Raw genomic sequence first — 57,671 nt, forward strand, 5'->3', positions numbered from 1 at the left:
TAACGGGAACAATACCTTCAGTTCTACCGATGACGGCATTCATTCCGATTCTTCTGTTACCGTTAATGGCGGAACCAATACCGTCTCCGCGATCTCTTCCACTTCAGGAGTCGGCGAAGGTGTTGAGGCTCCGATCATTACCCTGGCAGGCGGTGTCAACAACATCACCGCTTCCAATGACGGCATCAATGCTACCTATGGCACCGTTGCAGGCGGAACGGAATCCAACGACAACAGCCACCTGTACATTACCGGAGGAATCCATATCGTGACGGGGAGCGATGCCATTGACAGCAACGGAAATATTACCGTTACCGGCGGAACCACCATTATCAATGGGCCTACCAGCCAGCCCGAAGAAGGAATCGACTACAACGGGACCTTCCTGATGAATGGCGGGCTCCTTATTTCTGCAGGCTCAAACTCAAATATGACAAAAGCCATGAGCACTGCCTCCACCCAGGTAAGTATGTACCTGAAATCCAGTACCCAACTGGCTGCCTCCTCCCTGCTGCATATTGAAAATGCTGCCGGAACCGAGATGGTTACTTTCAAGCCTAAAAACGGCGTCTATTATTTTCATTTTTCCAGTCCGAACCTGCTGAAAAATACGGCTTACAAAGTCTATTTCGGCGGAAGTTATACCGGCGGAAGCTATCTCGGCGGAACGACAGGATGGGGACTCTATACAGGAGGAACTTACTCCAATACCGGAGGAACCCTGAAAAGCACCTTTACCACCTCAGTTGCAAATACGGTAAATACAGCCTCTTTTTAATTGCATTTCTATATGATTAACAAAAAGCCTCTTAATAAAATTAAGAGGCTTTTTATTTGTTTTAAAAATGAAACACTGAATATCTGTATTTTACTACTCTTATTTTAACAAATAAATCTATATGAATACCTTTAAGCAGCATCACAAAATCTTTGTTGAATAAGAGTTTTTTGAATATTGTCTTTAAATACCTTATGGTATAATAAAATATAACTCCCTATAAAACATTGCTTTATAAATTCTATTTCCCGATACAAAACTTAGAAAAAATATTTCCCAGCACCTCATCATTCGTTACTTCACCGGAGATCTCACCCAAGTATTCCAGGGCATTTCTCAACTCGTAAGCAAGCAATTCGGTAGAGATCTGAAAAGAAATGGCTTCATTCACCTGATGCACGGCATCCAGGGATTTCCGTAAGGCTTCGAAATGGCGCTGGTTGGTGATGACAATGTTGTTTTCAGAGGTTTTCAGCTGTTCCACGTAAGAGGACAGTTCATTCTTCAGGTCCTGGAGGTTCTGGTTTTCAACGGCTGAAATTTTAATGAAATCAAAATCACTGGGAATGGCATTCCTGAAGATCTCCTCCACTCTTTCATGTTGCGGCGGCGTAACTTCATCGATCTTCGTGGCACAGACAATCAGTTTCAGGTCATCCCGCACCAAGGACTGTATCATCTCAATGTCTGCGGTAAAATCTGCAGTAGCGGCATCAGCAAGGTAAATAAGGATCTGTGCATTTTCCACTTTCTCCCGGGCTTTTCTCACACCGATGGCCTCAATTTCATCCGTCGTTTCACGCAGTCCCGCCGTATCGATAAGACGGAATGCATGGCCTTTGATATGCAGCACCTCTTCTATGGTATCGCGCGTTGTACCAGCGATATTGCTGACGATCGCCCGCTCTTCCTTCAGCAGTGCGTTCAGCAAGGTAGATTTTCCGGCATTCGGCTTTCCGATGATGGCAACCGCCGTCCCGTTTTTAATGGCATTGCCGTATTGGAAGCTCTCAATCAGGGAATTGAGCTTTAATTCGATTCTGCCCAGCAATTGGGTCAGAGCCGACCTGTCGGCAAATTCAACATCTTCTTCGGCAAAGTCCAGCTCCAGCTCGATCAGCGAAACGAAATTCAGCAGATCGGTCCGCAGCAAAGATATTTCATTCGTGATCCCGCCTTTAAGCTGGCTGATCGCCACTTTCCTTGAAGCTTCATTTTCAGAGGCGATGACATCGGCAATCGCTTCCGCCTGGGAAAGGTCTATCCTGCCGTTGATAAAAGCGCGGAGGGTAAACTCACCGGCTTTGGCCATCCGTGCGCCATTTTTGGTCAGGGTTTCCAGAATACGCTTCCCGATGTGCGGCGAACCGTGAAATGCAATCTCCACGGAATTTTCCGTGGTAAAGCTTTTCGGGGCCAGGAAAATCGAGAGCATTACCTCATCAATAGATTCGTCCCCGTCCATAAAATAACCGTAATGGAGGGTGTGTGATTTCTGTTTCCCCAGGTTTTTGGCAGGAAAACTTTTCTGAACTATCGGTAATGCTTCATTTCCGGAAACCCTGATAATCCCAAGGGCACCCACTCCATTGGCCGTAGCCAGCGCACAGATGGTATCGTTATTCATACGACAAAGATAGTGGTTTTAAAGGAAATTTTTCAGGAGCCGGGAACCTGCTTTCACTACTCGCTTTTTTGCGCCCCGGCTGTGCCTGCTTCAGGCAAAAAGAGCTCAGACAGGCCGTTCAATCAGGGCTAGGATACTATGAGGTTATTTAAGATATATTCAGCCCTTTCACAGCCCTTTTTATAATCAACCATAGTAATATACTCCTTAGCCAGGTGATAGATCGCTGTAAATCAGGTATCAGAATGGGTAGAACTCGGATTTTCATGCCTGTTTGTTCCTGTTAAGCATTAAAAACCTGACTTAAAAACGTAATGCACAGAATATTCAAACGCCATATTGGAATCATCAGGCAAAAAAAGATAAAAAAAATGTCCTGCAGGAATGCTGCAGGACAGTATTGATCGATGTAATAAATATAGCAGTTTAGTTAAATTAACATGCCTTTACAGCGGGCTTACCAGCTCCAGGAACCAGTCTTTTACTTCACCTTCCAGATAAGGCGCCAGTTTTTCTTCACAGGTTTTGTGATAGCTGTTGAGCCATTCAATTTCCTGTTCAGAAAGGATTTCTTTTACGATGGTATCTTTGAAGAACGGGCAGAATGTTAAGGTTTCAAACTCATAAAAAGTCCCGAAATCCGTTTGCTCCGCTTCTTTTACGGCAATCAGGTTTTCATGGCGGATGCCGTACTGCCCTTCCACATAAAACCCGGGCTCATTGGAACATACCATTCCCGGGAGAAGCTCCTGCGGGTTCATGTCTTTCCTGATGTTCTGCGGGCCTTCATGCACATTCATAAAGCTTCCCACACCGTGGCCGGTTCCGTGGTTATAGTCTTTTCCGTGCATCCACAACGGCAGCCTGGCAATGGCATCAAGCTGTACGCCGCGCGTTCCCCTCGGGAATTTTACCATGGACAGGCGGATCAGGCCCTGCAGTACCAAGGTAGAATTCATCCTGAACTCATCAGACACGGCACCTAACGCCAGCGTCCGTGTGATATCCGTGGTTCCTTCCAGATACTGTCCTCCGGAATCCACTAAGATGCTTGAGTCATTGGTTACCTCATTGCTGCCTTCACTTTTTGCAGAATAGTGCATGATGGCACCGTTATCTTTATATCCTACAATGCTCCCGAAACTCTCTCCCACAAAGTTTTCTCCCTCCGCACGGAAGCCTTTCAGTTTTTCGCCGATGGAATATTCGGTCATGGATTCTTTTCCGGCGTTATGAATAAGCCAGTACAGGAATTTTACCATAGCCACGCCATCCCGTACCATAACGGTTCTGAAACCTTCCAGCTCAGTTTCATTTTTCTGGGCCTTCATCAGGTTGCCGGGAACTGCAGCTTTGATAAACTGGTTGTCTTCTTTTAATGTTTCGAAAATCGCTTGGTTGCTGTTAGGGGAAACCAGTACTTTTTCATTGCTAAATCCTTTCAGGCAGTTAAAAAACTCTTCATAAGGCTTCATTTTTACCCATGCATCTTCCATTTCTTTCCGCGATTCCACTTCAAGCTTTTCCAGGTCGGTAAACAACAGGGTTTCATTCTTGGTGATCACAATATACCCTAAAAACACCGGGTTGCTTTCCACATCGCTGCCTCTCAGGTTCAAAGTCCAGGCTACATCGTCCAGGCTCGAAATGATGTGTACCGTTGCTTCCTGCGTTTCCATTTTCTGGCGGATGGCAGCAATTTTATCGGCAACGGATTTTCCTGCTCTTTCCACAGGATGCACGAAAACAGGATTTTTGGAAGGCGTACCCCGTTCTTTCCAGATTTCTTTTAAAAGAGGAGCATCAGCCAGGGTAATTCCTTTTCCATTAAGCTTCCCGGTAAGCAGCTCCCAGTTGGCATGTGCTGTTGCCAGGGCATTTACTGCGACTTTACCATCGGCAGGAATTTCGGAAATAATCCAGTCGATATAATGGGGCGTATCTTCAAGCCCGTCCTTAAAAAGATCGATCCCTGAGCCTTCAAGCTCCTGGGCTGCCTGGGTATAATATCGTCCGTCCGTCCATAATCCTGCTTTGTCTCTGGTAACCACCACAAAACCTGCGGAACCCAAGAAACCTGACAGCCAGGCTCTCTCCTGCCATTCTGCGGGAAGGTATTCACTCATATGCGGGTCTGCAGAATATACGATAAATGCATCAACCTTATTTTTCTGCATTTCTTCACGAAGCACAGCTATTTTTTCCTTTGAAGTCATTTTTTAATAATTTTTAAAGAGGGGAAGTTACGAATTTTTAAAGTTTCAAAAGGGATTATGCCGGTTTTTTAAATGCTGCCTCTATAAGTTTGACCATTACTTTAAACCGCATTTTTTGCTTACACCGAACTTTTAATATCATTATCAGATTCAATTATATTCTGTCCCAATTATTTCGCCCCTGCTCGATCCGTTTTTAGAGCCTTCTTATATGAACTTCTCCAAAGAGGCTGTTTGAGCCTGTTCAGGCATTCAATATTATTAAACATTAACATTTTGGAAAGGTTATTGCTAGATGATGATTATGGAAAGCCAGAATTACAGAAACCACAGAAAATTTTATCCGCCCCATCATTTTATATACCTTCCCTTACTGCTGATTTTATTGGGTACGGGAATTTACAAAAGTATGGATGATGAGCAGAACCGGCTTTTGTGGATCCTGTTTTCCATCGTTCTCTTTCTGATTCTTTTCCTTGCCATTATGGTACGCCAGCATTATGCAATCGGGCTTCAGGACCGGATGGTGCGCTTAGAGTTCAGACAGCGGTATTTTGAGATTTTCGGGCAAACGTCAGACGGAACAGAAGATAAACTTACCTTCAGCCAGATAGCCGCCCTGCGGTTTGCTTATGACGATGAATTTAAAATCCTGCTGGAAAAAGCATTAAAGGAAAATACTTCCGGAGACGATATCAAAAAATCCATCACCCGATGGAAAGCCGATTATCAGAGAATTTAAAAATAAGATAAATAAAATACTAAACATTTAAAAACAGAATATTATGAAAAAATGGAGCTTATACAGTTTAATGACACTGGGTTTATTAACACTTACCAGCTGCGAGGCAGTAGAAACGATTTTTAAAGCCGGTATGTGGTGGGGAATCATTGTGGTAGTAGGTATCATCGCTATTATTTTATGGCTGTTTTCAAGAGGCAGGAAATAATCTAACCCTATCATCGATCTTATGGAAAATTCAGATTTAGAAATCATTTCCCATCTAAAGCCTTCGAAAATTATCAAAATCATGAAAGATCCTGTTGCTTCTGCAAAGGCGGTACATCTTATATATACCTCCGATGCAGAAACAGCCGGTATTACCCGGAAAAAGAAGGGCAAAAAATTTTCATATTATAAAGAAGGTGAAAAGATAAAGGACAAAGAAGAAATTACACGGATTAATAAGCTGGTGATTCCTCCGGCCTGGGAAAACGTATGGATCTGTGCCTTGGACAACGGCCATCTTCAGGCTACCGGAATCGATTTAAAAAGGAGGAAACAATACCGTTACCATCCTTTATGGAGTGCACTGAGAAACCATACAAAGTTTTACAGGATGCTCCAGTTCGGGTATGCACTCCCTGAAATACGCCTCCAGGTGGAAAAAGACCTGGCACTAAAGACATTTGAAAAAAGAAAAGTACTGGCCCTGATTGTCAGCCTGATGCAGCGTACGAATATCCGGATCGGGAACAATGCGTATGAGAAGCTGTACGGTTCTTTCGGGCTTACCACTCTAAAAGATAAGCATGTACAGATTAAAGGGCAGAAAATAAATTTTTCCTTTAAAGGCAAAAAAGGGGTCATGCATGATATTGACCTGAAAAGCAAGAGGCTGGCCCGCCTGGTGCAGAAATGCAAAGACATCCCCGGAAAGGAGCTTTTTCAATATATTGATGATGAAGGGAACCGGCATACCGTAGATTCCGGAATGGTGAATGAATACATCAAAGAATTAAGCGGGGAAGATTTTACGGCCAAAGACTTCAGAACATGGTCCGGAACGGTGAGTGCCTTGATTGCATTCAAGGAAATCGGCTATGCAGAAACCCATGCGGAATATAAGAAAAAAGTAAAGGAAGCCCTGGAAATCGTGGCATCCCACCTCGGAAATACCAGTACCGTATGCAGAAAATACTACGTGCATCCGCTGGTCATTAACCTTTATGAAAACAATACCATTAAAAAATACCTTGACGAGCTGGAGGAAATAGAACAGAACGACGGGAAAGCAGATTTGACCCATGAAGAAAAACTGGTGCTTAAAATTCTGGAAACCGAAAAAATGTAGTTTTTGATGTAATTTCAAAAACTGCATTTTTTTCTGCTAAACCTCTAATTTTATCCACTGCAAGTTTAACTGTCCAGCCTGATCGAAAGACAAGAAGCAGGGGAATTTTTAAAATTAATTAAAAATTTTTGTTGAAATTGAACTTTAAAGCGGTAAGAAATTAACATCATCTTAAGCAGCTTAATAGGTTCAAACCAACCTAAGCAAACCTGCTTATTTAATATTACAGACTTTAGCCGATGACCTATTCGGCTTTTTCAGTTCCAAGATCTGTCTTTATTCAATATTATTTTATCTGGTCATCATTACGTTCTCTTCTCTTTAAGCACACTGCCATTTTATTCCTTTCAAAGCGTCATTTAAGAATTAAGTTCCAACCGCAGAACTATCAATCTTTATTTGTAAGATACTTCAACTTATGCCACTATTCATGATCTATTTTTTTACACATTATGCAAAAAATTCCTGTGAAAGGTTCAAAAGTACAAACACGGTTTTCTTTATGTTGATATTTTGATCGGTATTATTACAGGTATTCCTGCAATTATAAGGACGAAGTATTTACAGGAATTGTTCCTTTGAAAAGTAAAGTGTAAATTTGTATTATCAGTATTTAAATTAAAACATATATTTATGTCTAAAGCAATATCGCAGGTACCCTTTGCAGTTAATGAACCGGTAAATTCTTATGTACCAGGTTCTTCAGAAGTAAAAAGTCTGATCGCCCAGTATAAAAAAATGTGGGCTGAAAAGATAGAAATCCCGATGGTAATTGACGGAAAGGAAGTAAAAACGGGCGACAAAGTCCAGTTACAGTCTCCTCAGGACCATAAACACGATTTCGGTTTTTACCACAGAGGTACGATGCAGCATGTGGATGATGCCATAAACGCAGCACTGGCTGCAAAAAAAGCATGGAACGAACTGGGATGGGAACACCGTGCAGCTATTTTCCTGAAAGCCGCTGATTTACTGGCCGGCCCTTACCGTGACGTGATCAATGCGGCGACCATGATCGGACAGTCTAAGAACGTTCACCAGGCTGAAATTGACGCTGCCTGCGAGCTGATTGATTTTTTAAGGTTCAATGTGGAATTTATGACCGAAATGTATTCTGAGCAGCCGGTTTCTGACAGCGGGATCTGGAACCGTGTAGAGTACAGGCCGTTGGAAGGATTCTGCTTTGCAGTAACACCTTTCAATTTTACGGCGATTTCCGGTAACCTTCCCGCCTGTATGGCCATGCTTGGAAATGTAGTGGTATGGAAGCCGTCTGACAAGCAGGTCTATTCGGCAAAAGTAATCATGGATGTGCTTACGGAAGCCGGGCTTCCTGCAGGGGTAATCAATATGATTTTCACGGACGGAAAAGAAACGGCTGAAAAAGTACTGGCACACAGGGATTTTGCAGGACTTCACTTTACCGGTTCTACCAAAGTATTCCAGGGAATGTGGAAGATGATCGGTGATAATATTCATAACTACAGAACCTACCCGAGGATTGTCGGTGAAACCGGAGGGAAAGACTTTGTGGTTGCCCACCCGTCTGCCAATGTGGAAGCGGTGGCTACGGCTCTGGTAAGAGGCTCTTTTGAATATCAGGGACAAAAATGTTCTGCGGCTTCCAGGGCTTATATTCCGCAGTCGCTTTGGGCGGATGTGAAAAAAGTGATGGAAACCCAGATCACTTCAATCAAAATCGGTTCTCCGGAAGATCCTTCCAACTTTGTGAATGCGGTAATTGATAAAAATTCTTTTGAAAAATGCAAAGGTTATATTGACAGAGCGAATGAATCCGGTGAAGCCAGCGTGGCAATCGGCGGGAAAACTGACGATTCCAAAGGCTGGTTTGTACACCCGACAGTCATTGAAACTGCCAATCCTCAGTACGAAAGCATGGTAGAGGAAATCTTCGGCCCGATCTTATCGGTTTACGTATACGAAGACCAGGACTGGAAAGAAACGCTTGAACTGGTAGATTCCTCTTCTCCATATTCTTTGACAGGATCTGTTTTTGCACAGGACCGTTACGCGATTAACGAAGCTTTCAAGGCACTGGAAAACGCTTCAGGAAACTTCTACATCAATGACAAGCCAACCGGTGCCGTAGTAGGCCAGCAGCCTTTCGGTGGCGGCAGGGCTTCCGGAACCAATGATAAAGCAGGATCTAAAATGAACCTGTTGAGATGGACTTCGGTAAGAAGCATCAAAGAAACTTTTGTTTCGCCTAAAGATTACAGATACCCTTATCTGGGATAATCTGAGTATCTGCAGATAACAATAACAGATAAAGCACAATATGTAATTGTTCAGCAAGTACATACGATCCCTGGAATTTATACTCCAGGGATTTTTAATATCCATCAGCACAGGTTATTGATAAAATTATATTTTCATGTTCTGTAAAGCCTATACCGGCTTTACAGAATATTTTTTTGGAATAGTTATTGATTATTACTGATTTCACACTAAAAAATAAAATATTATGAAAAAATTAATGCTGGCAGCAGTTGCACTCGGATTAGTGACCATCAGCTGCGGAACCAAGGAATCTTCAATGTCGACGGGTAGTACAGACTCAACGGCAGCAGTAGACAATACCATGCAGAGCACACCGGCAACCACCGATTCGATGACGACTAACAGCAATATGTCCAGTCCGGACAGTATGAAAATGGGGACAGACTCATCAGCTACTGCAACACCGGCAAGGTAAATTCATTTTACCTGTATTTTAAAAATCCACGAATTGTTTTGTGGATTTTTTTTAGTCCTGTACTCAGGGCTGGGTGTTGCGATTGTTTCCATTAAAACAGACTATCGATCATCCCATTGAAGTTTACAAGCTATCTTTTATCTTTTATCTTTTATCTTTTATCTTTTATCTTAATTGATTATATTTGATTGTACAAAACATTAAAGAACTGTTATGAAAAAATTATTGGCGATCGCTGTTTTAAGCGGTCTTTTTTTAGGGAGCTGTGCCCAGAATAAGGAAAAAAGAGAAGAATTTAAAGATGAGCACAATAAAGACCATATGAGAAATGATATGGGCGAAAGTGCAGCCTCCCATTCTGAATCTGCTACAGCAGACAGCATGAAAATGAAAGCTGACACGGCAGCAGTAAAATAAAAACCAGCCGCAGGATCTATTTCTGCGGTTTTTCATTTTAAAACCGGCTTACATTCAGATGATTTTCAGTTAAAAATCATTGTTCCGGGATTAAAATTCAATAAGACCAATTTCCTTTTTTAATTTTCCTCAAAATATATTTTAACGGAAATTCATAATGCATATTAATTTTTTTCAGTGAAATATAGCCGGTTAACGGATTTATTACCGTCATTTAATCATTTAACTTAAACCGGAAAAAATAATCTAATCCACGCTGTAACTATTTTTACGATACACAGACTTATGTATTACCATAATTATTACATTTGTAATCAATAAAACGTATTATGAAAAAACTGACAATATTTTCCGCCCTTTTTATCGGAGCCATGACGCTGGCGCAGGGGATTAAATTTGAAGATACCAACTTCTCTTCTATCCTGGCAAAAGCCAAAAAAGAAAACAAGCTTATATTCGTGGATGCCTACGCTTCATGGTGCGGACCGTGCAAGCTGATGGTGAAAAACGTATTCCCTCAGAAAGCTGTGGGAGATTACTACAACTCAAATTTCGTTAATGCCAAGATTGACATGGAAAAAGGCGAAGGCGTTGATCTTGCCAAAAAATACAATGTAAAAGCCTTCCCTACCTATCTTTTCATAGACGGGAACGGTGAAGTGGTACACAGAACATTGGGATATGTGGAGGAAAAGGATTTTATCCAGTTTGCAAAAGATGCCGGCGACCCTGCAAAAAGATTAGGCACATTGAAGCAGAAATTCGAGGCCGGTGAAAAAGATCCTGAGTTCCTTAAAAACCTGGCCGGGCTTACCATGTACAATGATGCTGAATTTTCAGCAAAAGTAATGGAACGCTACTTCAACGGTAAAACGGAGCTGGATAAGGAGGATGTTCAGATGCTTCTTGCCGGGACACAGAGCACAGACAGCCCGCTGTATAAAACCTTCCAGGCAAAAAAAGCAGAGATCACGAAAATCCTTCCGGCAGACAGATATGAAGCATTCGACAAGAATATAAAACTTAATACGATCATCAAAAAATCGTACAATGCAGAGACAAAGAAATGGAATGACCAGTATTTCATGACAGAAGCGCAGAAATTCATGACAAAAGATGAGGCTGTGAAAATCCAGACCAAAGTAAAAGCAGGAAGAGCATTAAAAGATAAAGATATCTCTACTTATGAAAAACTGACAATAGACCTCTACAGGGATCAGTCAGCAGTAAGTTCTGAGGAGCTGAATTCAATTGCATGGAACTTTTTCGAGAATGTATCCAACAAGGAATCCCTGCAGAAAGCGGTAACCTGGGCACAGGAATCCGTAAAGAAACAGGAGAATTCAGCAAATACCGATACCCTGGCTAACCTTTACAACAAGATCGGGGATAAGAAAAATGCCAGAATATGGGCTGAGAAGTCTGTACAGCTGGCTAAAAGTACAGGAGAAGATGCTTCCGATACGGAAAAGCTGCTGAAAAGCTTACAAGTTCAATAGAATATAATTTATAAAGGCTACCGCATTGCAGTAGCCTTTTCATTTAAATAAATTTGATTATTCCTTTTTATTATGATTGAAGTAAGCTGTTAATCTAAGTGATTATTATTACTTCTATGCATTTTTTCGATTTTTCCTTTCAATTCTTTAGGGGTAGTTCTTCCTGTAGCTATAAAATAAGCTCCTGCCGGGTCATTCTGGTAATCAATCCTCTTTTTTAAAAATCTTTGATAATCTGTATTGATTGCGTTTTTAATGGGTGCAATTAACTCACTTACATTTTTCAGTTTTACCAATGTGAAATGAAAAAAATCTTTATCATCATAAGCTTCAATAACTAAACCGGGCAGTCCTTTAAAAGTATAAGGTCCTTCGGGAACAGGAATCTCTTCTGTATACCATGCTGTCATATTTTTATTATGATATTTTCCTACTGCTTTTCTGCATTTGTAAGTACTTATTATTTTAGTCTCATTTAGTAACGTCCAGTTTATTTTCTGATCAGATTCATAAACATAGTTTACATTTAAAACTTTATCAAAAATTTCTAATTTGTTTCCAATTTTGAGTACTTCAGGAATAAAATGAGCTCTTGGAATTTTTGAGAAATCAAGAATAACTCTTCCATTTACCGGATTTTGAAAACTATTTCTGGCTGATTCTTTAGCCAAAGAATCATATCTGGCTTTCTGATCACTTTTAAAAATAGAAATATTTTTACCAATCCACAAACTTGTTATTTCTTCTTTCTTGGTATTGCTATCTGTTGTGTCTATTAAAAATTTTGTTAGATAATTACATTTGATATTGGAATTTTCAAAGTTTTGAGCGGAAAACAGATTAACAAAAAATAATAAAATGAAAAGAAATATTCGCATAATCTAATTTGTATTTAAAGAAAACTCAGTTCAGAGACTTTCTTTGATTTATATTTATTATCCACCACAGAAATGAAATATTGCCATTTCAACATTCTCATTCATGCAATTCCAAGCGTCATCCCATGTTGGAACACCTGTACCTTCACCCCAGCAAACTTGATCATTAATAAAAAAATCCTGACAAGGAATCCACATTGAATATTCGAAACATCGCATTCTAAATACCTCAGATTCTGAGCATTCACTTTCTTGAACTGTTTCCTGTTTTTCTTTAGTAGGTTTGCTTTTTTCAACGTTTTTTGCGCTTACCAATCCGGCAATTCCGAAAGCGGTCCATAAAATAATTTTTTTCATTTGGGTTGAAATTTAAAATTAAACTAATTTTTTTACACTAAAAATATTTCGCGAAACTTTTCCCAAAAATAAAACCCTGTTTCCTGGCTGGCAATTCCGTACAGAATAAAAAGCTATTCCATTTGGAATAAAAAGATTATGACAAAAAGATTATCTTTACATTTCAATTTTCAAACATGATGAATAACAGTGTTGGTTTTAAGATAAAAAAGCTGAGGGAACAGAAAGAAATGTCTCAGGAAGACCTGGCTTTCCGGCTGGATGTTTCACAAAGCTACCTCAGCAAAATAGAAAACGGCAGCATTGAAAAGCTGGACTTTATTTTTATGCAGAAAATTGCCGACTTCTTTAAAGTGGAACCGCAGTATTTTTTAGAAGGTGACACAATCGTCAATAATAATATTGAAAAAAGCAGTAACTCTTCTGTAGGAAATATTGGTGATACGACTATCAACAATAATACTGATCAGGCTTTATTGGAAAATGTTATCAATAACCAACATCAGATTAACCGGTTGATGGAAATGCAGAATAAGCTCATTCAAAAACTGTTAAAAGATTAACGTCACAGCAAAGCATAAAAAATCCGCTGTCTTTTTCAGACAGCGGATTTTTATTTCAAAACGCTTTTATATTAATATTCAAACAGAACGCTTCCCCACGTAAAGCCGCTTCCGAAAGCGGAAAGAAGGACCAGGTCTCCCCTTCTGACTTTTCCCAGCTCAATGGCTTCGCTTAATGCAATGGGAATGGAGGCTGCTGTTGTATTGCCATATTTCTGGATGTTGTTATGGATCTTGTCATCCGGCAGCCCGAATTTCTGCTGCACAAACTGGGCAATCCTTAGGTTGGCCTGGTGCGGGATAAACATATCCAGATCTTCAATGGTCTTCCCGGCTTTATCCAAGGCTTCCTGCATGGTTTCCGGGAATCTTGTTACGGCATTTTTAAACACGAAATTCCCGTTCATGATCGGGTACACTTCTTTATCGGTCACATGTTCAGGCTCTTTCCTCATGCGGTCGCTCCATCCGAATTTAGAACCCGGAAACTGCGTACACAGCTCATCTGCAAATTTCCCTTCCGAGTGCATATTGACGGCCAGGATATCTCCTACATTGTCATCTATCGTGGCAGAAAGAACCATGGCTCCTGCACCGTCTCCGAATATAACGGAAACACCCCTTCCTTCATCTGAAAAATCCAGTCCGAAAGAATGGACCTCAGCCCCTACCACCAGGATATTTTTATAGGTTCCCGATTTAATAAAGGCATTGGCCACGCTCATTGCATAAATGAACCCTGAGCACTGGTTCCTTACATCCAGCGCCCCGATGGTGCCACATCCCAGCATATCCTGCAGCAGGACACCACAGCCCGGGAAATAATAATCCGGAGAAAGGGTGGCAAAAATAATATAGTCAATATCCTGGGCCGTCAGCCCGGCATTTTCAATTGCTTTTTCTGAAGCTTTAAACCCTAAGTACGCAGTGGTTTCCTGAGAATCGTTCCGGTTCTTGCGGTGCCTTCGCTCCTTGATCCCCGTTCGTTCCGTAATCCATTCGTCATTGGTGGTCATTAATGCAGCTAAATCATCATTCGTAACAACGTTATCCGGAACATAGAATCCGATTCCTTTTATTGTACTTTTAATCATATAGTTTTTTAATTTTAACAAAGATAAACTTATTTAATACATAGTTTTTTAAAATAATGCTATTTTTACGGTATGCCAATTGATACAATTTACAGGGATTCCCAATGCGAATGGGTGGATGTGGAGGCCCCTACCGAGGAAGACATCAGCTATCTACACGAACGGTATGAAATCAATAATCTGCTTCTGGAAGATACCCTGGACCCGAACCACTTACCCAAATACGAAGAGAGCGGGAACATCCGGTTTTTCCTTCTGCGTGAGAGCACTGAACTGGAGCGCAAGAACCTCAATACCATCAGTGACATCAGCACCAAAATCGGAATTTTTCTGTTAGGGCGTACCATCATCACCGTACACCGCATGAAAACGAAGAGCATTTCTGAAACCAAAAAGCAGGTTTCTGTCGGGAAAGATGAGACAACACCCGAAAATATCGCTCTGAAAATTGCTTTGCTGATTATGAAAAGTTTTGATGATGAATCGGTCAGCCTGTTTGAGACCATGGATAATATTGAAAATGAAATTTTCCTCAAAAACACGAACCATACCAATCAGATCAAAAGATTATACAAGCTGAAGCGGAAATCGGGACTGAATTTCAGGGTGCTGACCATTTCTGCGGATGCCATTGATAAATTCAAGCTCCTGGGCCTTCAGGAATCCGAATTTTTTGATCTCAAGGATAAACACAAAGACGTAGTTGCCGATTTTGACCATCTGAATATCCAGATTACCAACCTTATTTCCATGTTCCTGGCACTGTCTGACCAGAAAGCGAACCAGGTAATGAAAGTACTGGCGATCTACTCGGTTTACTTTTTGCCGATCACTTTTATTGCCGGACTGTATGGGATGAACTTTGATAACATGCCTGAGCTGCACCAAAAAAACGGATATTTTTTCACCCTGGGATTAATGGCGGTCGTTGTAATCTGTACATTTATCTATGCGCGCCGGAAGCAATGGTAACCGGATGCTCTAATTTGAAAATATTGGCCTGAATTTATATGTATTTAATTTTAAAACAAATAAACAATCACAGGATCTGCTTAATTTTAACGGGATTAATGTAAATATGAAACCTTCTGCTGTTTGACTCATCATTAATCATCGTCTGGAAGTTTCAAATTATACTAAGGTGATTCCGGGATATTTACAGTATTAAAGATGAAGCCCTGATGATCACAGCATAGAATTAAGCCTGTCCGTTATAAAATTTAAAACACCAGATACACCGGCCATGAAACCTGAAACCCTGAAAACCATTCTTGAAGACCCGATGCTCTCGCCCCAATCCAAAGAAAAACTCAAGGCCCTGTACACAAATGTTTCGGCTAAGGAATTTTCTGATATACTGGATGCGGAGGGCCATCAATATGTGGAATTTGTGCAGGAAGGCGGCGGGGTCTGGGGAAGTGCGCTGGTAGGTTATCTTTACGGACTGGAAATTTTCGGGATCCGGTTCCTGAAAGTGGCCGGTACAAGTGCCGGAGCCATTAACACCATGCTGATTGCGGCCTGTAAAACCAAGGAAGAATCCAAAAGCGAAGTGATCAGGGAGATCCTGCTCAACTGGAATTTTGCCGATTTCATGGATGGCAGACCGTATGTAAGAAAGACCATCTACGCGATGCTCAAGAACAAAAACTTCCTGAAGATCAATATCTATACTGCCATCGCCGTTCTTATTTTCTTTGGGATCCTGGCCTTTGTTTTTCCCACGAAAGCCATCTGGGAGACAAAAATACTCTTCGCCGTTCCTTTACTGCTGGTAGTCATCGGAGCCGCATACCTGGCGAAGCTTTATTCTGATCTTAAAAAAGGAAATTCAGGACTTAATCCGGGAAATACGTTCCTGAACCGGATGAAAGAGGTGCTGGAAGGATTCGGGATTAAAACCGTTGCCCAGCTTAATGAAAAGTTTGTACAGTCCGGGAAGAACCTTCAGCTTGATTACCGCTACGGAAACGGTACGGAATATTATGATATTGCCCTGAAAAGCATTGAAGAGATCCGGGAAAACAACAACAAGCACATCGACGAAATCCGGTACCGCATTTTTTTTGACAGTACGGTAAACAATGAGTATTATAAAAAAGACCCTTTCTATCTTTTAAAATCCGAATACATTGTTGTTACCACCGATATCAATGCCAAAATAAAGGTTGAGCTGCCTACGATGGCCAATCTGTACTGGTCTGAAGAGGAATTGAAGCACATCAGCCCGGCAGAGTTTGTGCGTGCTTCCATGTCGGTCCCGTTCTTTTTCGAGCCGATGCAGAAAAGGATCAATAAAGAGGACGACTCGGTAAAATACGCCTGGAAATTCTGGATGAACACCCAGGAAGAATCCATTAACCCCGTCGGGATTTTTATCGATGGCGGGAGTATTTCCAATTTTCCGATCGACCTTTTCCATGCTGCCGATATTTTTTATCCGCGGATGCCTCTGTTCGGGGTACAGCTGACCAGCGACTCCGATATCCTTTCTGAAAAAGGAAAAACCAGTGAAGAGATTTTAAAATCGCCTTTTACTTACGCCGGAAATATCATTGATACCTTAAAAGGCTTTAACGACAAAACTTTTCTCACCAAGCATACCTTTTACCACCTGTTCAGCATCCAGACCGTTAACTGCGGCACCAGCAGCTGGCTGAATTTCTTTATGAAGCGTGAAGAAAAAGAGGAGCTTTTCAACCGCGGCTTCCAGGCTGCCCTGGATTTCCTCAATAATTTCGACTGGCAGAAATACAAATGCGAAAGAATGATGCTGTCCATGAAAGAAAAAAAGATTTTAAAAGAGGAGGATACGCCGACGGTGGGATAATAAAAATTTAATTAAGTAACAAAATCATGACCAATAGAACAGACTTAAGAGAGACGCTCAACATTCTGAATTCCGAAACAACCACTTCGCAGGAAGCCTTTCAGAACCAGACGCTGCGCCCCGTTTTAAAGCTACAAAATGACCTTTACCGGTCATTATTTATCAGCTATGCCATCCGCCAGAATGCAGATTTTAATGCTTTGTCTGCAGCGAAAAAAAACAGTTTCATCGAACAAAGCGTACAGAAGGACAGCACATTGAAGAATATGTTCATCGGAATGACCATCGGGATGTTCAACTTACAGGAATTGGAAGTGTACCATTCCGACAGCAAAGTTTTTAACAAAAGGATTATTACCATGTTAATAGAAAGACTGAAGAGTCAGATAAAATAATAACGTATGAAATACATCTGCAAATGTTGCGGCGAAGAAAAAGAAGATTAGCCCGCAATAGTTTATCATTCGCCGTTTCCGTATAGCAATCTTTCGGATAAAGACCTAGAGAACGCCAAACTAAGTTCTGACTTTTGTGTAATACAATATCTTGATGAAATATGCTATTTTATCAGAGCCGTACTCGTACAGAAAGTCACTGAAAGCTGTCAGGACCTGGAATACGGAGTTTGGGTTTCATTAAGCGAAAAGAGCTATGATGAATACGTAGAAAATTACGATAACGAAAATTTTGAAGAAGGATATTTTGGTTGGTTAGCCAATTATCTACCGGATTACGAATTCGATCAGACAATTCCAGCTGATGTTATTGTTAACAACAAAATGGGAAGGCCCTTAATTTATCCTCATGAAAGTCAGGATCATCCTTTCATTAAAGATTTTTACAGTGGAATTTCAGGAAAAGAGGCAGAAATAAGAATTAATAAAGTACTGAATAAATAAAAACACAAATACCAGTTTACATTAAATTTTGAAATCAATGTGGAAAGATCTGCTTTGGATAACATCTGTACGATTGTAAAATTTAAAGATAAAAAATTTTCAGATGTTGAAGAAAGAAGCCGTAGAATTACATAAATTTAAGAACAAATATATCCGCTAAAAAAGATTCCATCAAGATTTTCCTTTACTTCACAATATTGCCGATGATAATCCGCAGTCAGCCCACTACTCTTTTTTCCACATCGGTTCATGCTCCAAGACCTTCTTATAAACCGGGCAGTTTTCATCATGGGCGCCTTTCAGGTAGCCGATGCTCATCAGGAATTCATTCACGATTTCCCCGCCGGTAAACTTAAAGGTTTTCTTGAACAGTTTTATCCATTCCGGTAAAGCTTTCGGATGGTGGTGTTCCAGCCATTTTTCAAATGAACCGAATCCTTCCTGCAGCCCGGCAATGGTTTTTGCATTTTCAATCGCAGCGTTTACCTTCAGCCGGTTCCTGATAATGCCGGCGTCGCCCAGCAGCCTTTCGCGGTCGGTTTCTGTATAAGCGGCTACTTTCTGAATGTTAAAATTATCATATGCCTTCCGGAACCCTTCTTCTTTCTTTAAAATCGTTTCCCAGCTCAGTCCCGCCTGGTTGATCTCCATCACCAGCCTGCCGAACAGTTCATTGTCATCATGGATCGGGAAACCGTAATGATGGTCGTGGTATTTTTTGTGCAGCTCTTTTCTGCTTTCGGGCTGCATTCCTTCAATAATAGAACAATAGCTCATTTCAGTATGTTTTCGGTTTTTGTTAAAATTTTTCCATGGCTTTTACTATCAATCCCAATACGGTCTGCCAAAATGATCAGCCACCAGATATTTTCTGCTAATTACACTCAAATTCTTCTGCTGAATCGGGTTTTAGCCATGTTTTATCGTGTGATATTATTTCTATTCCATTAATTAAGCATGCATCTGTCAGAAAAGCCAAAGCATCCTGTTCTGCCGTCCACTTTTTATCATTTTGCCGATTTTCCAGCTGATGATATTTTTCTCTGATTTACAGAGAATGTTGTATAATTTTATCTAAATCATTCTGATCCATTTATATTTTATTTTTGAAATGATTGTCTGAATCCGTTTGGAGTCAATCCGGTTTTATTTTTAAATAATTTACTGAAAGACTGAGGATGCTCAAAACCCAACTGATAAGCTGTTTCCGAGACTGAAAACTGTTCACTGGACAAATAATCTTTTGCCTTTTCAATCAACTTATCATGAATATGGTGCTGTGCATTTTGCCCAGTGTGCAGACGGAGCATATCGCTTAAATACCTTGCGGTAAGATTCAGTTCAGAAGCCAGGTATTCTACTGTGGGAAGGCCTTGAAGGCTTTTCTCCTCTTTAAAATAATCATCCAGGATTTTTTCCATTTTTGTGACCAGATCATTATTCACCACTTTTCTGGTGGTAAACTGCCGGTTGTAAAACCGGTTGCTGTAGGTGAGCAGCAATTCAATCTGTGAAATAATAACGTCCTGGCTGAATGGGTCGATCCGCTCATCCAGCTCTCCCTGGATATTAACAAAAACAGACAGGACAGTCCTTTTTTCTTTTTCCGAAAGATAAAGCGCTTCTGCAGTGGAATAGGAAAAAAAACCGTATTTTTTTATTTTCCGGATTAAAGGATACGGCTGCAGAAAATCAGGGTGAATGTGAAGAGACAATCCGCTGTAATCGGCTTCTTCTTCATTCATTTTAAGAATCTGGCCGGGAGAGACGAAAGACATCCCACCTTCCTCAAAATCGTAATATCCCTGTCCGTACCTTATCTTTCCGTTAAATTTTGTCTTAAATGAAATTTTATAAAAATCCAGCTTAATCCCGTTTTTAAAATCTTCCGGATCAAAGACAGCTTCCCCGTAATTGATAATGCTGATCAAAGGATGCAATGGCGCAGATTGCCCCATCGCCTGATGCAGCGCGGACAATGATCTGAAATGTAGCGGGGATTTTGCTGTTTTCATACCGTAAATATAATACAGATTTGTGACAACTGTCTGGCAGGAGGAATTAATTATACATTGGAAGCCTGATTTTAAATATGCAGTGTGTTATTTATAAAACATAAATTCACCTTTCACTTTCTGCACATAATTTTCAATCCCGATTTTATTCCTCTCATCATATAAAGCATTGGCATCTTTTCCGGCAATGTACCTTAACTGTAGCTTTCCGTCGGTGGCCGCTCCAAAAATAACGGCTGCAATATCTTCCGGTTTTGAGTAACCGGCCATCTGTTCCGGGCTGTACCCTTCCTGAACTTTTGAAATTAATTTCCCGTAAGATTCATGAAAAGCCCCATCCAGGGAACGTCCTGCAAAGTCAGTCTGAATGCCACCCGGAGCGACGACTTTTACCTTTATCCCAAACTGTGCCAATTCGTACCCCAGACTCTCTGAAAATCCGTCAACTGCAAATTTTGTGGCACTGTAAACAGAACAGGCAGGAAAGCCCAGCAATCCGAAACTGGAAGTTATATTAATGAAAGTTCCTTCTTTCTTCTCCCTGAAATAGGGGATAAAGGCTCTTGTTACCCGGATTACTCCCATTAGATTCGTTTCAATCTGCTTACGGATCTGTTCATCTGTAAAAGCTTCCAAAGGACCGACTAACCCGTAGCCTGCGTTATTTAAAACTGCATCAACGGTATGACTTTCCAAAACCTCGGCAATTGTTTTTTCCAGCCCGCCTTTTTCCGAAACATCCAGTTTTAATACGGTTACATTTTCCAGTTGCGTAAGTTCTGTTTCATTTTCGGGATTTCGCATCGTTGCGATCACATTCCAGTCTTTTGACTGAAATAACTTTGCCGCCGTCTTTCCCAAACCTGATGACGCTCCTGTAATAAAAATTGTTTTCTGCATTGTAATTCTGTTTAAAATTGATAAGGCAAATGTCCTGAGAAACGTGAATTCCGGCGTAGCCTGATTGAGTTTGTATGTAGGCATTTTGACGAATATCAATTACAAAAAACCCGTATCCCGATCCTTTTGCGTATCTTAGTTCTCCATCAACACTAAAATAATCACTATGAAAAACCCACTTATCCCATGGCTTACATTTGTATTCATCTGCTGCGCAGCATCAATCCATGCCCAGAAAATCTCTGACGGAGAAACCGTCGATCTCAACGGAATGAAAGTCACGTTTAACATCACCAATAAAGAAAGCATACAAGCCGGCGGAAAAAATTTTGACCATTACAAAGTTTCGGCATCTGTAAAAAATGTCTCTGATAAGTCTTATAACATACGGTTATCTTCTTTTCCGCAAATTGTTACCAATACCAATATTGCAGAGCTTGACTGTATTAATGCTACCGGCGCGAAGCTGACTTCTAAAAAAATCCAGCTGAAAATGAAAGCACAGATGATCAATGTTTCTTATTCCGCATATGACAAATCGGGGAAACTTACCTCATACACCCTGCCTGTAACCGGGAGTTATTATTTTGATGCAGGAGATACCATTAGTGATGATGCTATTTTTATCGTTCCGCAGGGAGAAAAACCTGATGTGAGCGTGAGAAATCTCAGATAACAAAAAAATCCCCCGAAAAACTTCCGGAGGATTTTTGCTAATGTAAGTGAAAGTTAGTGCATCGCTTCACTCAAATCAATCTTTTCTTTGCTTTTCCTTTCTCTGATAAACAGGATAAACGGTATGCAGACCAGGAAAATTACGCCCAGATAAAGGAATACATCCATGTAAGACAGAACCGTTGCCTGTTTGGTCACGGATAAATCCAGGATTTTATAAGCAGCATTCATGGCATTTTCAGGCGTCATCCCTTTGGCCATAAAACTTGCTTTCAGTCCGTTCAGCCTCTGCTGGACGGCAAAATCGGTTTCGTCAAGATGGGAAATCAGGTTCAGCCTGTATTTCTGGCTGGCATTGGCGATAAACGTGGTAATGGCCGCAATACCAAATGAACCTCCGAGCTGTCTCATCATCCCGGTAAAGGCTGCTCCCTGACCAATTTCCTGGCCTTTCAGCGTACTTAAGGAAAGTGAGGTAATCGGGATAAACAAAAGCCCCAGACCGGCACCCCGCACAATCAGCATCCAGAAGAACGCATCTTTACTGGTATCCGGTGTCAGGATTTTATAGCCCCAGAAACTGTAAATGAAGAAGATAAACAGTCCTAAGGAAACAAGAATCTGCTGTTTTGCACCTTTTGAAAGCAGCCTCCCGATAATAGGCATCATGAAAGCCGTCGTCAGTGCAGCGGGGATCATCAGGGCTCCTGACTGAAGTGCCGTCCAGCCCAGGATACTCTGCGTATACAGCGGAACAATAAATGTGGAGCCGTATAAACCGAACCCGAGAACAAATGACATAATTGTCCCGATTCTTAAGTTCCCGTTCTTGAGTACGCGGAGTTCCACAATGGGATATTTGAAGGTAAGCTCGCGCCACAGGAACAAGATAAACCCTAACACTGCGGAAGTGGTGAAGGTAACGATCATGCCGCTTTCAAACCAGTCTTCTTCATGTCCTCTTTCCAGGATGAACTGTAGTGAGCCTACTGTAATCGCCAGTAAGGCAATCCCGATCCAGTCTACATCCGAAGCCTTCCGTTTTTCTGCATATTTCGGGCTTTTCACAAACTGTAAGGTCATTAAAGTCGCTGCAATCCCAATCGGGATATTGATATAAAAAATATACGGCCAGCTGAAATTATCAACAATATACCCTCCCAACGGCGGACCTAAAGTAGGGCCGATGATAACCCCGAGGCCGTAAATGGCCTGGGCCATGCTTCTTTTTTCAATCGGGTAAGATTCCGTAATAATCGTCTGTGAAGTTACCAGCAGTGCTCCCCCGCCGATTCCCTGCATGAGGCGGAAAAATACCAGTTCCCAGATATTCGTCGCATTTCCGCACAGGAAGGAAAATATGGTAAATATAACAATGGAAGCCGCGAAATAGTTTCTCCTCCCGAACTGCTGCGAAAGCCAGCTCGTCATCGGCACCACGATTACGTTACCGATTGCGTATGCCGTGATTACCCAGCCTACCTCTGAAAGTGTGGCTCCAAGATTCCCCTTCATCTCGTTCAGGGCCACATTGACGATGGTGGAGTCTACAATTTCAAGCAAAGCACAAAGGATAGCCGTAATCGTAATGATGACTCTCCGTGCTCCGTATTCTACTAATGAATCTTGCATAGTTTTAATGTAAAATGTACTGATATAAAATGTATTGATGAATTAACAGGGAGATTCCAGATAGGAGACTATAACCTAAAATCATGAATACATATTACATAATACCTATTTTTATTTAAGAGAAACTTCCGCTTTCACGTTCATTCCTGTTCTTAATCTTTTTGCAACGTTATTATCAAGGTTCACAAAATCGATTTTTACAGGAAGCCTCTGAACTACTTTCACGAAGTTACCGCTTGCATTATCCGGAGGAAGGATAGAAAACGTAGCCCCTGTTGCAGGCGAGAATGAGCTTACCACTCCTTCAAATTCCCTGTCCGGGAAGGCATCGATTTCAATTTTCACTTTCTGCCCTTCCACCATTTTATCCACTTGGGTTTCCTTAAAGTTGGCCACTACCCATTTTTGGTCGTTTTTAACCAGGGCAAACAATTGCGATCCGGCCTGAAGGTACTGCCCGGCCTGGATCGGAACTTTTCCTACGTATCCGTCTTCAGAAGCAACAATTACGGTATATGACAGATTCAACCTTGCATTTTCCACGTCTACTTCCCTCTGCTTGGCCACTGATCCGGCAACGCTGATCTGCTGTGAGCTGGCGGCTGTCTGGGAAGAAGCAATATTGGTCTGCTGGGCAATCTGGTTCCTCTGGTCCACTAAAACCTGCAGCTGTCTGTCGGCCGTCTGTTTGGCTGCCAAAGCTTGTTCATACTGCTGTTCCGTAATGGAGTGGTCTTTCACCAGATTCGCATATCTTTTTAAATCCTGAGAGGTTTTCCAGACGTTTACTTTAGCCGCCTCGATCTGTGCATTGGCCGTGGTAACCGCCGCCTGGGAAGACCCTATATTTTTAGAAGTTGCCGTAGTGGAAGCTTCTGCGTTGGAAATATTGCTTTTTGCCGTTGTCAAAGCAGCTTCAGCCTGCTGAAGGGCCATTTTCTGATCCCTGTTATCCAGAATAACCAGTGTATCCCCTTTTTTCACCAATTGGTTATCTTTTACTTTTACCTGCATAACATAGCCTGAAATTTTAGAAATGACCGGTGACATATTGGATGTAATCTGGGCATCGTCAGTTTCTTCATGAACCTGCCCGTAGGTATAGGCATTGTATCCGTAAATTCCTCCTCCGATTAAAACAACCGCCAGGATAATCGGAAAAACCAGGCTTTTCTTCTTTTTAGGTTCAGCCGCTTGTGTAGTATTATTTTCCATTTTGGGTATCGTTCTTATTTTTTTATTTGATTGTTAAAGTTCCTGTTGTCTGTAATAGTTTTCTGTAGGCCAGCGAGGCGTCTGCCTTTGCATTGATTACGCCTACATTGGCAGCAATCTGTGCCGCATCTGCATCCAATAATTCGGTCATGGTGGCAAGGCCGTTGTCATATTTATTTTTGGTAATCCTGTAATTCTCGTTTGCCTGTTCTGCTGATTTTTCGAAAACAGCGATTCTTTTTTTGGAGTAATCCGTATTCTGGTATTCCCTGTTTACGTCAAGCTTAATGTTATCATTCAGCAGTTCATTGTTGGCGGACAGCTGCATTTCCCTTGCCTGCGACTGTCTGAGTGAAGAGTTTTCTTTCCAGAGATTGGACAGGTTGTATGAAATTCCCACCCCGACGTTCACGGCATTGTAAATGGTTAAGAATTTAGGAATGTCTGCTGCCACATAGCCTCCCGTAAATGCAATGGAAGGCAGGTTTTCAGCTTTTGCGGATTTGGTTCCCAATGCCGCTGCCTGTCTCTGCTTTTCCAGAGCCTGGAGGTCTTTGCGGTTTTCCCGGGCGGTATTCAGGTAAAAATCAACTGCTTTTACTTCCTCTGCTTCTTCAATATAATTCTGGTCCACTTCAATTTCGGTGGCTTCAGGAAGGCCCAGCAATAAGTCCATATTGATATTGGCGATATTGTAATTATTTCTGGCTTCCAGCAGCTGCAGCTCGATATTCAAGGTCTGAAGATTTGCCTTTAACCGGTCATTTCTTGCAATTAACCCGTTATTTTCAAGTTTAAGGAAAGTCTCATCCCTTTTTTGGGAAGCAGAAAGGTTTTCCTCCAGTACCTTGATCGACTGATTGGCTTTGAAAAGATTGTTATAAGCCTGGGCAACATTGTAAGCAATGGAAATCTTGTCATTTTCCGTACTTAATCTGGAAGCTTCCACCAGGTATTTTGCAGATTCGATGCCATATTTTATCCTTCCCCCGCTGTATATCGGAACACTGATGTTAGCAGATCCGTAGGCTACCTGATGAACTTCAGGGCCGCCCTCGCCGGATACTCCGGGAAGCTTGAGATTGATATTCGGCTTCAGCGGAAGGTACAGATAGCTTCCCGAAACGGTTAGTTCCGGCAACTGTCTGTTTTTGGCTTCCAACAAGTCTGCCGTAGCCCCTTCGATGTTTGCGGCATCAATCTTAAGGCTTTTGCTGTTCCGGATGCCCAACTGTACGGCTTCATCAAGAGTAAGCATCTTTTTCTCCTGCGCATGCATGTTTGCAAAACCCGCAAAGAGGGCCAGTGCAATAACTGAGTTATTCATTCTCTTCATAACCTAAAAGGTCTTTTAATAAGTATTTTATGTGTGTATTAAGCTCTGTGTAGTATTTTTCTTCAAAAACATTTTCATCCTCCGTGTTATTCAGGAATTCCTTGTACATTTCCTTGGCGTTGGATGCATAAAACAAAGTCCCGCTCACCGTTGCATGAAGCAGGTAGACCGGCGGATTTTTCTTAAAGATACCTTTTTCCAGGCCGCTTTCCAATATTTTTGAATACATGGAAATGAATCCGATTTTCGTTTGTTTAAGGAATTCCACAATCTGGGGGTTCTGGGTATGAAGCTGTTCCCGCTGCATAATCCTGTAGAAACATTTATGATGCCTTATCCTTCCGGCAAACTGGTCGACTATTTTGTCCACTTTTTCCCATTCATTAAGATCCGTCCTCTCTATGATATCTTTTGAAAAAAACTGCCCTTCATTCATCCTGTATTCCACCAGTTTTTCATAAAGTTTCTCTTTGGAACCGAAATAATAAGAGATCATAGAAATATTCACATTGGCGGCTCTGGCAATTTCCCGGGTCGAGGTTCCTTCAAAACCATTTTCGGCAAAAAGCTTTTCAGCAGCAAATAATATATTTTCTTCTTTTGAAATCATTTTCTTGTACGCTCATTTTTTCAGAGAGCAAATTTACAACAGATTTTACATAAATCAAACGATTGATTGATTTTTAATTAAAATTTAATTTTTTTTTAATAAATATCTTTATGATACTGAATAACAGGGCCTGCTGTATTTATTTTTGATAAAGAAAAAATCAGCTGTTACTGAAAAAAGATTGAAACTGATTAAAGGAAAAGTTCCGGCACTGTAATATTTAAATCTCTTAAAGTTTGATTTTCCAGATATATTCCCGCTGATTCTTCAGATGCAGCAGATAAAATAAATGCACATAAAGATCCGTAGGATCCTCATCATCTATGGGAAATAACTTTAAACAGATCAGTCTTAAAGATATCGGGAATACAGTTAAAACGGAACAGGATGTGTTTACCGTGTTTTCAGAGAAAAAAAAGAAAACCTGCAAAACCGATCAGTTGTCGGTTATGACATCAAAAACATAGAGTCCTGACAAATCTCTAAAATATTTTGAAAGGCATGGGAATAAAAATAAATTTTACCATTGATCAACCTGCGGCAGCTTTAATATTCCTGCTGATTTTCTGAACCCTTTATGAATTTTTATGGATATACCTTGATAACTTGATTCCCAGGTCGGTCCAGATGATCTTAGGATTTCCGTTTCTCGTCAGGTGCAGATCCGCTGTGCTTATTTCTTCCAGGATGCTTTCAATATTGGCTCCGCTGATGAATTTTGAAAAGCCGGCCCAGTTGAAGCCGTTGGCATCGATCTTTTTGTAGACCAGACCTTCAGACTGATAATTCTGCAGCAGAGCAAGCCTGAAAATCTCTGAGCAGTAGTTTAAAAACGATTTTTGCTTCTCGCGGTTCCATCCGGCGATTTCCCTAGCCCATAAAATGATATTTTTTAAGAACGCGGGCTTTTTTTTCACCATGAAGGCATCACGCACCCACTGGATAAAAAGCTTCTCGAATTCATCACTCTTATTCCCGGATTTTAAAAACCGGATGGCATCATTCAGGTTTCCCTGAGCCTGATGGATAATCTCACCCAAAGCCACATCGGGAACATTAAAGTTTTTTTTAAGATACGCTTCTATGTCTTCATCATCAATCCTGGGAACTCCCACGATCTGCGTCCTGGAAAGAATGGTCGGGAGCATGTCATTGGTAGATTCGGCGGTTAAAAGGATGACTGTTTTCGCAGGAGGTTCTTCTAAAAATTTCAGGAATTTATTGGAGGCTGCCGTATTCATTTTATCGGCTCTCCAGACAATAAGGATCTTGGTTCCGCCTTCAAAGCTTTTCAGAGCGAACTTCTGGTTCTGGTCATCAATTTCATCGGCAGAGATGAAAAGCTGTTTGTTTTCCGACTCCAGGAAAGCAGTCCAGTCGTGATAGCTGGCGTAAGGAAAATTTAAGACCATTTCCCTGAAATCCTCAAATTTACTTTTGCTTAAGGAATTTTTGTTATCCGTAAAAACCGGAAAGCTGAAATGTAAATCCAGATGGTTCAGGTGTTCCACTTTTGAGGCCGCCTGTTCATTCTCGCGGCTCAGTACTTCCTTTGCATAGGCCAGAACCACGGGCAGTGTACCGTAGCCTTCCTTTCCTACAAAAAGCTGGGCATGGCTTACCCTGTTTTCGGCAATACTTTCCTTCAGAAGTTTTTTCAGATTTTCCTGTCCGGCTATGTTCTCCCAATTCATGGTTCAAAGATAAAGAAATTTGTGAAAGCTGAAGTTTGCGGAATATGAATTTTACATGGAAGGAAAACTGCATTTTTACGGATCGGGCTAAAAGTCAACAAACCGTCAGCAGCCGGATATTTTCATGTAAATCACTGTAAGCAAAGCGGATTGATAATCAGCCTGTAGCTATATTTCACCCTTAACAAACTTTAACCTCTTATAATTTTTACAATTCATTAATATTTAAGATATTTGCGCATTATTTTAAAAATAAAGAATGAAAAAAATCTTTGTACTATCATTTATATCAGTTGGGTATTTCCTTAATGCGCAGAATATAAGCAATTCACCATACGCGACTTACGGAATCGGGGATGTAAAATATGATAATACGATTGAAACCACCTCAATGGGAGGTATATCAACTGCTTTTATAAGTGATTTTACAAGTAATTTCAACTTTGCAAACCCTGCAAACAATGCTAATTTCGACCTTACCAGCATCAAATTGGAAGCAACGAATGAAAACAATTACTTTAAGACCGATTATAACAATACGAAGTCTACCAAACATTCTACGTATTTATCCAATATTTCACTGGCATTCCCTCTGTCTCCGAAGCTGAAAATGGGTCTTTCCTATCAGCCGTACAGCTCAAAGAGCTATGAGATTGTACATACGGATGAGCTTAGAGATGAAAGTGGCGTATTGTATGCTAACAGATTCAACAGGTTCAGAGGAAGCGGAACAATAAACACCGCCCAGATTGCTCTAGGCTATAAAGTAAATGATAAACTGGCAGTCGGTGCCAGAGCCAATTACTATTTCGGAAATCTGTATGACCTTAATGAACTGGCACAATCAGATGCCGAACTGATCAACGGATACGAAACCAAAAACAGCATCAGGAATTTTAATTTTACATTAGGTGCAAGCTACCAGAACCTGAATACCAGCACAGACAGAAAGTTCACGATGGGTGCTACCACCACATTCGGGAATACGAGTAACATGACTACCGATTATGTAAACAGCACGTATTTCTATGCGGATGCAGCACAGACGACCAAAAGCAATGAAAGCGTCATCGAGCGGCAAAGCACAAGTTCTAAAAGCCTTTTGCCTCTGCAGGCTTCCATTGGTGTAGGATACGGTGAAGAAAACAACTGGTTCTTATCTGTACAGGGAGATTATAAGAAAGGAGAAAGCATTGCTTATTTCGGTAATACTTTAGATCTCCAGGATTCTTACAGGATTTCTGCCGGAGGATGGTATTTACCGAATTATAATAACTTCAGGAACTATTTGTCAAGAATCGTTTACCGGTACGGTGCTTTCTATGAAAAAGGAAGCTTAAAGCTGGCCGGACAGAGCATCAATAAATTCGGGATTTCCGGAGGTGTGCTTCTGCCGTTTAAAACCAGCAGCATTACAAGGATGAGCGGACTTGAAATCGGTGTTGAACTGGGAAAAAGAGGGACGCTTAAAAACAACCTGATTAATCAGAACTACATCAACCTGAAAGTCGGCTTTAATTTTGCGGATAAGTGGTTCAGAAAGACTTTATATAACTAAGATGTTGTTTTTCAGAAACATATCATTATCATATCAAAAAAATATAGCATGCCTTTTTAGTTGTGCTATATTTTTTATCATTACTTCCTGTGAGGAAGACCTTACCAAAAATGCAGGCAAACAGAGTAAAAATTTCCCTTCGCAGATCATCAATAACGCCAATATTATCCAGAGGGATTCCGGTTTTGTCACCATGCGGGCCAAAGCACCGATTATTGAAAAATATGAGCTGATCGACAGCCCGTACACTGTAGCTAAAAGAGGAATCGATATTCAGTTTTTTGACAAGAAGAAACCGAAAGTTCCCGGAACCATCAAAGCGAAATATGCAAAGTTTTACGATTACAAGCAATTTTACGAAGCCCGCGGCAATGTGCGGATTACTACGAATGAAAACCAGCGGTTTGCCATGCAGAGCGTTTTCTGGGACCAGCGTAAAAAACGGATCTACACCAAAGATACGGTTTATGTAACCATGGAAGACGGCTCCACGCTGATCGGTGCCCACGGAATGACGGCAAAAGACGATTTCTCGGAGTATGTGTTCTACCAGAATTCCGGAGACTTCACCACCAACAAATTATCTGAAAACAAGAAATAATTCTGTTTATGACCTTCCATGCAATCGGGCTGATGTCCGGAACAAGTTTAGACGGTCTGGATATCTGCTTTGCCAGGTTTGGGAAAGAAGGTGCGTCATGGAATTTCGAGATTATAAAAGCCGAAACCCTTCCCTATCCTGCTGAGTGGGAAAAAAAGCTGAGAGGTTCCATCCATCTTTCGGCGGAACAGCTTTTGGAGCTGCATTCGGAATATGGCTTCTATCTGGGGCAGGCAGTAAATACCTTTATTAAAAAATACCGGATCCGGCACATAGATCTTATTGCTTCACACGGCCATACCGTTTTTCACCAGCCGAAAAGAAAATTCACCTTACAGATCGGCGACGGAAGAGCCGTTAAATTAGAAACCGGCCTGCCTGTTATCTATGATTTCAGAAGCCAGGATGTGCTGATGGGCGGAAACGGCGCGCCGTTGGTGCCGATTGGCGACCAGCTGCTGTTCTCCCGGTATGATGCCTGCCTGAATCTCGGCGGGTTTTCCAATATTTCTTTAAATATCAATGATCAGAGGATTGCTTTTGATATTGCTCCGGTGAATATTGTACTGAACCTGCTGGCAAAGGCTCTGGGTAAAAGTTTCGATGAAAACGGTGACCTGGCCAGATCCGGAAATATTGACAAAAAATTATTAACGCAATTGAATGCCCTTCCTTTCTACCGGCAGCCTCATCCCAAATCCTTAGGTATTGAATGGTGCAATGAACATATTTTCCCTTTACTGGAAAACATTGAAATACCTGATGCACTGGCCACTTTTACGGAACATGCTGCCGTACAGATTGCAGATGTTTTTAACAGGTACAGGCTGAAAGACGTATTATTTACCGGGGGCGGAACCTACAACCGTTATTTAATTGAAAAAATAAGATCCCGGACAGCCACTGAAATTATTATTCCCGGAACACAGATCATTGAGTATAAAGAAGCCCTGATATTTGCTTTGATGGGTGTTTTAAAGCTGAATAGTGAAATCAATGTGCTTTCTTCTGCAACCGGAAGCCTGCATGACCACAGCTCAGGCGTTACTGCATAAAAAAAACCTTCAGTGCTGAAGGTTTGCGGTATTATTTATAAGCTTCGATCTTATCCGTTAAGGTATTGATAAAGTTCTGGAGCGGCTTTTCCACCATCATTTTGATAAACGGATTGAACTTCCCTTCAAAAAGCATCTGTACTTCCGTCTGGTTTTCGCTAAGCGGCTTTATTGTGGCCGTCAATGAAAAGTCAAGGCTTGAACTTGCTGATGTCAAAACGGCCTTTTCATCAGTGACCTCATCTATTTTTAAAGCAATTTCCGGCATTCCCTGTAATCCGAATTTAAATCCGTCTTCTCTTGTTTCAAACTTCTGAAGACCGTCCGGCATGAAATTTTTATAGTTTTCCGGGGATTTCAGGAGTTCTACCAATTCTTTAGATGATTTATTGACAATAATCTTTCGTCCTTCTAAATTCATTTTTTATTTTTGTATTTAAATTCTTAATTATTACAAATGTATAAAGTTTTTGTGAACGAAAAAAAATTATTACTGTCTAAGCAGTCTGAAAATCTCGAAAAGACGATTGGATATGAAAACGCCATGACTTTAGAGATTGCGCTGGACCTGCTTGAAAATACATCTGTAAAAGAATTAAATGTATTCGGAGAGGACATTGACGGGATCTGGGCAGAGTTCCGGAGCCTTTTCAGGATTATCGAAGCTGCCGGCGGCGTGGTGAACAACCCTGACGGTGAAACGCTTTTCATCAAGAGACTGGGGAAATGGGACCTTCCGAAAGGCAAAATGGAAAAAGGCGAATCCCGCGAAGAATCTGCCGTGAGGGAAATTGAGGAAGAGACAGGGCTCCGTGATGTGGAACTGGTCCGGTTCATCAATACTACTTTTCACATTTATGTAGAAAGAAACGGTGACAAAGTCCTGAAATGCACGCACTGGTTTGAAATGAATTTCAGCGGCGAGGATACTTCAAAACCGCAGACTGAAGAAGGGATTACCGAAGTGGCCTGGAAAAACACTGCTCAGATTGAAGATGAAGTATTTCCAAGCACGTTTAAAAACATCAAACTGATCATCAAAGAATTCTGGGATACCCGGAAAACTAAATAAAATCGATTGATTTTTCCAAAGCAATCCCTCTGGAACCTTTCAATAAAATATTTTCAGAACGGATGCCATTCAGCTTCAGGTATTCTGTCAGCTCCGCTGTACTTTCAAAAGCGGTTGCTGATGAATTGGTCTGCCTGAAGTTTTTTCCGACCGTAATAATCTGGTTAAAACCGAGCCCTCTGGCATAATTAAGAATGTTCTCGTGCTCTTTTCCGCTTTCTTCCCCAAGCTCAAGCATATCACCGATAATAATGGTTTTTGAGCCTTCGAAAGTGATAAAGTTATCCAGTGAAGCAATCATTGAACTGGGATTGGCATTATAAGTATCCAATACCAAGGTACGCCCTTCTTTTTTCACCACCTGGGAGCGCATATTGGTTGGCGTATAGTGTTCAATGGCTTTTTTAATGTTTTCAAAATCAATTCCGAAGTGGAGGCCCAGGCTTGCTGCTGCACAGAGATTGGTAAAGTTGTATTCGCCGGTCAGCTTTGATACGGCTTTTATATCCTGATATTCCAGCCCTACAAAATGATCCTCCGAAACCAGTTCAAACCGGTAATCCGAAGTGTCTTTCCCGAAAGTAACCGTCGGGGAATAGCCTTTTGTTTTTTCTGCCTGCACCGGGTCATTTTCATTGACAACAATGGTCCGCTGGTGGCTAATGAGATAGTCATACAGTTCGGATTTCCCCTTTATAACCCCTTCAAATCCGCCGAAGCCTTCCAGGTGTGCTTTCCCGAAATTGGTAATGTACCCGAAATCCGGCTGTGAAATGGAACAGAGCAGTTCAATTTCCCTCTGATGGTTGGCTCCCATTTCAATAACGGCCATCTCATGTCCGGACCTGATGGAAAGAATGGTCAGGGGAACCCCGATATGGTTATTCAGATTTCCTGAGGTATACTGGACACTGAATTTTTCAGACAAAACTGCATGAATCAATTCTTTGGTTGTGGTTTTTCCGTTGCTTCCGGTAAGCCCGATCACAGGAATCTGAAGCTGCTTTCTGTGATAAACCGCAAGTTCCTGAAGAAACTCCAAGGTGGACCGGACATAGAAGATATTTTCAGCCGTATTTTCAAAATCCTGATGCTCTACAATTACAGCCAGGGCCCCTTTGGATATAGCTTCATCCGCAAACGCAGCAGCATTGAAATTATCGCCTGAAAAGGCAAAAAAGATATCGTTTTTTTCAATTTTCCTGCTGTCTATCGTTATGTTTCCGGATTGTAAAAACAAAGGGTAAAACTGTTCTGTATTCATGGGTCAAAAATAAAAAAACCTTCCAGAATTCCGGAAGGTTTTTGAAAATTATTTTGATAATATTATTTATCTTCTTGTTCTATTCTTATCGTTTGCTCTGGCATCCTGGGCTACACGGAATCCAATCCATCCGTAAGCTCTGTCCTGGCTCTTGTATCTTCTTTGTCCCGGATCCAGCCAATATGCCGTATCCTGCCAAGAACCGCCTTTTACAACCCTGATATCATTGGTAATTTCAGATGTTCTTTCTTTTCTGTCTTTCTGCAAGATTACTTTTCCGCCTGCATCTACAATAAACCTTGATTTAGGTGCATTGTACATATCGTATGAATTAGCGGAATCAGATGCACTTCTGTAATCCAGAGAAGACATTCTGTCTCCGTCTCTGTAGTTTCTGTAATCTGCAATGGTTTCTCTTTCAAACTGACCCGGCAGGTTTCTGTAAACCAGCCTTCCGTCTGCCAGCGTATCATATTTAATGCTGCTCTCGTCTACCATCTTGTAAGTTCCGTCCCCGTTTCTTACAACAGCCTGAGGCATATTTCCTCTGTAGTAATTAAAATCACTGAAATCATCATCAATGATCGGTCTGTATACGTCCGCCGTCCATTCTGAAACGTTTCCGTACATTCCGTAAATTCCTAAATCGTTGGAAGGGAACTGTCTTACGTCTGAAGTTTGTGCTGCTCCGTCATTTTTCCATCCTGCGATCCCGGAATAGTCACCGGCTCCCATTTTGAAGTTTTCAAGGAACATTCCTCGGTTTCTTCCTTTGGTACCTCTCAACTGTTCAATCTGAGGTTCTTTGCCTAGGTATCTGTTATATTCTCTGTTTTTGGCAAGGCCTAGAGCTGCATATTCCCATTCTACTTCGGTAGGAAGCCTGAATTTCTGAACCATTGCAGAACCCGGAGCCCTGTTGGCAGACAAAAGTCTCTGGTTGGTTGTTTTCATACCGGACTTCTGCTGCATTCTTTTCTCATTGATGTAGCCCTGCATCTCAGGATCATTCGATTTGAATTTATCCATATTGAATGCTGTTCCGCCCTGGTTGTTGGATTCGTTGATGTATAAATCTTTGGCAATGATACCCGCCTGCATTAAAGCTTTCTCATTAGCTCTGTCTGACAGCCATTCGCAGTATCTGTTAGCCTGAGTCCATGATACCCCTACTACAGGATAATAATCAAACTCCGGAGAACGGAAATACGTCTCGTTGTAATCATTTCTGGATAGTTTGTTGTCCCACAATAAGGTATCCGGCAGTGCGCCGTTATAAATTTCCTTAAAGCTCGGATCGCTTGGAGGGAATACATACTTCAACCATGTCAGGTATTCGCGGTATTCGTAGTTAGTAATTTCAGTTTCCCCGATAAAGAAAGAACTTACCTGCATTCTGCGTGGCGAGTTATTCCAATCGTGCATAACATCATCTTTCACTAATCCCATCGTAAAAGTTCCACCTTCTACATATACCATTCCCGGCCACCCTTTCTGCTTTTGTTGCTTTCCTGCAAAAAACCAACCTTGTTTTTCGTTTGGTTTCCAACCTGTTTTGCTGACAAACTTTTTAGTTCCGCCACCATTGTTAGATCCTCCGCAACTGGTTAATGCAAGTGTAGAACTTAATGCTATTAATGAAAACAACTTTAGTTTTTTCATAGTCGATATAAATATTTTCAAAGTACAAAGAAAAAATAAATTATTCAATAAATCAAGTAAACATTTGATTTTTTTGAAAAACGTTAACAAATTAATTTTATTGTATCACAATTTAATTATAAATTTTCATTTATTTTGTAATTCAGAAATTTCAATCATCAGTATGAAACAAAAAATCTCGATTTTATTCCTAATAAGCTTTGTATCAACACTCTGGGCTCAAAGAATCACCATTGACTGGGATGGCTCCAAAATCCGGGACTACGGCGACACGAAATTGAATCTTCCTAATTTCAAAAATGAAGGATTTTCATTCAGCCAAAATAACATTTTTATAACAACCAAACAACAGATCGGGGAAAAGCAGGTAAAAGTTTCTAATCCGGTATGGGAAAATGTTTCGCCACGAGATCTGTTCAGCATGAGCAAAGACCTTCTTCCTGAATATGAGGTTAAAGATGCAGTATATTATTACCTTGAAGGGGAAAGTTATGCAAGCATCAATGTATCCCTGTTCAAAAAAGTAAAGGGACAGGTTCAGAGATTGTCTTCTTTTGAAATTTCAGATACCAATCTCCCGATCAATACGGGCAGCACTTTAAAGATAGGCACCACTAACAACCCCCTTTCAACCGGGAACTTCTATAAAATAAGGGTAGACAAATCCGGGATTTTCAGGATTACCCGACAGTTTCTGCAGGATAACGGTATTAACCCTTCTTCCGTAAATCCTAAAAATTTCAGAATTTACGGAAACGGAGGCATCATGCTTCCTGAACATAACCAGGATACCAAATACAGCGCGCTTCAGGAAAATGCCATTCAGGTGGTAGGAGAAGACGACGGCGTGTGGAATGATAATGACTATGCCCTGTTTTATGCCCAGGGGCCGAACGGCTATAATCTTTATAATAATTCGAACGGGAACGGTTTTAAGAGAACGGATACCCGGAATGATACCACTGAGCACGTAAAAAATATATACGAAGATTATTCATATTACTATATCAATTTTGATAAAGGCCCCGGCAAAAGGGTTCTGCCTGTGGATGTAAATTTACCTTCTACGCCGCTGATCACGAGATATGACAATTACCAGTTTATCAACAATGACCAGAAAAACCTGATGAAGGTAGGAAGAACCTGGGTTGAGGACACCCCTTTTATCACTGATAAAACGGTTACCTTCACGACGGCTACCCCAATTCAGGGCGGCGACGTGATCCGGTACAGAGGCCAGGTAATCGGCTATAAATCCCAGAAGAATACCATTACTTTCAATATCAATAATCAGAATTCGGCCACACAGATTGTTCCCCAGCCTGATCAGGGTTCCACCTATGAGTTTTATCCTGCAAGGTATTCCGGTACGGTTACAGGAATAAGCGGAACCCAGCTCACATTTAACATCAAGCCTGATATTTCCGTAAATCCCAACGGGACTTTCTATCCGGATTATTTTGAAGTGCAGTATAAAGACAACCTGACTTTCAACGGGACACAGATGAGCTTCAGGGATTTTTCACTGATAAGCGGAAGCAATACCACCTACGGGTTCAGTGTATCCAACGCTTCTTCTGCAGAACAGATCTGGGATGTTACAGACATCACCAATGCCAACAGAAGGGTAAATAAAGCAGCCGGAAACACTGCGTTTAACTTTGCCTATACAGCGGCCAATACAAGTTTCAATAATGAATTTGTGGCTTTCAGGGCTGATGCAGCTTTCAGTCCGCAGTTTATGGGAAGAATCAACAACCAGAATCTTTCTGCATTACAGAATGTGGATTACCTGATCATTACGGTTCCTGAAATGATGGGGCAGGCACAGCGGCTGGCCAGTTACCATCAGACGAAAAACAATTATAACGTACAGATTATAGATACGGATAAGATCTATAATGAATTCGGAAGCGGGAGCAGAGACCTTACGGCCATAAGGGATTTTGTTACGAAACTGAACACGCCGACCGGTACTTTAAAATATGTATTTATCTTAGGCGATACTTCCTACGATTTTAAAAACAGGATCGCCAATAATTCAAATGTAGTAACCAGCTACCAGAGTGAAAACTCCATGGATGTGGTGAGGTCTTTTGTTACAGATGACTATATTGTGATGACAAAACCACAGACCAACCAGTCTATAGAATCTAACCTGCCTGATCTTCCGGTAGGAAGACTTCCTGCCGGCAATGTGACGGAAGCCGCCAATATGATTGATAAAACCCTGGCGTATTACAACAGCCTGGCCGGGCAGTCGACCCCTTTCGGGGAATGGAAAATGAAACTGGATTTTGTAGTGGATGATGATAATGACACCGGTACGCCGTTCCATACGATTATGAATAATTCTCTGGTTACGGTTTTTGAGCAGAACAACCAGAACCTTAAAGAATACAACGTCAGAAAACTGTATCTTGATGCTTTTGCGGCCCAGAGTACTGCAGGCGGACAGCGATTCCCGCAGGTTAACCAGGCCATCTCCAATGATATCGGCAACAGCCTTTACATCTTCTACTTCGGGCACGGAGGGATCAACGGCTGGGCACAGGAAAGGGTGTTAACTTTATCTGAAGTTCAGAATGCCAACAACTTCTCTAATGTATACAGCAGGTTTCCGTTTGTATCCACCATCACCTGTGAATTTACCCTTTGGGACGAGCCGGATACCTCTTCGGCAGGGGAACAGTTTATCAAGCTGAAACAGGGAGGCCCTACAACCATGATTACCTCGAGCCGTGCCATTGACGTAGGATACGGGATTGATTTTACCAACCTCTACACCCAGAATATTTTTAAGCTGACCAATGACGATTTTGAAACATTGGGGTACGCCCACCTGAATGCAAAGAAACAGAGAGGCGCCTCATCAGAACATTTAAAGGTAAATTTCCTCGGCGATCCTGCAATGAAGCTGAGCAGGCCTAAAAGATTACTGGTCATTGACAATATTGAAACGCCGGTTCCGGGACTGATCAGAGGTTTGGATTTTGTAAAGGTTAAAGGCCACATCAACAATCCGAACGGAACGGTTAATACCAGTTTTAACGGAAGGGTTGTCATCAACATCTTTGATAAAAGATTAAATAAGAACACCCTGAATAATGACGGGGGCCTTACGCCGGTCCTTCAGTATACGGAAGAAGGAAGTGCCATTGTAAAAGCATCGGGAACTGCGGTCAATGGGGTATTTACCGTAGAATTCTACGTTCCGAAGGACATCAATTATGCCGTAGGAGAAGGAAGAATATTGGGATATGCGGATAACAAGGCGGCAGACGTCTTCAATAACCAGGCAGTACAGGTAGGTGACATCAACCCGAACGGGATCAATGACAATGAGCCGCCGAAAGTAAAATTATACATGAACAACACCAACTTTGCGGAAGGCGGTATTACAGACCAGAACCCAACACTGCTTGCCTGTGTTACGGATGATACAGGAATTAATTCCACAGGGTCTGGTATCGGTCATGATATTACAGTATATTTGGACGGCCAAATTATCAATACCGTTGTGCTGAATGATTTCTATGCATCAGGGGAAGGAAACGGATGTCTGAGCCCCAGCCTGGCAGATTATCAGAAGGGTAATGTAACCTACCCTTTCAGGAATCTGGCGGTGGGACAGCACCAGTTGACGTTTAAAGTTTGGGATATAAACAATAATTCAACAACTGCAACGTTAAACTTTGAGGTTAAGGACGAAGCCGATCAGCACCTGGTCATCAACAGACCGCTGAACTGGCCCAACCCTTTCACCAACAAAACGTATATTCATTTTGAACATAACTGTGATGATATCCTTGATGTGAATGTCCAGATTTATACGATAACAGGGAAACTGGTAAGAACTTTATCCCAGCCGGTGGTGGCAGAACCGTTCCTGCAGGGCTTCAGGACGCCGCGCCAGGCTATAGAATGGGACGGAAGAGATGATTTTGGGGCTACTGTTGCAAAAGGTACGTATATTTTTAAGATATTTGCAAAAAGTCAGAATCAAGAAAAATGCAAAGGAAGTGCTACAGCTGTAGAAAAAATGGTACTTTTGAAATAATTTAAGATCATAACAATAATAATATCAATAAAAAACTGATAATATATAAAAGACAACATATGAATTTAACTACTAAACTGCTTTTAGGGATTGGGTTAGGTGCTGGTTTTTTAGGCTATTCACAAGATTTAGGCCTTGTAAGACCGGTATTAACCGGAGCTCCTTTCTTAAGAATCGCACCGGATGCCAGAGCCGGAGGTATGGGAGACCAGGGTGTCGTTACCTCTCCTGATGCTTTTTCACAATTCTGGAATGCTGCGAAATATCCTTTCAGCAGAACAAGTTCTTCCGTGGGATTAAACTACACGCCGTACATGGGGAAACTTACCAATGATGTATTTTTATTATACGGGGCGTTCCATAAATTCTTAGGGCAGGAAGAAAGATCCACTATTTCCGCGAGTATCTATTATTTTAATATGGGGGAAGTGGACCTAACGCAGTTAGTAGGAAACGAAGTAACTTCCATGGGTACTTCAAAGCCAAATGAATTCTCGATCGACGTTGCTTACGGACTTAAGCTTTCAGATTCTTTCTCCGCAGCTGTTACCGGCAGATTCATCCGTTCAGATTTAGCCGGAGGGTTCAATACAGATACAACGCTCAAGCCTGCCAACTCCTTCGCGGTAGATGTTTCCGGATACTATACTTCACCCAGGTTTTCCGGTCTCGGAAGCATGGAAGGTAAGCTGAACGCCGGTTTTGCCATTCAGAACGTGGGTCCCAAGCTGGATTATACAGGAAATGAAGAATCAAGATCTTATCTTCCGACAATGGCCAGATTAGGGGTAGGTTATGATATGTACCTTGATGACATGAACCGCGTCGGTTTAAGCGTTGAAGGCTCTAAAATCCTGGTTCCGGGATCTGAATTTATCGGGAATGACCCGAATACGAGACAGCCGATCTATGCAATCCCGAACGTAGGCCCTATCGCCGGGATCGGAAAATCATTCAAAAACCCGAACTCAATCATGTACAGCGGAGCCCTGGAATATTCTTATGACAATGCATTTGCCGTGAGGGGCGGTTATTTCCATGAAAGCGAGGAGCAGGGAGCAAGACAGTTTGCAACGGCCGGTATCGGATTGAAATACCGTTCATTCGGACTTGATATTTCCTATTTGATCAACATGTCCAAAATCAATACCGCTTTGGATAACACGCTTCGTTTCGGGCTTACCTGGAACATCGGTGATGAAACTTCCAATGTAGATTATTAAAAGCTTTCAGCCGTGAGCGTTCAGTAACCGGCTTTAATTAAAATGATAAGGTAACGTTTTATCAGTTACTGTTAAAAAGTCCCGTTGTACGGGACTTTTTTGTTTCCATACCCTGAGTGTCTTGTATTAGTATGTGCCGCCGCTGATTAAATGTTAGGCCTTTACATGCCCTCAAATCGGTATTGCAGTTTTATTAACCTGCTGTTGAACCATCACCATCATCCTAGCCCCGATAGTAATGAAAATCCTTTTGCCCGCAGGACAAAAGATTGCAATGGATAGCGGGAAACAGCTTCAAAAAATAAAATAAGATAAGATAAGACTTTATTCCCTGTAGTTATCTGCAGAAAAAAGATTGTTGGAACTGGAATACAGGTATTTCCCAGGCTTTGCTTATTAATAAACCTTTATATGACTTCGATTATTTCAATCTTTATTCCGGATTCGGGCTGATTACCTAACCCCGGTATAAAAAGCAATTGATCTTCCAGTATAATATATTTATAAATTATTTAAAAATAGATACGGTATTTTCATTTTTCAATAATTATTTTTGTACGATGAACTATTCTGCAGAGCTTAAAAAATTTGTAACCAGCCAGTACGTGTATTCTGCCATCAGGATTACCTTGGCTACCGTTCTGCCGTGTCTTGTTCTTGCCCACTTCGGGATCCTGAAAGAATATTTCCTTTTCCCGCTCGGGACCAGTTTCGTGGCGTTGACCGATCAGCCGGGCCCTTTTATCCGGAGGAGAAATGCCCTGGCCTTTGCCATCATCTGCTTTGTCTTTGTAGCGATGATTGCCAGCTTGGTGATGCATGTTAAGATCCTTGTTTTTGCCGAGATCATCGTTTTCGGGATGTTTTTTTCCCTGATCGGCGTGTACGGACAGAGGCTTGCCGCAGTTGGGTCCCTGTCCCTGGTGGTGCTGGCGATCTTTATTGACGGCCACCTTACAGGTGCCAATATATTCAAAAGCCTGCTGATCTTTGCTTCCGGATGTACCTGGTTCCTGCTTATATTCCTGGTGGTTACCACCATCCAGCCTTATAAACTGGCCGGTCAGATGATCGGGGAAAATTATCTCCAGCTGGCGGAATTTTTAAAAATAAAGGCTAATCATTACCAGAAAAACCCTGATTTCGATAAGCTGACCACCCAGGTGATCGCCAAACAGATCGAAATAAAGAATCTCCAGGAAGAAACCCGTGAAACCGTGTTCAAAACGAGGACGATTGTTAATGAATCAACCACCACCAGCCGTCTGCTGATGCTGATGTTCCTGAATTCCATGGACCTTCATGAAAAACTGATGACCTCGGAAAGCAACTATCAGAAATTACAGCAGAGTTTCGGGGACACCACAATCCTTGTAACGGTGCATGACTATCTGAACCTTTTGGCCGAAGAAATTACCAACATCGGCATTTCCCTGCAGATCGGGACCAGGGCAAGGCCTACCTTTGACCTCGAAACCGAGCTGAGGAGCCTCAACCACCATTATTTTGAGCTCAGGAACAAACGCATTTCCCCTGATAATTTTGAGAACTTCATGGTCCTGCGCCAGATCCTGATGCGTATCAACGAGATCACAAAAGAGATCAACGAAATCTATAAGGTATTCTCGCAGAACGTGAAACTGGCCAAAAGCCTTTCCACCGGCCTTGACCTGAAAAAATTTATGCCGAATGAGGAAAAACTGAACATCAGGGTTTTAAAGAATAATATTTCCTTCTCTTCCTCCCATTTCAGGCATGCTTTGAGGGTTACCATTGCCCTGCTGATAGGATACCTGTTTTCCCTGTTCCAGATTCTGGGAATCGGGCATACGTACTGGATTTTGATTACGATCGTGGCTATCCTGAAGCCGGCCTACTCCATTACCAAGAAAAGGAACCTGCTGAGGCTGTACGGAACCATTGCGGGTGCTGTAATTGCCTATGGCATCCTTCATTTCATCCAGGTGAATGAAGTGTTGTTCAGCATTCTTCTGCTGAGCATGATTATGTGCTTCAGCTTTCTGAAGGGAAAATATTTCTGGGCAGTTCTGTTCATGACCATCTATGTATTCCTAAGCTTCAATTTTTTAAGCCCGGGCAATGTGAATATCATTTTCAGGGACCGGATTGTGGATACGGTGATTGCCGCAGCCATTACCTCACTGGTTGCCTATGTAGTGCTGCCGGTATGGGAACACACCCAGAACCTGGACCTGATGAAGAAATCTGCCGGATCTAACTTGCTGTATTTCCAGAGCGTGATTTCCAAATTCCTGGAAACAGGCTTTGACCTGGAAGATTATAAGGTAAAGCGTAAAAACGCCATTATTTCTCTGGCCAATCTTTCGGATAACTTTCAGAGAATGATTTCCGAACCTAAAAACCAGCAGAAAAAACTGGAGGTGGTCCATCAGTTCGTGGCCACTTCACACCTGATCACGGCCTATACCGCATCTTTATCCCAATATGTAAAAGATAACGAAAAATATCCTGAGATTGATGCTGAAGGCTGGAGCCGGAAAATCGAGGCGGAAATGCAGAAAGTGGCCAACCTTTTAAACGGCGATAAGATCACGGAGGTACTGAATATGGAAAGCCGCATTGAGCCGGAAGATTCCTCCCTTGATGACCTGATCCTAAAAAGAAGGACAGAGCTGATTGAAAATGAGAGCTATGACCTTCGGGATCCGGACAAGATTTCCCATGTTACCGAACTGAAAAACATCCATGATGTCCTGGAACTGATCTATGACGTAGCCAAAGAACAGAGAAAAGTAATTGAAAAATACAAAAGCGAGTCACAATCGGAGCTTAAAGAAGGCCTGGAGCCTGCTCCTCAACAATCGTAAAGCAGAAGTCATCAAAAAATTCCACCCTTGCCTTTAATTCATCGGAGATCCGGTCGTCATGCACCCTGCATTTGATGTGACGGAGGTGCTTAAGCTCAAAAGGCCTTACTTCATAATGCTTTTTCAGGGACCAGTGCTTGGAATGGTGGATTTTATACATGCTTTCCTTCACACTCCAGATAATGGTATAATATGTCACTTCATTGTCAGGAGGGATAAAGCCTCTTTCATGTTCATGTGTGAACTTATCAATCACCCTTAAGATTTTAGGATTGAATTTTTCAATATCGATCCCGATTTTATTTCTGGAGACAGCAATAGCAGCAAACGGAAAAGAATGGGTAATGGAAATTTCCGCATTCTTCGGGGAAAGGAATGGCTCGCGCTCTTTATATAAAATTTTTGACTCCGGCTTTAATCCTTTCAGCAGTTTGCGCACCATTAAAACCTCCAGGAGCTTTTTCGGATGATAGTCTTTTACTTTTCCGGCATTTTCAGGTTCTAAAAGCTGATGGATATCCAGTTCTTCCGTTTCATCATACTTCCATATAAGGATGGTGGCATTGTCATCAGAAAAATCACGGTAAAGAGGCATGGGATTATTTTAGGTGATAAAATTAATAAAAAGAAATGTAATATCTGATGCCGAATTAAGCCCGGACTGTAATATACAGGCTTTATAAATCATTCCTTCCATCTATCAGACCGATATACCGGAACTGAAACTGCTGTTTTTATATATAAATTATTAGTTGTAATTTTGCACTTTACAAACAGAAAAAAACATATTCATTCATATGAGTACTACGACACAATACCTTCCTTATAAAGTTAAGGATATTTCCCTGGCAGAATGGGGAAGAAAAGAAATCACCCTTGCAGAAGCAGAAATGCCGGGCTTAATGGCAATCCGTGAAGAATACGGGCCATCCCAGCCGTTGAAAGGGGCAAGAATTGCAGGATGCCTTCACATGACGATCCAGACTGCTGTGCTTATTGAGACCTTAGTGGCTCTGGGTGCTGACGTTACCTGGTCTTCCTGTAATATTTTCTCTACCCAGGACCATGCAGCGGCAGCAATTGCAGCGGCAGGAATCCCGGTATATGCATGGAAAGGCCTTAATGAAGAGGATTTCGACTGGTGTATTGAGCAGACGCTGTTCTTTGGGGAAGACAGAAAACCGCTGAACATGATCTTAGATGACGGCGGAGACTTAACCAATATGGTTTTTGACAAATACCCTGAATTCACAAAAGACATCAAAGGGCTTTCTGAAGAAACCACAACCGGAGTCCACAGGCTGTACGAAAGAATGAAGAACGGAACTTTGGTAATGCCGGCCATCAACGTAAATGATTCCGTGACCAAATCCAAATTCGACAATAAATACGGATGTAAGGAATCTGCAGTAGATGCGGTAAGAAGAGCTACAGACATCATGTTAGCAGGTAAAAGAGTGGTGGTTTGCGGATACGGAGACGTGGGTAAAGGAACGGCAGCTTCATTCAGAGGAGCCGGTTCTATTGTTACCGTAACTGAAATCGACCCGATCTGTGCACTTCAGGCTGCCATGGACGGTTATGAAGTGAAAAGACTGGATACCGTAGTGGATAATGCAGATATCGTAATCACAACTACCGGGAACTTCAACATTGTAAGAAAAGAGCATTTCTTAAAATTAAAAGATAAAGCCATCGTGTGTAACATCGGCCACTTCGACAATGAAATCGATATGGCATGGTTAAACGAAAATTACGGCCATACCAAATCTGAGGTCAAGCCACAAGTTGATATCTATACTTTGGAAGAAGGTAAAGAAGTGATCATCCTTGCAGAAGGAAGACTGGTAAACTTAGGCTGTGCAACCGGCCACCCGAGTTTCGTAATGTCCAACTCATTCTCTAACCAGACCTTGGCGCAGATTGAGCTTTGGAACAACGCTGAAGCATACGGAAACGAAGTATATATGCTTCCTAAGCATCTGGATGAGAAAGTAGCTGCCCTTCACCTTAAAAAATTAAGCATTGAGCTGGAAACCCTTTCTCCGGAACAGGCGGAGTACATCGGCGTAGATGTAAAAGGCCCGTTCAAACCTGAATACTACAGATACTAATAGCAGTTAGCAGTTAGCAAAAACAAATATAGGCTCTCCGGTTTTTTCCGGGGAGTTTTTTTTATTTTCAGGAGCTTGTTCCGGCTATCCGCTCATACGCCTCATGCCAGGCTTATCCCTTCCATTGCGGGGTAACCGCTGCTATCCGGGCTAAGAAACTGTACGTCTTTTTTATCATCTGAAGGGTATTGCTTCATTAGCTGTCAGGCAGATTACTTCAACAGCTCCCGGAAACCTCTTGTTCTCTGTTCAAAAGAGGATCCATTACATATACGGCTCACGTACCGGCACCGGCTGCCCCTGCACAATAAAATATCCGCATTTCAGTTGTGACAGGCAATCAAATAAAAAATGATATATTTGATGCCTTTAACAAAAACATTATAATCAATGAAAAAGCAGAATGTATCAAATGCATTTATTGCCGCATCCTGGGTTGCGCTGGCAGCAGGGATGATCGGTTTTATCGTGGGCCTCGCCAGAGCAGAAATGCAGCTTAACGAAAAAGGGTATTATTTTACCGTTCTTCTATATGGCATGTTTGCTGTAGTTTCTCTTCAGAAAGCTGTCCGGGACCGGCTGGAAAACATTAAGGTAACGGATATCTATTACGGGATCTGCTGGTTTGCCACCCTGTCATCCATTGTTTTGCTGGCTATCGGGTTATGGAATGCCACCATCCTCCCGAGTGAAAAAGGCTTTTACGGATTTGCTTTTTTACTGGCACTCTTCGGAGCCATTGCCGTCCAGAAAAATACCCGGGACAATATGATGAACCAGGAATAAAATAAGAACTCTCCCATCCCGGAGAGTTTTTTTGAAATAATTTTAATATATTCATGTTAATTACAGCTTTTTTATAGGAATTTACCATCATTTTGAGTATTTTTATCTTTTTGTTTTATAATTTCACAAAATATTCAACATGTATAAAAAACTACTAACCACTTTCGTACTTCTTTTTGCTATCCATATGGCATATGCCCAGAATGAGTTTATCACCACCTGGAAACCCGGTAACCTGCAGACCCAGTCTTATCAGGGTATCACTGTAAATTCCACCAATACCCAGATCTGGCTCCCTGCTCAGGGAACAGACTATACAATCGCTTGGGAAGAAATAGGATATCCTTCCCACACCGGCGTACTGACCAATGTAACGTCAGCTTATCATACTTTGGTTGATTTCGGGGCTTCTTTAAATCCTGATCCTGCAAATGCCACGTACAGGGTAAAAATAAGCAACGGAAACGGACTGTTCCAAAGAATAAGGTTTACAGACTGGGATCTTTTCTCAAACGGAAACGGTATAATTGGAGATATTCATAAAATCCTGACGTTAGAGCAATGGGGACAGATCAACTGGACCACAATGAGGCAGGCATTCCAGGGATGCATGCTGATGGATGTCACTGCAACTGATATTCCACGGCTGTCGGCGGTAACCGACTTGTCATTTATGTTTACGAACTGCTCGAACCTTATCGGAAATCCCACCATCAACAACTGGAATGTGTCTTCAGTGACCAATCTTCAGAGTACATTCCAGGGATGTTTCCTTTTTAATCAGCCCATAGGAGACTGGAATACTTCAAATGTAATTAACATGGGGGCACTCTTTCTTATGGCAAAAATATTTAATCAGCCTATCGGAAACTGGAATACTTCAAAAGTAGAAACCATGACCGCCACATTCAATAATGCCCGTGAATTCAATCAGCCCATCGGAAACTGGGATCTGTCTAAAAACCTTGATTGTGAATTTATGTTTTCAAATGCGGTAAAATTTAATCAGCCTATCGGGAACTGGAATACTTCTAAAGTTATTGAAATGAACCGGATGTTCAGTAATGCAACCGCTTTTAACCAGGACATCGGCAGTTGGAATACAGGTAATGTAACAAATATGGAAGGCATGTTTGCCAATGCATCAAGCTTTAATAAAGCTATCGGGAACTGGAATGTGGGCGAAGTGGTATATATGCAGTATATGTTCAACGGTGCCTCTGCATTTGATCAGGACATATCCGGCTGGAATACCGGAAAAGTAACTGCTATGCAGAGCATGTTCAGCAATGCCGTTAATTTCAACCAGAATATAGGCAATTGGAATGTCAGCCTTGTCACCGGTATGGGCAACATGTTTACCGGAGCATTAAAATTCAATCAGAATCTGGGATCGTGGAACCTGGGCTCTCTGCAGATGTCAGGAGGAATGCTACAGAATACTGCGCTGAGCTGCCAGAACTATGATGATACGCTGCAAGGCTGGAGCATAAATCCTTCCACTCCGGGCAATATCAATATTTCACCTGTTTCTCCTCTTACCTACTCCCATCCTGCCGCAGTAACGGCAAGAAATTATCTGGTTTCCGCAAAAAACTGGACCATTTCCGGAGATACTTATGATGCTGAATGCCGTTCTACTTTGGGAATTTCTGAAATCCTTGCTGAAAGTACAGCCGGAATTTACCCGAACCCTGCAACCGATTTTATTTATGTAAGAAATCTAAAAGTGAAAAGCTTTATGATCATTGACCAGAGCGGAAGAATTGTGATAAAAAACAATACACAGAATAATTCGATCAATATCCAGAACCTGGTTTCGGGGAATTATATCCTGCAGATCAATACCGCTACCGGAGCGCATCATTTTAAATTTATCAAAAAATAAGATAAAAATTAAGGCTGACGGTTTAAGCCTTTAACTCATGAGCGCCTCACGAATTTCGTAAGGCGCTCATGAGTTATTGTTGATCCCAGGTTTACTGATCAAAATGATTCGGATGCTTTTCCTTGATATCATCTACAGTTCCCAATACTTTGTCTTTCAGGGAATCCTGGTATTTCTGAAGGTTCTCAGCAACAGATGCGTCCGCAGACCCTATGATTTTAGCCGCCAGGATTCCTGCATTCAGGGCACCGTTCAAGGCTACCGTAGCTACCGGGATCCCGCCCGGCATCTGAAGAATCGACAGGACGGAATCCCATCCGTCAATAGAATTGCTTGATAAGATCGGGACCCCGATTACCGGTAGCGTGGTACAGCTCGCTACCATCCCCGGAAGGTGTGCCGCCCCTCCTGCGCCGGCAACAATCACTTTCAGTCCACGTTCTTTTGCGGTTTTTGCATAATCAAACATTCTTTCAGGGGTTCTGTGTGCTGAAACTACAGTCAGCTCATAAGGAATGCCCAGCGATTTCAGAAAATCTGCAGCCTGTTCCATAACCGGCAAGTCACTCTGACTTCCCATAATAATTCCTACCATTCTTCCATTGTATTAGATGGCCAAAGATAAAAAATTAATACGCCCGATGCAAAAAGGCGCAAAAGTTGTTTTGCTGTCAGGAATTCAGGAAAGGAATTCTTTAAGAGACTTCAAAGTGACTACCTTTGTTAATTACATATCATATTTTGAAAGATTATAAACTTACTTTAGCAATCCTTACCGTTGCCATTGTCTGGGGAACTACGTTTTTGTCCATAAGAATTGCCGTAGAAACAATCCCGGCATGGTTTGTGGCAGGCATCCGGCAGTTCCTGGCCGCCGTTATCATGCTTTGTATCCTTCTTTACCACAGGCAGTTCCAGTGGATCGGCTGGAAAAATTTAGGGTACCAGGTTATTTTTTCCACATTGATGCTGATTGTTTCCAACGGGATGACCACGTTAGCCGAAGAATCTGTTACCAGCAGCCTTACTTCGCTCATCAGTGCCTGTTCGCCCATTATCGTTTTTCTGGGCAGCGTGGCCCTTGGGCTACAGAAATTCAGTTTCAAAGCACTAACCGGTGTTCTGCTGTGTTTCAGCGGAATCCTCTTCATCTTCTGGGACGGGATTGATGATCTTGAAAACCCGGAATATGCTATGGGTGTGTTTATGCTGTTTATTGCTATTGCAGGCTGGGCTTCGGGAACCATTTTCACCAAGAAAATGAATATCCAGAGCAAGAATATTTCTCTGAATCTATTTTACCAGTTTGCTTTTGCCGGAATCGTACAGCTTCTGTTTGCCTTTACCCTTACCGATCATTATAATTTTGAAAACTGGAGCTTACAAAGTATGTCTGCAATGATCTATCTGGCCATTTTCGGTTCTGTAGCTGCTTTTTTCGCATACCATTATGCCCTGACAAAAGTCTCTCCGGTTCAGGTTTCCATACTGGCTTATGTTAACACGGTTATTTCTATTTTCCTGAGCTGGCTGATCCTGAATGAGGAAATTACGGGTAAATTCATCCTGGCTGCAATCCTGATTATTCTTGGCGTCTTTGTGATCAATTATAACCGTGAAATGTTCAGAAGGCAAAGCATCCCGTAAGTACAGAGGTATTTGGAAAAGAAACATTTCCATTTGTATGTAAATTACTTCATCAGACCAGGGTAATCATGCAGATTTTTGAGAAATGTGAATATACCGGACCTTAAGAATTAATTTTTATTTTTTTATAAAGTTCAATATCTTATTTAAACAGCCCTTATTAAGTTTCTGATGTACCAGCCTTAATTCTGCGTGTTAATAGCGATATATCTTGTATTTAAAATAATTGTAAACAGCAAAATGTGGTATTCTGTTTCATATTTCCCCAGTTTTTCCTATCTTGTTTGTGCCAAAATTACAATATGCTAAAAAATACAGTGTTTATCATCCTTATGGTTTCGGTCTGTCTAATCAGCTGTAATGATAAGAAAAAGGAAAATGATCTTGAGATAAGGGAAAAACAATTGCTTGAAAAAGAAAAACTATTTGCCAGCAAGGAATCTGAGTATCAGGTGCTTTTAAAAATGAGAGACAGTATTTTCACCAAAAAAGATTCTGTAACCGTAGTAAGCTGGCCTGCAGCGGTTGCCGGGTCATGGACAGGAAAAGTAATCTGTACGGAATCCAACTGCAGCGATTATGTTGTGGGCGACCAGCGTACCGACACCTGGGAATTTGACAGCGATTCTACCCAGCTGATGACCAAAATCATCAACAATAATACCTTGGTTCGTATCTATTCCGGGAAGTTTGAGAACAATGAAGCAAAACTGAATTTCAAGACAGATTCCACCTCCAAAAAACAGGTGGAAATGAACATTCTGCTGAACGACATCACAACAACCAAGATCAGAGGCACCCGGACCATTGCTGTTGACAACAGCTGTATGGCAAAGTTTTCTGTAGAACTGGTACGCAATACAAAATAAACACTTATGATCTTACTGAGCATCCATAACCTGAGTCTTCCCATCGAAGACCCGGTCCTGAAGTTTCTGCTGGTTTTAATTATTATTCTTGCAGCTCCTCTCCTCCTGAACAAAATAAAGGTTCCGCACCTTTTAGGGCTTATCATTGCAGGAGCCGTCATCGGCCCGAACGGATTCAATGTCCTGTCAAGGGACAGCAGCATTGTAGTTACCGGAACTACCGGGCTTCTTTATATCATGTTCCTGGCCGGACTGGAAATAGATATGGGGGATTTTAAGAAAAACAAATGGAAAAGCCTTACATTCGGTATTTATACTTTTACCGTGCCTTTTGTTTTAGGGTATCTCGGGGCCTTCTATATTCTCGGGTTTTCCGTACTTACTTCTGTACTTTTTGCCAGCCTGTTCTCTTCGCATACCCTGATTGCCTATCCTCTGGTCAGCAAACTGGGAATCGCAAAAAATTCTGCAGTAAATATTACCGTGGGAGGCACGATGATTACGGATATCCTAGCACTTTTGGTCCTTGCCGTTATTGTAGGGATGTCACAGGGAGATGTAGGCACGGAATTCTGGATAAAACTTTCGGTTTCCTTCATTGTCTTCGGGCTTATCGTCCTGGTTCTGTTCCCGATTATCGGTCGCTGGTTCTTTAAAAAAGTGGATGATAAGATTTCACAGTATATTTTTGTGCTGGTGATGATTTACCTGGCTGCCCTACTGGCAGAACTTGCAGGTGTGGAAGCCATTATCGGGGCATTTTTTGCCGGGCTGGCCCTGAACAGGCTTATTCCCCATACCTCATCACTCATGAATCGTGTGGAATTTGTCGGGAATGCGATTTTTATTCCGTTCTTTCTGATCAGTGTAGGGATGCTGATTGATTTCAAGGCATTTTTCAAGAGTTGGGAAACCCTGGAAGTGGCAGGAATCATGCTGGTAGCCTCCATCGGCGGGAAGTACCTTTCTGCGGTGGCCACGCAAAAAACATTCAGGCTGTCAAGGGAGGAAGGAAAGCTGATCTTTGGCTTAAGTTCCGCTTCTGCCGCCGCTACCCTGGCCTCGGTGATGGTTGGATATAACATCATCCTTTCTGAAACTGAGACCGGAGAACCGATCAGGCTCCTGAACGAACATGTCCTGAACGGAAGCATTTTACTGATCCTGATCTCCTGTACCATTTCATCTTTTATTTCCATGGCAAGTGCACAGAAAATCGCAGAGCAGGATAATGAAGACACTGTTTCCGGCAACAGCCATGAAGAAGAAAACATCCTCCTTGCCATCAATTATGAAGCGACCGTCGAACGGATGGTCAACCTGGGAATCTTAATTAAAGCCCACTCCAATACTGACAATGTGCGCGCTTTAAATGTAATCAATGAAGATAAAAATGAATCTTCCGTAAAAAATGCCGAGAAAATCCTGCACCATGCCACAGTTACTGCAGCTGCGGCAGATGTGACTGTGCAGCCCCTGAAAAGATATGACAATGACGTTATCAACGGTGTGAACAATGTTATCAAGGAACAGAAAATCACAGACCTTATTATCGGGCTGGAAGATGAGAAAGGTTTCTCCCCTTCTTTTGTGTACAACCTTTACAACGGGTACCTTCAGAACAATGATGTGAACGTCCTGGTTTACCATGCGGCCCAGCCTTTATCCACCATTAAGCGGTATGCGGTTATGATTCCTGAAAAAGCCCATAAGGAAGCAGGCTTCTTCCACGCGCTTTTAAGAGTATGGAATATAGCCCGGAATTCCGGAGCAACCCTGGTTTTCTATGCTTCTGAAAATATTCTTGATATCCTTCAGAGGATTATTAAAAAGGCCAATATTGAAGCTGAGTTTATCATTATGAATTCCTGGAAAGACGGTGAGCATACGGCTTCCCGGATAAAAGAAGACGAGGCGCTGATCCTTTTCATGGCCAAAAGAGGCATGCAGTCTTATATTCCGAGGATGAGGCTGGTCCCTGATATGCTTAACAGGAATCTGAACAACAATAATTACCTGTTGATCTTCCCTTTTTCAGAGCTCAATAAAAATGATCAGGAGAAACGTTCGGTCGGAAACCATGATGATTTCATGGAAATCGGGAATGTGATCAAGAAGATTTTTAAGTAATGTAAGATTGATAGAATTTAAAACCCATAATTAGGATGAGCCTAATTAACAGGATTTTTAAATTTAACTACAAGATTCTAAAGATAGAAAGATAATTCTCCTGAAATTATAAATAAAAATTATAAACTTTTCTTATCAGATGCAGTTTTATTATATTTGCATCCTAAAAAAATCAATAACCAATTTAAATGAAAAAATTCTTTGCACTAGTTTTTATACTTTTTTTATTTTCCTGTAGTAATAGTGATGATGATTCAACCGGTGAGCAAAAATGCTACATAACAAAATTTAATAAAGTAAATATAAAGCTTAACGGACAAGAATTTTATACGTCTGAATATTTATATAACGGTAATCAGATTATTAAAAAGCTGGAATATAAATTAGTTGATAACAGCACTACTGGTCAGCAATACCCTACTTATGAACTGCAATTGGATAGGACAACCGAAGTTCAATATAATTCTCTTAATCAGCCTGTAAAAATTATTGAGCCTTTGACCTATTCTAACATACAGGCTACAGAATACTTATTTTATGACAATTTAGGGAGATTATCTGAGAAGAACAGAATTAACACCTATATTCCTGATAATACTTCTTCTACTCAAAATTTTAAATATTCGTATAATTCAAATAATAAGATAATTGCTATTACAGAAAAAACAACAGACAGTTGGGGAGATATTTATAACGAAAATATCAAAATGCTCACTTATGATACAGACGGAAATTTAAGAGTAGTTGAGCAGACAAATACAAACTCACCCATATATAAAGTTGTAACAAAGTACGACAATTATGACAGCTATAAAAATCCGTATGCCAATGTAAATGTTCCTTTTGAAGACATTTTCTTTTTAAGACTTTCTAAAAATAATTATAGAAAATATTTCAAAACAGTTGTTTACAGTACCAGTTCACCAACAAATCCGCCTGCTCCGTATGAGACCAGTGAAATAAGCGGCTATGAATATAACGAAAATGGCTATCCCCGGTTTGCAGAATATAAATGTAACTAAAACAGAAAAGACTGCCGTAGAGCAGTCTTTTTTAGCATCTATCATTATTTTATTCTGCAACTACCCTCACCATTCCCTTCACCGCCACCAGCTTTTCCATAAGCTCTTCCCGGGAATCTGCCAGTACATTGATGTGGCCCATCTTTCTTCCGGGTTTGGTTTCCGTTTTTCCGTAAAGGTGAATGTAGGTTTCAGGTAACTTTAAAACGTCTTCCATTCCTTCGTAGACCACTTTCCCGGAATGGCCTTCTGCACCTACCAGGTTCAGCATGCCGCTGTAGATAATCGCATCCGTATCTGCAAGAGGTAAATTTTTAACCACCCTGTACATCTGCTCAAACTGCGAATTGGCATTCCCTTCCTGGCTCTGGTGGCCTGAATTGTGCAGCCTTGGCGCCGTTTCGTTTACCCATACTTTCCCTTCTTTATCCAGGAATAATTCAATGGCAAACAGTCCCGGAGAATTTACTGCACTGAGGAATTTTTCTGTGATGGAATTAATCTGTTCTTCAGTTTCTTCGCTCAGGAAAACCGGGCAGATATTGAAATCCAGCAGATTCAGTTTAGGATCGGCCACCATTTCCGTCACAGGGAAAATTTTTGTTTCCCCGTTTTCATTTCTGGCGACGATCACGGAAAGTTCCTTCTCAATATCCACCAGCTTTTCAATAACCGAATCTTCAAGCCAGAGATTTTTCATATCTTCAGCCGTACGGATTACCTGCACCCCTTTTCCGTCATATCCGCCCGTGTTCATTTTCTGCACGAAAGGCAGCGGCATTTTAATTTCATCGGAACTTCCGTCCATCACTTCAAATTCCGGGCTTGGGATCTCATGCGCTTTGTAAAACTTTTTCTGAAGGATTTTCTGCTGGATGGTTTTGATAATATTAGAATTCGGAACTACCTTTACGCCCTGATTTTCGAGTTCGGCCAAGGCATCGGCGTTCACATGTTCAATCTCAATAGTCACCACATCTTTATCTTTACCGAAATTCAAAACCGTTTCATAATCATTAAAACTGCCTTGCGTAAAGTAAGAAATAGTATGGCAGGGTGCATCAGGAGCCGGATCCAGGGTATAAAATTCGTCATCATATTTCAATGCTTCCTGAATCAGCATCCTTCCCAGCTGTCCGCCTCCTAAAATTCCTATTTTCATTTCCTTTTATTTTTATTAAATCTGAAATTAATTTTTTAACGTCCTGTCCGTTAAGATTTACTGGATTTTATCAATTTTTAAATACCCCAGGCTTACAAAATTCTCCTGGTTTTCCACATCTGATTTTACCAGCGAAATGGAATATTTCTGCTTTATTGAGGCAGGCAGGATTTCCTTTACCGGAAAAATATCATCGATGTCCACCCCCAGTTTTTCATCAATATGGCTTGTGGCTCCCTTGAATCCCATCGTTTTATAAAACTCTGTGGCTTTTGCTTTTTTTACGGCATCTGCCATGGCATTCCCCACCACCAGGTGCTGCTCATGGAATTCTTCAAAAAACCCTCTTTTATAGCCTCCCAGATTAATGAAATACAGCTGCTCTTCAGAAGTAGGTTCGCCTTTTTCAACAATTTTCACTTCGTACCCGTCTATAAACTTCACTTCCTGATAGCAGTCGATATGGATTTTCCCCTTTGCTTCTTTCCAGAAGTCCTTCATTTCCTCAACAAGGTCTTTCAGGCTTTCCGCAATCCCGAAAAATACATCATGCTGCTCAATATTCCTTCCGGGCGGTGTAGCTCCCAGGATGACATAAAATAGTTTCATATTTATTAAATTCCGTTTATGCAAAAATACGTCAAATTTATCTTTTTTAAACTTTGGCAGACTGTTACAATAGTTTTATATTTGTACCATGTCAGAAATCATTATTCTCTTCCTTGGAGCAATTTCGGCAGGACTTTTGGGTTCACTGACCGGTTTAGGAGGCGGAGTTATTATCATCCCTCTGTTAACGCTGGGTTTTGGTGTTCCTATGCATTATGCCATCGGTGCTTCCCTTATTTCTGTGATCGGGACCTCTTCCGGGGCGGCGGTTGCTTTCGTAAAAGAAGGCTTCACCAATATGAGGATCGGGATGTTCCTGGAGATTGCCACTACAGCCGGGGCTATTGCCGGGGCCTTGGTTTCAGGGATGCTTAACCCGAATACCATCGGGATCATTTTTGCCAGCATCCTTCTTCTGACCGTTATTTTAAATTTAAAAGGAAAGCCGGACCACCAGGAACCTGTAATCAAAGGCAGCCTGGAGGAAAAGCTAAAACTGTTCGGTACTTTTCCTGATAAAGGGATTATGAAAAGCTATTCTGCCAGAAATACCGTTCCGGGATTTTTTATGATGATGTTTGCCGGTGCCATGTCCGGTCTTTTGGGGATCGGTTCCGGTGCTCTGAAGGTTTTAGCAATGGATAATATGATGAAGCTGCCTTTTAAAGTTTCAACAACAACCAGTAATTTTATGATCGGGGTAACGGCGGTTGCCAGCGCACTGATCTATTTCCAGCGGGGTGAAATTATCCCGGTGATCGTAGCTCCTGTGTTAATCGGTGTTGTGGTGGGCAGCTTTATCGGATCTAAAACACTGATGGTTTCCAAAACCAAAAAGCTGAAAGTATTTTTTGCCATTGTGATCACCATCCTTTCGGTGTACATGATGTATAACGGAATTAATAAAAGTTTCAGATAATGAAGAAGAATTTCACAGATGTAGATCTGAACCGTTCGGTAGGAAATCTGCTGAGGTTAGGTGTTATTCTTTCTGTTATCACCTCATTGGCCGGTTTTATCAAACTTTTTACAGAAGGCTTTAAAATGCCTAAAACCTACAACAGCCTGAATATGGGGACTTCTTCCGAAAAGGTATGGGGCCAGTTCTGGAACTCGCTTTGTAAAGGAGAAGGCATGGCCATTATCCAGCTGGGAATTTTACTGCTTATTTTTACGCCTCTGGTAAGGATTATCTTTGCATTAATCGGGTATCTGAAGGAGAGAGATTATGTTTATGTAATTATTTCTTCCATTGTACTGGCCATTATGGCGGTCAGTTTCTTTACAGGCTACGCCCATTGATTTACATTTCATAAAATTCCAGCGGAAGCTGATCCGGATCCCGGGTGAAGAAAAATGCTTTTCCCGTGAATTCATCGATCCTTATTTCTTCGCAGGACAAACCTTTATGCACCAATTCCTGCCTTTTTTCACTGATTTTTTCCACTGAAAAGGCCAGATGCCTCAAGCCGCAGGCCTCCGGATTGGAAGGCCTTTCCGAAGGGTTGGGAAAGGAAAACAATTCGATAACATAATGATTCCCGATGGCCAGATCCAGTTTGTAAGACTGTCTTTCTTCACGGTACACTTCACGGATGATCTGCAACCCTAAAACTTCTGTGTAAAAATTTTTAGATACCTTATAATCCGAACAGATGATGGCAATATGATGGATTTTCATTTTAAATTTTATTTTTAATTCTTTACAGTGTGCTTTTCCTGTTATCAATCAGATACTTGATTTTTCATATCCCGTTCTGCTTTACCAGCTGGAGACTGTTGGCGCCGCAATGAGAAAATTTTCCTTTGAAGTAAAATGAATAAAGGATAAAAATTTCAGGACAGTAAACAATAAAAGGATAGTAACGCTTTTTTCATTCTTTTTTATTGATTGGAAAACTAAAAATAAGGATTTTAACCTCATCATTTGCATAGCTCACCAATATTATACAGATTTCATTTGAGCGGTAATAAAAAATAATCTAAATTTATAAAATTATTTATGTTTATGTGGACAGCTTACCTGATTCTGACTGTATTATTGCTGATTTTAACCATTCTTCCAAAAATCCAA

General features: G+C 41.5%; 52 protein-coding genes (2 of these 52 only partly in view). 31 read left to right on the forward strand and 21 right to left on the reverse strand.

Annotated elements, in window-relative coordinates:
- A protein-coding gene (locus SD427_RS13065; protein ID WP_320558248.1) for a carbohydrate-binding domain-containing protein crosses the window boundary here: on the forward strand, positions 1-778 show its end. The gene continues 1,472 nt to the left of window position 1, outside the view; only the last 778 of its 2,250 coding nucleotides appear in the window; its start codon lies off the left edge, out of view; it ends in the stop codon at positions 776-778.
- A gap of 241 nt (positions 779-1,019) precedes the next feature.
- On the opposite strand, the gene mnmE is transcribed toward SD427_RS13065, so the two are convergent.
- Entirely contained in the window at positions 1,020-2,405 is a 1,386-nt protein-coding gene (mnmE, locus tag SD427_RS13070) for a tRNA uridine-5-carboxymethylaminomethyl(34) synthesis GTPase MnmE (protein WP_320558249.1), read from the reverse strand.
- 446 nt (positions 2,406-2,851) lie between these two features.
- Positions 2,852-4,621, reverse strand: a complete 1,770-nt coding sequence (locus tag SD427_RS13075; protein ID WP_320558250.1) for an aminopeptidase P family protein — start codon at positions 4,619-4,621, stop codon at positions 2,852-2,854.
- Between the two features lie 304 nt (positions 4,622-4,925).
- Here SD427_RS13075 and SD427_RS13080 point away from each other — a divergent pair, with 304 nt between their 5' ends.
- From SD427_RS13080 to SD427_RS13110, 7 genes are all read left to right on the forward strand, one after another.
- Positions 4,926-5,363, forward strand: coding sequence for a DUF6526 family protein (locus SD427_RS13080; protein ID WP_320558251.1), 438 nt, complete (start codon positions 4,926-4,928; stop codon positions 5,361-5,363).
- 43 nt (positions 5,364-5,406) lie between these two features.
- Positions 5,407-5,571: a hypothetical protein gene (locus tag SD427_RS13085; protein ID WP_056222968.1), complete on the forward strand. Its 165-nt coding sequence runs from the start codon at positions 5,407-5,409 to the stop codon at positions 5,569-5,571.
- Positions 5,572-5,592: 21 nt separating this feature from the next.
- Entirely contained in the window at positions 5,593-6,696 is a 1,104-nt protein-coding gene (locus SD427_RS13090; RefSeq protein WP_320558252.1) for a DNA topoisomerase IB, read from the forward strand.
- A 633-nt stretch (positions 6,697-7,329) separates the two neighbouring features.
- Positions 7,330-8,955 (forward strand): L-glutamate gamma-semialdehyde dehydrogenase, encoded by a 1,626-nt coding sequence (gene pruA / locus SD427_RS13095; protein ID WP_320558253.1) that lies wholly within the window; start codon positions 7,330-7,332, stop codon positions 8,953-8,955.
- A 226-nt stretch (positions 8,956-9,181) separates the two neighbouring features.
- Positions 9,182-9,412, forward strand: coding sequence for a cytochrome C551 (locus tag SD427_RS13100; RefSeq protein ID WP_320558254.1), 231 nt, complete (start codon positions 9,182-9,184; stop codon positions 9,410-9,412).
- A 213-nt stretch (positions 9,413-9,625) separates the two neighbouring features.
- Positions 9,626-9,829 (forward strand): hypothetical protein, encoded by a 204-nt coding sequence (locus tag SD427_RS13105; protein ID WP_320558255.1) that lies wholly within the window; start codon positions 9,626-9,628, stop codon positions 9,827-9,829.
- A gap of 329 nt (positions 9,830-10,158) precedes the next feature.
- Positions 10,159-11,328 (forward strand): thioredoxin fold domain-containing protein, encoded by a 1,170-nt coding sequence (locus SD427_RS13110; RefSeq protein ID WP_320558256.1) that lies wholly within the window; start codon positions 10,159-10,161, stop codon positions 11,326-11,328.
- 89 nt (positions 11,329-11,417) lie between these two features.
- On the opposite strand, the gene SD427_RS13115 is transcribed toward SD427_RS13110, so the two are convergent.
- Both SD427_RS13115 and SD427_RS13120 read right to left on the reverse strand, forming a co-directional pair.
- A complete protein-coding gene (locus tag SD427_RS13115) occupies positions 11,418-12,206 on the reverse strand; it encodes a GLPGLI family protein (protein WP_320558257.1) in 789 nt (262 codons plus the stop codon).
- Positions 12,207-12,263: 57 nt separating this feature from the next.
- On the reverse strand, positions 12,264-12,563 hold the full coding sequence (locus SD427_RS13120; protein ID WP_320558258.1) for a hypothetical protein: 300 nt from the start codon (positions 12,561-12,563) through the stop codon (positions 12,264-12,266).
- A gap of 176 nt (positions 12,564-12,739) precedes the next feature.
- Between SD427_RS13120 and SD427_RS13125 the strand changes: the two genes are divergently transcribed.
- On the forward strand, positions 12,740-13,126 hold the full coding sequence (locus SD427_RS13125) for a helix-turn-helix transcriptional regulator (protein ID WP_320558259.1): 387 nt from the start codon (positions 12,740-12,742) through the stop codon (positions 13,124-13,126).
- A gap of 71 nt (positions 13,127-13,197) precedes the next feature.
- Here SD427_RS13125 and SD427_RS13130 read toward each other — a convergent pair whose 3' ends face one another.
- Positions 13,198-14,220, reverse strand: coding sequence for a beta-ketoacyl-ACP synthase III (locus tag SD427_RS13130; protein ID WP_320558260.1), 1,023 nt, complete (start codon positions 14,218-14,220; stop codon positions 13,198-13,200).
- Between the two features lie 72 nt (positions 14,221-14,292).
- On the opposite strand from SD427_RS13130, the gene SD427_RS13135 reads away from it, so the two are divergent.
- The 4 genes from SD427_RS13135 (at position 14,293) to SD427_RS13150 (ending at position 17,949) form a co-directional block, all read left to right on the forward strand.
- A complete protein-coding gene (locus SD427_RS13135) occupies positions 14,293-15,192 on the forward strand; it encodes a CorA family divalent cation transporter (protein ID WP_320558261.1) in 900 nt (299 codons plus the stop codon).
- A gap of 271 nt (positions 15,193-15,463) precedes the next feature.
- A complete protein-coding gene (locus tag SD427_RS13140; RefSeq protein ID WP_320558262.1) occupies positions 15,464-17,050 on the forward strand; it encodes a patatin-like phospholipase family protein in 1,587 nt (528 codons plus the stop codon).
- 26 nt (positions 17,051-17,076) lie between these two features.
- Positions 17,077-17,445: a glyoxalase gene (locus tag SD427_RS13145; protein ID WP_320558263.1), complete on the forward strand. Its 369-nt coding sequence runs from the start codon at positions 17,077-17,079 to the stop codon at positions 17,443-17,445.
- Between the two features lie 57 nt (positions 17,446-17,502).
- Entirely contained in the window at positions 17,503-17,949 is a 447-nt protein-coding gene (locus tag SD427_RS13150) for a DUF2199 domain-containing protein (protein WP_320561045.1), read from the forward strand.
- A 225-nt stretch (positions 17,950-18,174) separates the two neighbouring features.
- Here the strand turns inward: SD427_RS13150 and SD427_RS13155 are convergent, their stop codons facing one another.
- The 3 genes from SD427_RS13155 to SD427_RS13165 all read right to left on the reverse strand — a co-directional run bounded on the left by SD427_RS13155 (position 18,175) and on the right by SD427_RS13165 (position 20,864).
- Entirely contained in the window at positions 18,175-18,726 is a 552-nt protein-coding gene (locus tag SD427_RS13155; RefSeq protein ID WP_320558264.1) for a DNA-3-methyladenine glycosylase I, read from the reverse strand.
- Positions 18,727-19,049: 323 nt separating this feature from the next.
- Positions 19,050-19,964, reverse strand: a complete 915-nt coding sequence (locus tag SD427_RS13160) for a helix-turn-helix transcriptional regulator (protein WP_320558265.1) — start codon at positions 19,962-19,964, stop codon at positions 19,050-19,052.
- 87 nt (positions 19,965-20,051) lie between these two features.
- Positions 20,052-20,864 (reverse strand): SDR family oxidoreductase, encoded by an 813-nt coding sequence (locus tag SD427_RS13165; protein ID WP_320558266.1) that lies wholly within the window; start codon positions 20,862-20,864, stop codon positions 20,052-20,054.
- Between the two features lie 166 nt (positions 20,865-21,030).
- Here SD427_RS13165 and SD427_RS13170 point away from each other — a divergent pair, with 166 nt between their 5' ends.
- Positions 21,031-21,540, forward strand: coding sequence for a hypothetical protein (locus SD427_RS13170; protein ID WP_320558267.1), 510 nt, complete (start codon positions 21,031-21,033; stop codon positions 21,538-21,540).
- Between the two features lie 53 nt (positions 21,541-21,593).
- Here SD427_RS13170 and SD427_RS13175 read toward each other — a convergent pair whose 3' ends face one another.
- The 5 genes from SD427_RS13175 to SD427_RS13195 form a co-directional block, all read right to left on the reverse strand.
- Entirely contained in the window at positions 21,594-23,171 is a 1,578-nt protein-coding gene (locus SD427_RS13175) for a DHA2 family efflux MFS transporter permease subunit (protein ID WP_320558268.1), read from the reverse strand.
- A gap of 111 nt (positions 23,172-23,282) precedes the next feature.
- Positions 23,283-24,386, reverse strand: coding sequence for an HlyD family secretion protein (locus SD427_RS13180; protein ID WP_320558269.1), 1,104 nt, complete (start codon positions 24,384-24,386; stop codon positions 23,283-23,285).
- 22 nt (positions 24,387-24,408) lie between these two features.
- Positions 24,409-25,722, reverse strand: a complete 1,314-nt coding sequence (locus SD427_RS13185) for a TolC family protein (protein ID WP_320558270.1) — start codon at positions 25,720-25,722, stop codon at positions 24,409-24,411.
- On the reverse strand, positions 25,706-26,332 hold the full coding sequence (locus SD427_RS13190) for a TetR/AcrR family transcriptional regulator (protein ID WP_320558271.1): 627 nt from the start codon (positions 26,330-26,332) through the stop codon (positions 25,706-25,708). Before SD427_RS13190 ends, SD427_RS13185 begins: the two co-directional genes overlap by 17 nt.
- A gap of 575 nt (positions 26,333-26,907) precedes the next feature.
- On the reverse strand, positions 26,908-28,026 hold the full coding sequence (locus SD427_RS13195; protein ID WP_320558272.1) for a DNA polymerase III subunit delta': 1,119 nt from the start codon (positions 28,024-28,026) through the stop codon (positions 26,908-26,910).
- A gap of 259 nt (positions 28,027-28,285) precedes the next feature.
- On the opposite strand from SD427_RS13195, the gene SD427_RS13200 reads away from it, so the two are divergent.
- Genes SD427_RS13200 through SD427_RS13210 form a run of 3 tightly spaced genes read left to right on the forward strand, consistent with a single transcriptional unit; the run spans position 28,286 to position 31,240 of the window.
- The gene (locus SD427_RS13200) at positions 28,286-29,584 is read left to right on the forward strand and encodes a hypothetical protein (protein ID WP_320558273.1); all 1,299 of its coding nucleotides are present in this window, start codon (positions 28,286-28,288) and stop codon (positions 29,582-29,584) included.
- A 1-nt stretch (position 29,585) separates the two neighbouring features.
- Positions 29,586-30,185, forward strand: a complete 600-nt coding sequence (gene lptC / locus SD427_RS13205) for an LPS export ABC transporter periplasmic protein LptC (RefSeq protein ID WP_320558274.1) — start codon at positions 29,586-29,588, stop codon at positions 30,183-30,185.
- Positions 30,186-30,193: 8 nt separating this feature from the next.
- A complete protein-coding gene (locus SD427_RS13210; protein ID WP_320558275.1) occupies positions 30,194-31,240 on the forward strand; it encodes an anhydro-N-acetylmuramic acid kinase in 1,047 nt (348 codons plus the stop codon).
- A 31-nt stretch (positions 31,241-31,271) separates the two neighbouring features.
- Here the strand turns inward: SD427_RS13210 and SD427_RS13215 are convergent, their stop codons facing one another.
- Positions 31,272-31,661, reverse strand: coding sequence for an SRPBCC family protein (locus SD427_RS13215; RefSeq protein WP_320558276.1), 390 nt, complete (start codon positions 31,659-31,661; stop codon positions 31,272-31,274).
- 36 nt (positions 31,662-31,697) lie between these two features.
- On the opposite strand from SD427_RS13215, the gene SD427_RS13220 reads away from it, so the two are divergent.
- Positions 31,698-32,312, forward strand: coding sequence for an NUDIX hydrolase (locus SD427_RS13220; RefSeq protein WP_320558277.1), 615 nt, complete (start codon positions 31,698-31,700; stop codon positions 32,310-32,312).
- Here SD427_RS13220 and SD427_RS13225 read toward each other — a convergent pair.
- On the reverse strand, positions 32,305-33,576 hold the full coding sequence (locus SD427_RS13225; RefSeq protein WP_320558278.1) for a UDP-N-acetylmuramoyl-tripeptide--D-alanyl-D-alanine ligase: 1,272 nt from the start codon (positions 33,574-33,576) through the stop codon (positions 32,305-32,307). The two genes, SD427_RS13220 and SD427_RS13225, sit on opposite strands and share 8 nt — an antisense overlap.
- Before the next feature lie 66 nt (positions 33,577-33,642).
- A complete protein-coding gene (gldJ, locus tag SD427_RS13230) occupies positions 33,643-35,238 on the reverse strand; it encodes a gliding motility lipoprotein GldJ (RefSeq protein WP_320558279.1) in 1,596 nt (531 codons plus the stop codon).
- A gap of 163 nt (positions 35,239-35,401) precedes the next feature.
- Between gldJ and porU the strand changes: the two genes are divergently transcribed.
- From porU to SD427_RS13245, 3 genes are all read left to right on the forward strand, one after another.
- Complete coding sequence (gene porU / locus SD427_RS13235; RefSeq protein ID WP_320558280.1) at positions 35,402-39,298, forward strand: type IX secretion system sortase PorU; 3,897 nt, start codon at positions 35,402-35,404, stop codon at positions 39,296-39,298.
- Between the two features lie 59 nt (positions 39,299-39,357).
- A complete protein-coding gene (gene porV / locus SD427_RS13240; protein ID WP_320558281.1) occupies positions 39,358-40,521 on the forward strand; it encodes a type IX secretion system outer membrane channel protein PorV in 1,164 nt (387 codons plus the stop codon).
- A 560-nt stretch (positions 40,522-41,081) separates the two neighbouring features.
- Positions 41,082-43,370, forward strand: a complete 2,289-nt coding sequence (locus tag SD427_RS13245) for an FUSC family protein (RefSeq protein WP_320558282.1) — start codon at positions 41,082-41,084, stop codon at positions 43,368-43,370.
- Here the strand turns inward: SD427_RS13245 and SD427_RS13250 are convergent.
- Positions 43,333-43,965: a 4'-phosphopantetheinyl transferase family protein gene (locus SD427_RS13250; RefSeq protein WP_320558283.1), complete on the reverse strand. Its 633-nt coding sequence runs from the start codon at positions 43,963-43,965 to the stop codon at positions 43,333-43,335. The genes SD427_RS13245 and SD427_RS13250 overlap by 38 nt on opposite strands.
- A 202-nt stretch (positions 43,966-44,167) precedes the next feature.
- Between SD427_RS13250 and ahcY the strand changes: the two genes are divergently transcribed.
- From ahcY to SD427_RS13265, 3 genes are all read left to right on the forward strand, one after another.
- Complete coding sequence (gene ahcY / locus SD427_RS13255) at positions 44,168-45,484, forward strand: adenosylhomocysteinase (RefSeq protein WP_320558284.1); 1,317 nt, start codon at positions 44,168-44,170, stop codon at positions 45,482-45,484.
- A 390-nt stretch (positions 45,485-45,874) separates the two neighbouring features.
- Complete coding sequence (gene yiaA / locus SD427_RS13260; protein WP_320558285.1) at positions 45,875-46,270, forward strand: inner membrane protein YiaA; 396 nt, start codon at positions 45,875-45,877, stop codon at positions 46,268-46,270.
- Positions 46,271-46,409: 139 nt separating this feature from the next.
- On the forward strand, positions 46,410-48,158 hold the full coding sequence (locus SD427_RS13265) for a BspA family leucine-rich repeat surface protein (protein ID WP_320558286.1): 1,749 nt from the start codon (positions 46,410-46,412) through the stop codon (positions 48,156-48,158).
- 91 nt (positions 48,159-48,249) lie between these two features.
- On the opposite strand, the gene purE is transcribed toward SD427_RS13265, so the two are convergent.
- On the reverse strand, positions 48,250-48,753 hold the full coding sequence (purE, locus tag SD427_RS13270; RefSeq protein ID WP_320558287.1) for a 5-(carboxyamino)imidazole ribonucleotide mutase: 504 nt from the start codon (positions 48,751-48,753) through the stop codon (positions 48,250-48,252).
- A 146-nt stretch (positions 48,754-48,899) separates the two neighbouring features.
- Here purE and SD427_RS13275 point away from each other — a divergent pair, with 146 nt between their 5' ends.
- From SD427_RS13275 to SD427_RS13290, 4 genes are all read left to right on the forward strand, one after another.
- The gene (locus SD427_RS13275; RefSeq protein ID WP_320558288.1) at positions 48,900-49,805 is read left to right on the forward strand and encodes a DMT family transporter; all 906 of its coding nucleotides are present in this window, start codon (positions 48,900-48,902) and stop codon (positions 49,803-49,805) included.
- Positions 49,806-50,107: 302 nt separating this feature from the next.
- Positions 50,108-50,674, forward strand: coding sequence for a hypothetical protein (locus SD427_RS13280; RefSeq protein WP_320558289.1), 567 nt, complete (start codon positions 50,108-50,110; stop codon positions 50,672-50,674).
- A 6-nt stretch (positions 50,675-50,680) separates the two neighbouring features.
- On the forward strand, positions 50,681-52,804 hold the full coding sequence (locus SD427_RS13285) for a cation:proton antiporter (RefSeq protein WP_320558290.1): 2,124 nt from the start codon (positions 50,681-50,683) through the stop codon (positions 52,802-52,804).
- Positions 52,805-52,992: 188 nt separating this feature from the next.
- Positions 52,993-53,826: a hypothetical protein gene (locus SD427_RS13290; RefSeq protein ID WP_320558291.1), complete on the forward strand. Its 834-nt coding sequence runs from the start codon at positions 52,993-52,995 to the stop codon at positions 53,824-53,826.
- Positions 53,827-53,875: 49 nt separating this feature from the next.
- Here SD427_RS13290 and SD427_RS13295 read toward each other — a convergent pair whose 3' ends face one another.
- Positions 53,876-54,988, reverse strand: a complete 1,113-nt coding sequence (locus SD427_RS13295) for a 5-(carboxyamino)imidazole ribonucleotide synthase (RefSeq protein ID WP_320558292.1) — start codon at positions 54,986-54,988, stop codon at positions 53,876-53,878.
- Between the two features lie 57 nt (positions 54,989-55,045).
- Positions 55,046-55,597 carry a DUF1543 domain-containing protein gene (locus SD427_RS13300; protein WP_320558293.1) on the reverse strand — a complete coding sequence of 184 codons (552 nt, stop codon included), beginning with the start codon at positions 55,595-55,597 and terminating at the stop codon, positions 55,046-55,048.
- Between the two features lie 88 nt (positions 55,598-55,685).
- On the opposite strand from SD427_RS13300, the gene SD427_RS13305 reads away from it, so the two are divergent.
- Together SD427_RS13305 and SD427_RS13310 are read left to right on the forward strand one after the other, a co-directional pair.
- Entirely contained in the window at positions 55,686-56,516 is an 831-nt protein-coding gene (locus SD427_RS13305) for a sulfite exporter TauE/SafE family protein (RefSeq protein WP_056223074.1), read from the forward strand.
- The gene (locus SD427_RS13310) at positions 56,516-56,899 is read left to right on the forward strand and encodes a DUF1634 domain-containing protein (RefSeq protein WP_320558294.1); all 384 of its coding nucleotides are present in this window, start codon (positions 56,516-56,518) and stop codon (positions 56,897-56,899) included. The genes SD427_RS13305 and SD427_RS13310 overlap by 1 nt, the downstream gene beginning before the upstream one ends.
- Position 56,900: 1 nt before the next feature.
- Here SD427_RS13310 and SD427_RS13315 read toward each other — a convergent pair whose 3' ends face one another.
- Positions 56,901-57,278, reverse strand: coding sequence for a VOC family protein (locus SD427_RS13315; protein WP_320558295.1), 378 nt, complete (start codon positions 57,276-57,278; stop codon positions 56,901-56,903).
- A 321-nt stretch (positions 57,279-57,599) separates the two neighbouring features.
- On the opposite strand from SD427_RS13315, the gene SD427_RS13320 reads away from it, so the two are divergent.
- Positions 57,600-57,671, forward strand: partial view of an endonuclease/exonuclease/phosphatase family protein gene (locus SD427_RS13320; protein WP_320558296.1) — the start only. It continues 1,017 nt past the right edge of the window; 72 of the gene's 1,089 nt are visible here — the first part of the coding sequence; it begins with the start codon at positions 57,600-57,602; its stop codon lies beyond the right edge, outside the window.

Origin of the sequence: Chryseobacterium sp. JJR-5R (assembly GCF_034047335.1) — a bacterium.
In the GTDB taxonomy this organism is placed as follows: domain Bacteria; phylum Bacteroidota; class Bacteroidia; order Flavobacteriales; family Weeksellaceae; genus Chryseobacterium.

Excerpts from the sequence above, each read along its gene's own strand:
- mnmE (WP_320558249.1), bottom strand. The coding sequence starts at position 2,405 with ATGAATAACGATACCATCTGTGCGCTGGCTACGGCCAATGGAGTGGGT.
- SD427_RS13075 (WP_320558250.1), bottom strand. The coding sequence starts at position 4,621 with ATGACTTCAAAGGAAAAAATAGCTGTGCTTCGTGAAGAAATGCAGAAA.
- SD427_RS13080 (WP_320558251.1), top strand. The coding sequence starts at position 4,926 with ATGGAAAGCCAGAATTACAGAAACCACAGAAAATTTTATCCGCCCCAT.
- SD427_RS13085 (WP_056222968.1), top strand. The coding sequence starts at position 5,407 with ATGAAAAAATGGAGCTTATACAGTTTAATGACACTGGGTTTATTAACA.
- SD427_RS13090 (WP_320558252.1), top strand. The coding sequence starts at position 5,593 with ATGGAAAATTCAGATTTAGAAATCATTTCCCATCTAAAGCCTTCGAAA.
- pruA (WP_320558253.1), top strand. The coding sequence starts at position 7,330 with ATGTCTAAAGCAATATCGCAGGTACCCTTTGCAGTTAATGAACCGGTA.
- SD427_RS13100 (WP_320558254.1), top strand. The coding sequence starts at position 9,182 with ATGAAAAAATTAATGCTGGCAGCAGTTGCACTCGGATTAGTGACCATC.
- SD427_RS13105 (WP_320558255.1), top strand. The coding sequence starts at position 9,626 with ATGAAAAAATTATTGGCGATCGCTGTTTTAAGCGGTCTTTTTTTAGGG.
- SD427_RS13110 (WP_320558256.1), top strand. The coding sequence starts at position 10,159 with ATGAAAAAACTGACAATATTTTCCGCCCTTTTTATCGGAGCCATGACG.
- SD427_RS13115 (WP_320558257.1), bottom strand. The coding sequence starts at position 12,206 with ATGCGAATATTTCTTTTCATTTTATTATTTTTTGTTAATCTGTTTTCC.
- SD427_RS13120 (WP_320558258.1), bottom strand. The coding sequence starts at position 12,563 with ATGAAAAAAATTATTTTATGGACCGCTTTCGGAATTGCCGGATTGGTA.
- SD427_RS13125 (WP_320558259.1), top strand. The coding sequence starts at position 12,740 with ATGATGAATAACAGTGTTGGTTTTAAGATAAAAAAGCTGAGGGAACAG.
- SD427_RS13130 (WP_320558260.1), bottom strand. The coding sequence starts at position 14,220 with ATGATTAAAAGTACAATAAAAGGAATCGGATTCTATGTTCCGGATAAC.
- SD427_RS13135 (WP_320558261.1), top strand. The coding sequence starts at position 14,293 with ATGCCAATTGATACAATTTACAGGGATTCCCAATGCGAATGGGTGGAT.
- SD427_RS13140 (WP_320558262.1), top strand. The coding sequence starts at position 15,464 with ATGAAACCTGAAACCCTGAAAACCATTCTTGAAGACCCGATGCTCTCG.
- SD427_RS13145 (WP_320558263.1), top strand. The coding sequence starts at position 17,077 with ATGACCAATAGAACAGACTTAAGAGAGACGCTCAACATTCTGAATTCC.
- SD427_RS13155 (WP_320558264.1), bottom strand. The coding sequence starts at position 18,726 with ATGAGCTATTGTTCTATTATTGAAGGAATGCAGCCCGAAAGCAGAAAA.
- SD427_RS13160 (WP_320558265.1), bottom strand. The coding sequence starts at position 19,964 with ATGAAAACAGCAAAATCCCCGCTACATTTCAGATCATTGTCCGCGCTG.
- SD427_RS13165 (WP_320558266.1), bottom strand. The coding sequence starts at position 20,864 with ATGCAGAAAACAATTTTTATTACAGGAGCGTCATCAGGTTTGGGAAAG.
- SD427_RS13170 (WP_320558267.1), top strand. The coding sequence starts at position 21,031 with ATGAAAAACCCACTTATCCCATGGCTTACATTTGTATTCATCTGCTGC.
- SD427_RS13175 (WP_320558268.1), bottom strand. The coding sequence starts at position 23,171 with ATGCAAGATTCATTAGTAGAATACGGAGCACGGAGAGTCATCATTACG.
- SD427_RS13180 (WP_320558269.1), bottom strand. The coding sequence starts at position 24,386 with ATGGAAAATAATACTACACAAGCGGCTGAACCTAAAAAGAAGAAAAGC.
- SD427_RS13185 (WP_320558270.1), bottom strand. The coding sequence starts at position 25,722 with ATGAAGAGAATGAATAACTCAGTTATTGCACTGGCCCTCTTTGCGGGT.
- SD427_RS13190 (WP_320558271.1), bottom strand. The coding sequence starts at position 26,332 with ATGATTTCAAAAGAAGAAAATATATTATTTGCTGCTGAAAAGCTTTTT.
- SD427_RS13195 (WP_320558272.1), bottom strand. The coding sequence starts at position 28,026 with ATGAATTGGGAGAACATAGCCGGACAGGAAAATCTGAAAAAACTTCTG.
- SD427_RS13200 (WP_320558273.1), top strand. The coding sequence starts at position 28,286 with ATGAAAAAAATCTTTGTACTATCATTTATATCAGTTGGGTATTTCCTT.
- lptC (WP_320558274.1), top strand. The coding sequence starts at position 29,586 with ATGTTGTTTTTCAGAAACATATCATTATCATATCAAAAAAATATAGCA.
- SD427_RS13210 (WP_320558275.1), top strand. The coding sequence starts at position 30,194 with ATGACCTTCCATGCAATCGGGCTGATGTCCGGAACAAGTTTAGACGGT.
- SD427_RS13215 (WP_320558276.1), bottom strand. The coding sequence starts at position 31,661 with ATGAATTTAGAAGGACGAAAGATTATTGTCAATAAATCATCTAAAGAA.
- SD427_RS13220 (WP_320558277.1), top strand. The coding sequence starts at position 31,698 with ATGTATAAAGTTTTTGTGAACGAAAAAAAATTATTACTGTCTAAGCAG.
- SD427_RS13225 (WP_320558278.1), bottom strand. The coding sequence starts at position 33,576 with ATGAATACAGAACAGTTTTACCCTTTGTTTTTACAATCCGGAAACATA.
- gldJ (WP_320558279.1), bottom strand. The coding sequence starts at position 35,238 with ATGAAAAAACTAAAGTTGTTTTCATTAATAGCATTAAGTTCTACACTT.
- porU (WP_320558280.1), top strand. The coding sequence starts at position 35,402 with ATGAAACAAAAAATCTCGATTTTATTCCTAATAAGCTTTGTATCAACA.
- porV (WP_320558281.1), top strand. The coding sequence starts at position 39,358 with ATGAATTTAACTACTAAACTGCTTTTAGGGATTGGGTTAGGTGCTGGT.
- SD427_RS13245 (WP_320558282.1), top strand. The coding sequence starts at position 41,082 with ATGAACTATTCTGCAGAGCTTAAAAAATTTGTAACCAGCCAGTACGTG.
- SD427_RS13250 (WP_320558283.1), bottom strand. The coding sequence starts at position 43,965 with ATGCCTCTTTACCGTGATTTTTCTGATGACAATGCCACCATCCTTATA.
- ahcY (WP_320558284.1), top strand. The coding sequence starts at position 44,168 with ATGAGTACTACGACACAATACCTTCCTTATAAAGTTAAGGATATTTCC.
- yiaA (WP_320558285.1), top strand. The coding sequence starts at position 45,875 with ATGAAAAAGCAGAATGTATCAAATGCATTTATTGCCGCATCCTGGGTT.
- SD427_RS13265 (WP_320558286.1), top strand. The coding sequence starts at position 46,410 with ATGTATAAAAAACTACTAACCACTTTCGTACTTCTTTTTGCTATCCAT.
- purE (WP_320558287.1), bottom strand. The coding sequence starts at position 48,753 with ATGGTAGGAATTATTATGGGAAGTCAGAGTGACTTGCCGGTTATGGAA.
- SD427_RS13280 (WP_320558289.1), top strand. The coding sequence starts at position 50,108 with ATGCTAAAAAATACAGTGTTTATCATCCTTATGGTTTCGGTCTGTCTA.
- SD427_RS13285 (WP_320558290.1), top strand. The coding sequence starts at position 50,681 with ATGATCTTACTGAGCATCCATAACCTGAGTCTTCCCATCGAAGACCCG.
- SD427_RS13290 (WP_320558291.1), top strand. The coding sequence starts at position 52,993 with ATGAAAAAATTCTTTGCACTAGTTTTTATACTTTTTTTATTTTCCTGT.
- SD427_RS13295 (WP_320558292.1), bottom strand. The coding sequence starts at position 54,988 with ATGAAAATAGGAATTTTAGGAGGCGGACAGCTGGGAAGGATGCTGATT.
- SD427_RS13300 (WP_320558293.1), bottom strand. The coding sequence starts at position 55,597 with ATGAAACTATTTTATGTCATCCTGGGAGCTACACCGCCCGGAAGGAAT.
- SD427_RS13305 (WP_056223074.1), top strand. The coding sequence starts at position 55,686 with ATGTCAGAAATCATTATTCTCTTCCTTGGAGCAATTTCGGCAGGACTT.
- SD427_RS13310 (WP_320558294.1), top strand. The coding sequence starts at position 56,516 with ATGAAGAAGAATTTCACAGATGTAGATCTGAACCGTTCGGTAGGAAAT.
- SD427_RS13315 (WP_320558295.1), bottom strand. The coding sequence starts at position 57,278 with ATGAAAATCCATCATATTGCCATCATCTGTTCGGATTATAAGGTATCT.